This is a genomic window from Vibrio sp. TRT 29B02, from assembly GCF_050113655.1.
GTDB lineage: Bacteria > Pseudomonadota > Gammaproteobacteria > Enterobacterales > Vibrionaceae > Vibrio.
This window is the reverse complement of record NZ_JBNJOJ010000002.1, coordinates 1-57,671: the sequence shown is the minus strand read 5'-3', so window position 1 is coordinate 57,671 and position 57,671 is coordinate 1. Positions and strand designations below refer to the sequence as shown.

The 57,671-nt window shown below is 46.0% G+C and carries 46 protein-coding genes and 1 other annotated feature (1 of these 47 running past the window's edge); of the genes, 20 read left to right on the top strand and 26 right to left on the bottom strand.

Features of this window, described 5'->3' with window-relative positions:
• From panP to ACQEXT_RS01540, 4 genes are all read right to left on the bottom strand, one after another.
• Positions 1-945 carry the 5' portion of a pyridoxal-dependent aspartate 1-decarboxylase PanP gene (panP, locus tag ACQEXT_RS01555; RefSeq protein WP_426950335.1) on the bottom strand. 708 nt of this gene lie to the left of the window's left edge, so the window shows 945 of its 1,653 coding nt (coding positions 1-945); it begins with the start codon at positions 943-945; its stop codon lies off the left edge, out of view.
• A gap of 144 nt (positions 946-1,089) precedes the next feature.
• On the bottom strand, positions 1,090-1,602 hold the full coding sequence (locus ACQEXT_RS01550; protein ID WP_138973295.1) for a hypothetical protein: 513 nt from the start codon (positions 1,600-1,602) through the stop codon (positions 1,090-1,092).
• 113 nt (positions 1,603-1,715) lie between these two features.
• Positions 1,716-2,621 (bottom strand): lysine exporter LysO family protein, encoded by a 906-nt coding sequence (locus ACQEXT_RS01545; RefSeq protein WP_138973294.1) that lies wholly within the window; start codon positions 2,619-2,621, stop codon positions 1,716-1,718.
• Positions 2,622-2,639: 18 nt separating this feature from the next.
• Complete coding sequence (locus tag ACQEXT_RS01540) at positions 2,640-3,560, bottom strand: HDOD domain-containing protein (RefSeq protein WP_138973293.1); 921 nt, start codon at positions 3,558-3,560, stop codon at positions 2,640-2,642.
• 350 nt (positions 3,561-3,910) lie between these two features.
• Here ACQEXT_RS01540 and ACQEXT_RS01535 point away from each other — a divergent pair, with 350 nt between their 5' ends.
• On the top strand, positions 3,911-4,498 hold the full coding sequence (locus tag ACQEXT_RS01535; protein ID WP_138973292.1) for a TfoX/Sxy family DNA transformation protein: 588 nt from the start codon (positions 3,911-3,913) through the stop codon (positions 4,496-4,498).
• Positions 4,499-4,588: 90 nt separating this feature from the next.
• Here ACQEXT_RS01535 and ACQEXT_RS01530 read toward each other — a convergent pair whose 3' ends face one another.
• The 3 genes from ACQEXT_RS01530 to ACQEXT_RS01520 form a co-directional block, all read right to left on the bottom strand.
• Positions 4,589-5,155 carry a hypothetical protein gene (locus ACQEXT_RS01530; protein WP_138973291.1) on the bottom strand — a complete coding sequence of 189 codons (567 nt, stop codon included), beginning with the start codon at positions 5,153-5,155 and terminating at the stop codon, positions 4,589-4,591.
• Between the two features lie 166 nt (positions 5,156-5,321).
• Positions 5,322-5,819 (bottom strand): response regulator, encoded by a 498-nt coding sequence (locus tag ACQEXT_RS01525; protein ID WP_269375935.1) that lies wholly within the window; start codon positions 5,817-5,819, stop codon positions 5,322-5,324.
• On the bottom strand, positions 5,816-7,768 hold the full coding sequence (locus ACQEXT_RS01520; protein ID WP_426950333.1) for an ATP-binding protein: 1,953 nt from the start codon (positions 7,766-7,768) through the stop codon (positions 5,816-5,818). Before ACQEXT_RS01520 ends, ACQEXT_RS01525 begins: the two co-directional genes overlap by 4 nt.
• A 173-nt stretch (positions 7,769-7,941) precedes the next feature.
• Here ACQEXT_RS01520 and ACQEXT_RS01515 point away from each other — a divergent pair, with 173 nt between their 5' ends.
• The gene (locus ACQEXT_RS01515; RefSeq protein ID WP_426950331.1) at positions 7,942-9,207 is read left to right on the top strand and encodes a DUF945 family protein; all 1,266 of its coding nucleotides are present in this window, start codon (positions 7,942-7,944) and stop codon (positions 9,205-9,207) included.
• Positions 9,208-9,331: 124 nt separating this feature from the next.
• On the top strand, positions 9,332-10,414 hold the full coding sequence (gene serC / locus ACQEXT_RS01510) for a 3-phosphoserine/phosphohydroxythreonine transaminase (RefSeq protein WP_331417057.1): 1,083 nt from the start codon (positions 9,332-9,334) through the stop codon (positions 10,412-10,414).
• A gap of 63 nt (positions 10,415-10,477) precedes the next feature.
• Here serC and ACQEXT_RS01505 read toward each other — a convergent pair whose 3' ends face one another.
• The gene (locus ACQEXT_RS01505) at positions 10,478-12,772 is read right to left on the bottom strand and encodes a YgiQ family radical SAM protein (RefSeq protein WP_138973286.1); all 2,295 of its coding nucleotides are present in this window, start codon (positions 12,770-12,772) and stop codon (positions 10,478-10,480) included.
• Positions 12,773-12,981: 209 nt separating this feature from the next.
• On the opposite strand from ACQEXT_RS01505, the gene ACQEXT_RS01500 reads away from it, so the two are divergent.
• The 4 genes from ACQEXT_RS01500 to ACQEXT_RS01485 all read left to right on the top strand — a co-directional run bounded on the left by ACQEXT_RS01500 (position 12,982) and on the right by ACQEXT_RS01485 (position 19,004).
• Positions 12,982-15,444: an EAL domain-containing protein gene (locus tag ACQEXT_RS01500; RefSeq protein WP_426950329.1), complete on the top strand. Its 2,463-nt coding sequence runs from the start codon at positions 12,982-12,984 to the stop codon at positions 15,442-15,444.
• A gap of 53 nt (positions 15,445-15,497) precedes the next feature.
• Positions 15,498-17,969 carry an EAL domain-containing protein gene (locus ACQEXT_RS01495; RefSeq protein ID WP_426950327.1) on the top strand — a complete coding sequence of 824 codons (2,472 nt, stop codon included), beginning with the start codon at positions 15,498-15,500 and terminating at the stop codon, positions 17,967-17,969.
• Positions 17,970-18,024: 55 nt separating this feature from the next.
• Positions 18,025-18,705 (top strand): hypothetical protein, encoded by a 681-nt coding sequence (locus ACQEXT_RS01490; RefSeq protein WP_138973283.1) that lies wholly within the window; start codon positions 18,025-18,027, stop codon positions 18,703-18,705.
• Between the two features lie 98 nt (positions 18,706-18,803).
• Positions 18,804-19,004 carry a DUF4250 domain-containing protein gene (locus ACQEXT_RS01485; RefSeq protein ID WP_138973282.1) on the top strand — a complete coding sequence of 67 codons (201 nt, stop codon included), beginning with the start codon at positions 18,804-18,806 and terminating at the stop codon, positions 19,002-19,004.
• Between the two features lie 36 nt (positions 19,005-19,040).
• On the opposite strand, the gene ACQEXT_RS01480 is transcribed toward ACQEXT_RS01485, so the two are convergent.
• The gene (locus tag ACQEXT_RS01480; protein WP_331426966.1) at positions 19,041-19,952 is read right to left on the bottom strand and encodes a LysR substrate-binding domain-containing protein; all 912 of its coding nucleotides are present in this window, start codon (positions 19,950-19,952) and stop codon (positions 19,041-19,043) included.
• Positions 19,953-20,228: 276 nt separating this feature from the next.
• Between ACQEXT_RS01480 and metE the strand changes: the two genes are divergently transcribed.
• A complete protein-coding gene (gene metE / locus ACQEXT_RS01475) occupies positions 20,229-22,514 on the top strand; it encodes a 5-methyltetrahydropteroyltriglutamate--homocysteine S-methyltransferase (protein ID WP_426950326.1) in 2,286 nt (761 codons plus the stop codon).
• Positions 22,515-22,572: 58 nt separating this feature from the next.
• On the opposite strand, the gene ACQEXT_RS01470 is transcribed toward metE, so the two are convergent.
• On the bottom strand, positions 22,573-22,995 hold the full coding sequence (locus tag ACQEXT_RS01470; RefSeq protein ID WP_426950324.1) for an organic hydroperoxide resistance protein: 423 nt from the start codon (positions 22,993-22,995) through the stop codon (positions 22,573-22,575).
• 110 nt (positions 22,996-23,105) lie between these two features.
• On the opposite strand from ACQEXT_RS01470, the gene ACQEXT_RS01465 reads away from it, so the two are divergent.
• On the top strand, positions 23,106-23,567 hold the full coding sequence (locus ACQEXT_RS01465) for a MarR family winged helix-turn-helix transcriptional regulator (RefSeq protein WP_426950322.1): 462 nt from the start codon (positions 23,106-23,108) through the stop codon (positions 23,565-23,567).
• 54 nt (positions 23,568-23,621) lie between these two features.
• Positions 23,622-24,218, top strand: a complete 597-nt coding sequence (locus ACQEXT_RS01460) for a GNAT family N-acetyltransferase (protein ID WP_426950321.1) — start codon at positions 23,622-23,624, stop codon at positions 24,216-24,218.
• On the opposite strand, the gene ACQEXT_RS01455 is transcribed toward ACQEXT_RS01460, so the two are convergent.
• The 5 genes from ACQEXT_RS01455 to ACQEXT_RS01435 all read right to left on the bottom strand — a co-directional run bounded on the left by ACQEXT_RS01455 (position 24,215) and on the right by ACQEXT_RS01435 (position 30,955).
• Positions 24,215-25,084, bottom strand: coding sequence for a DMT family transporter (locus ACQEXT_RS01455; protein ID WP_426950320.1), 870 nt, complete (start codon positions 25,082-25,084; stop codon positions 24,215-24,217). The genes ACQEXT_RS01460 and ACQEXT_RS01455 overlap by 4 nt on opposite strands.
• 56 nt (positions 25,085-25,140) lie before the next feature.
• Positions 25,141-25,407 (bottom strand): hypothetical protein, encoded by a 267-nt coding sequence (locus ACQEXT_RS01450; protein ID WP_331426974.1) that lies wholly within the window; start codon positions 25,405-25,407, stop codon positions 25,141-25,143.
• 103 nt (positions 25,408-25,510) lie between these two features.
• Positions 25,511-28,333 (bottom strand): Hsp70 family protein, encoded by a 2,823-nt coding sequence (locus ACQEXT_RS01445; RefSeq protein ID WP_426950318.1) that lies wholly within the window; start codon positions 28,331-28,333, stop codon positions 25,511-25,513.
• A 61-nt stretch (positions 28,334-28,394) separates the two neighbouring features.
• On the bottom strand, positions 28,395-30,323 hold the full coding sequence (locus ACQEXT_RS01440) for an Hsp70 family protein (protein ID WP_426950317.1): 1,929 nt from the start codon (positions 30,321-30,323) through the stop codon (positions 28,395-28,397).
• Positions 30,323-30,955: a DUF2760 domain-containing protein gene (locus ACQEXT_RS01435; RefSeq protein ID WP_426950316.1), complete on the bottom strand. Its 633-nt coding sequence runs from the start codon at positions 30,953-30,955 to the stop codon at positions 30,323-30,325. Before ACQEXT_RS01435 ends, ACQEXT_RS01440 begins: the two co-directional genes overlap by 1 nt.
• A gap of 325 nt (positions 30,956-31,280) precedes the next feature.
• Between ACQEXT_RS01435 and ACQEXT_RS01430 the strand changes: the two genes are divergently transcribed.
• Together ACQEXT_RS01430 and ACQEXT_RS01425 are read left to right on the top strand one after the other, a co-directional pair.
• Positions 31,281-32,810, top strand: coding sequence for a sensor domain-containing diguanylate cyclase (locus tag ACQEXT_RS01430; RefSeq protein WP_426950315.1), 1,530 nt, complete (start codon positions 31,281-31,283; stop codon positions 32,808-32,810).
• An 88-nt stretch (positions 32,811-32,898) separates the two neighbouring features.
• Complete coding sequence (locus tag ACQEXT_RS01425) at positions 32,899-33,429, top strand: 3'-5' exonuclease (RefSeq protein WP_331426978.1); 531 nt, start codon at positions 32,899-32,901, stop codon at positions 33,427-33,429.
• 30 nt (positions 33,430-33,459) lie between these two features.
• Here the strand turns inward: ACQEXT_RS01425 and ACQEXT_RS01420 are convergent, their stop codons facing one another.
• From ACQEXT_RS01420 to ACQEXT_RS01410, 3 genes are all read right to left on the bottom strand, one after another.
• The gene (locus tag ACQEXT_RS01420) at positions 33,460-33,909 is read right to left on the bottom strand and encodes a TerB family tellurite resistance protein (RefSeq protein ID WP_426950313.1); all 450 of its coding nucleotides are present in this window, start codon (positions 33,907-33,909) and stop codon (positions 33,460-33,462) included.
• 77 nt (positions 33,910-33,986) lie between these two features.
• The gene (locus ACQEXT_RS01415; RefSeq protein WP_426950312.1) at positions 33,987-35,888 is read right to left on the bottom strand and encodes an alkaline phosphatase D family protein; all 1,902 of its coding nucleotides are present in this window, start codon (positions 35,886-35,888) and stop codon (positions 33,987-33,989) included.
• A 3-nt stretch (positions 35,889-35,891) separates the two neighbouring features.
• Positions 35,892-36,257, bottom strand: coding sequence for a hypothetical protein (locus ACQEXT_RS01410; RefSeq protein WP_138973266.1), 366 nt, complete (start codon positions 36,255-36,257; stop codon positions 35,892-35,894).
• A 154-nt stretch (positions 36,258-36,411) separates the two neighbouring features.
• Here ACQEXT_RS01410 and ACQEXT_RS01405 point away from each other — a divergent pair, with 154 nt between their 5' ends.
• The 5 genes from ACQEXT_RS01405 (at position 36,412) to ACQEXT_RS01385 (ending at position 45,817) form a co-directional block, all read left to right on the top strand.
• Positions 36,412-37,701: a MipA/OmpV family protein gene (locus ACQEXT_RS01405; protein WP_240800954.1), complete on the top strand. Its 1,290-nt coding sequence runs from the start codon at positions 36,412-36,414 to the stop codon at positions 37,699-37,701.
• A 273-nt stretch (positions 37,702-37,974) separates the two neighbouring features.
• Entirely contained in the window at positions 37,975-41,865 is a 3,891-nt protein-coding gene (gene hrpA, locus ACQEXT_RS01400) for an ATP-dependent RNA helicase HrpA (protein ID WP_426950310.1), read from the top strand.
• Between the two features lie 103 nt (positions 41,866-41,968).
• The gene (locus ACQEXT_RS01395) at positions 41,969-42,466 is read left to right on the top strand and encodes a porin family protein (RefSeq protein WP_331417040.1); all 498 of its coding nucleotides are present in this window, start codon (positions 41,969-41,971) and stop codon (positions 42,464-42,466) included.
• A gap of 154 nt (positions 42,467-42,620) precedes the next feature.
• A complete protein-coding gene (locus ACQEXT_RS01390) occupies positions 42,621-44,435 on the top strand; it encodes an ABC transporter ATP-binding protein/permease (RefSeq protein WP_426950308.1) in 1,815 nt (604 codons plus the stop codon).
• Positions 44,436-44,503: 68 nt separating this feature from the next.
• Positions 44,504-45,817, top strand: a complete 1,314-nt coding sequence (locus ACQEXT_RS01385; RefSeq protein WP_426950306.1) for an ABC1 kinase family protein — start codon at positions 44,504-44,506, stop codon at positions 45,815-45,817.
• A 114-nt stretch (positions 45,818-45,931) separates the two neighbouring features.
• Here the strand turns inward: ACQEXT_RS01385 and ACQEXT_RS01380 are convergent, their stop codons facing one another.
• From ACQEXT_RS01380 to ACQEXT_RS01345, 8 genes are all read right to left on the bottom strand, one after another.
• Positions 45,932-47,188: a dicarboxylate/amino acid:cation symporter gene (locus tag ACQEXT_RS01380; protein ID WP_331417037.1), complete on the bottom strand. Its 1,257-nt coding sequence runs from the start codon at positions 47,186-47,188 to the stop codon at positions 45,932-45,934.
• Positions 47,189-47,526: 338 nt separating this feature from the next.
• Positions 47,527-48,333 (bottom strand): tryptophan synthase subunit alpha, encoded by an 807-nt coding sequence (gene trpA / locus ACQEXT_RS01375; RefSeq protein WP_426950304.1) that lies wholly within the window; start codon positions 48,331-48,333, stop codon positions 47,527-47,529.
• On the bottom strand, positions 48,333-49,523 hold the full coding sequence (gene trpB, locus ACQEXT_RS01370; protein ID WP_331426986.1) for a tryptophan synthase subunit beta: 1,191 nt from the start codon (positions 49,521-49,523) through the stop codon (positions 48,333-48,335). Before trpB ends, trpA begins: the two co-directional genes overlap by 1 nt.
• A gap of 55 nt (positions 49,524-49,578) precedes the next feature.
• A complete protein-coding gene (gene trpCF / locus ACQEXT_RS01365; protein WP_138973259.1) occupies positions 49,579-51,006 on the bottom strand; it encodes a bifunctional indole-3-glycerol-phosphate synthase TrpC/phosphoribosylanthranilate isomerase TrpF in 1,428 nt (475 codons plus the stop codon).
• Positions 51,007-51,030: 24 nt separating this feature from the next.
• Positions 51,031-52,029 carry an anthranilate phosphoribosyltransferase gene (gene trpD / locus ACQEXT_RS01360; protein ID WP_426950303.1) on the bottom strand — a complete coding sequence of 333 codons (999 nt, stop codon included), beginning with the start codon at positions 52,027-52,029 and terminating at the stop codon, positions 51,031-51,033.
• An 11-nt stretch (positions 52,030-52,040) separates the two neighbouring features.
• Positions 52,041-52,631, bottom strand: coding sequence for an aminodeoxychorismate/anthranilate synthase component II (locus ACQEXT_RS01355; protein WP_426950302.1), 591 nt, complete (start codon positions 52,629-52,631; stop codon positions 52,041-52,043).
• Positions 52,632-52,638: 7 nt separating this feature from the next.
• On the bottom strand, positions 52,639-54,201 hold the full coding sequence (locus tag ACQEXT_RS01350) for an anthranilate synthase component 1 (RefSeq protein WP_426950301.1): 1,563 nt from the start codon (positions 54,199-54,201) through the stop codon (positions 52,639-52,641).
• Between the two features lie 125 nt (positions 54,202-54,326).
• Positions 54,327-54,429, bottom strand: a sequence feature (Trp leader region).
• Entirely contained in the window at positions 54,376-54,501 is a 126-nt protein-coding gene (locus ACQEXT_RS01345; RefSeq protein WP_138973255.1) for a Trp operon leader peptide, read from the bottom strand. (Overlaps the previous feature by 54 nt.)
• A gap of 83 nt (positions 54,502-54,584) precedes the next feature.
• Here ACQEXT_RS01345 and rnm point away from each other — a divergent pair, with 83 nt between their 5' ends.
• The 3 genes from rnm (at position 54,585) to rluB (ending at position 57,153) form a co-directional block, all read left to right on the top strand.
• Positions 54,585-55,451 carry an RNase RNM gene (rnm, locus tag ACQEXT_RS01340; RefSeq protein ID WP_331417031.1) on the top strand — a complete coding sequence of 289 codons (867 nt, stop codon included), beginning with the start codon at positions 54,585-54,587 and terminating at the stop codon, positions 55,449-55,451.
• A gap of 36 nt (positions 55,452-55,487) precedes the next feature.
• A complete protein-coding gene (locus ACQEXT_RS01335) occupies positions 55,488-56,108 on the top strand; it encodes an L-threonylcarbamoyladenylate synthase (RefSeq protein WP_138973253.1) in 621 nt (206 codons plus the stop codon).
• A gap of 106 nt (positions 56,109-56,214) precedes the next feature.
• Complete coding sequence (gene rluB, locus ACQEXT_RS01330) at positions 56,215-57,153, top strand: 23S rRNA pseudouridine(2605) synthase RluB (protein ID WP_138973252.1); 939 nt, start codon at positions 56,215-56,217, stop codon at positions 57,151-57,153.
• The last annotated feature ends 518 nt before the right edge of the window (positions 57,154-57,671 follow it).

Below are 57,671 nucleotides of genomic sequence, written 5' to 3'. Positions count from 1 at the left end.
CATCAATGTCGCTCCCCCCCACGCTGCATCAACGTGGAAGTGACACTCTTCTTTTTTACAGATCTCAGCGATGGCGCGTAATGGATCGATGTTGCCAGTCTCAGTGGTTCCTGCGACCCCAATTACCGCAAACGGTTTGATGTTGTGCGCTTTAAGTTCGATGATCTTCTGTTGTAAGGCCGCTGGGCAAATTCGGTTGTTGCTGTCGGTTTTAACCGCAACCAATCCCTCTTGACCGATGCCCAATACATCCGCCGCTTTTTTCAGTGAGTAATGACCGCGTTCAGACACCAAGACAGCAAGCCCTTCGTAGCCATAATGCTTCATGGCTTTGAATAGACCTTCTTTCTCTACGCCTTTGAAAGAGCCTTGCGCTCTTAGAGCGTTGTTACGTGCGACCCAAAGAGCGGTAATATTCGCTATTGTACCACCTGAGCAAAACGCGCCCAGAGAGTGGTTTGCGCTATGCATCCATTGTGCGTAGAAGTGGTCATCTTGCCCGTAAATCAGACGATGCAACATGCCAAGGACTTGACGTTCCAGTGGCGTGAAGGCTTTTGAAGTCTCAATCTTTACCAAGTTTTGGTTGAGAGCAATCATGATTTTCGACAGTGGCATGAGAAAGTAGGGCAGTGCCGACGTCATATGACCAATAAAGCTAGGCGCCGAAGTATGGACAGAGTGGGAAACTAACGTATCCAGCAGGTGCTGGGTGTGGTCGGAGACAAATTCAGGTTGCTCAGGTATAGATGCTCGAGAGAAGTCTTTTTCGATGTCTCGCAGCGGTTTTTCTTCTGCTACGATATGTTCACGCAGAAACTTATTCAAGTTGCGTGAAAGCTCTTCGTCGATTTTGGTTAGCGTTGAGTCAGGCCCTTCAGGTACTGTGAAAATTCGGAGTAAGCTCTCGAAACTCACATCAGCCGTTTTTTGTTCCGGTATCATACAGCTTCATTGCTCTAATCGTTCTTGTTGCAAGCGGGACAATCTAAACGAAAACGGGAACAATGTCCCGTCTTAATTAAAGATTGTTGGTGTTTGGTGGGGCTAAACACTGAGATGATGCCAAAGCCCCTGCAATAGCTGTGACTATTGGCAATTGATGGCTTCTAGATTCTTGATTGATTCATTGTAGCGTTTAAGGGCTGAATCAATTTTGGTTGGATGGCTGAGTAGATCAGCGAAAGCAGAACGAAGCTGGTAGTTTTTCTCATGTGGCGTCGCTTGGCGATCTGCGAACGTGATCTGAGCAAGTTGTCCAAGTTCGTCGCTGCGAGAGGCAAGTACCTTAATATCTTTCTGTTCAAGCTGTAACCATGCTTCGACAGGTTGAGCGGTTGCAACTTTTGTAGGATCTTGTTTAAGGTAGTAATGAACTGCTGCTCGATTGAGTTCGAAGTGGTTTTTACGCCCTTTAAGGAACCATTCGCTGACTTCTTTCAACTCTGGGTACTGCTCAGCGGTAAGCTGGGATAAATCTTCATACCAGTGCAGAGAAGCGTCAATGTACGCATCATATTTTTGTGACATGCAGGTGTTGTCTGCGGCTGCGGCCATTGTTGAGGTGGCGGCGAGTAGCAGTGCAGCAATCGTACGTTTCATAATGATTCCTTTTGAAGATAATTATTATACTAATATTTTCTAATTTAGTGCTTTCTAAAATTAATGGCTTGTAAGCGGCCAATATAAATAATTTTCTTGTCGATTCCTGCGATCTAGCCTGCAAGTGAGACAAAGAAAAGCATCAAAACGGGCACGAGAAGGCTAAGAATAAATCCACTTACGATAGCAATGGGTACACAGCGAACCCCACCGGTTGTCTGAATCACTGGTAGCGTAAAGTCCATCGCGGTTGCCCCTGCATAACCAATTGAAGTACACGGACGGGTTCTAATAAACAAAGGGATTAGAACTAACGCAATCAGCTCACGTAAGAGCTCAATCATGAATGACGCCCCACCATACACTGGACCAAAAGCATCACCCATCAAAATACCAGCTAAAGAGTACCAGCCAAAACCAGACGCCATAGCGAGGCCACGATAGAGATCGATATCGAGGATCAGAGCCGAAATAACACCGCCGATCATAGAGCTTGCGACTATGGTCAGTGCGATGACCATGCCCTGCTTATTAAGAAGAATTTGGCGCAGAGTGAGGCCGCTATTTCGAAGTTGGATGCCAATAAAAAATAGCAGTAAAAAGAGAATCCATTCGCTTGCAGTGTCAACCCAGCTAAGATCGATTGGCAGCATAAGGCCGATGACCAGTCCACCGCCGACAACCAAAATCAGTTTGGCAGATTCCATCGCCATCGCAGAAAGCGGCAACTTGGTATTACTGGCATCGGTATGAATGGGTAGCCATTTGTCGATCAATGGCAGTACCGCCAAGTTCGCTAAACTTAGACAGGTAAAAAACACCGCTGTCGTCTTTAGAATCAATTGGAGGTTCTGACCGAGATTATCCAGTGCCGCTAAACTCAAGCCCATTAGCGCCAGAATGACGTAAATAAGGTTTGATGTTGTGGCGTTGATTTTATCTAGGAGTGACTTTTTAGATATAGAAATGAAGTACCCCACCACAAGTGGGGCAAAGATAAATAACATCCCTGAAAACATGATACTTCCTGTTCGTGGTTACAAACCACTTGCGCTAATAAGTTCATCTATTTGAGTATTGAACTCAATATCACTTAAATTACTGAGTTTGTACAGTATATCCGCGCCTGTTACATCAAATTCTACAGTGTGTTCATCTATGTGCTCGTCTTGACGACGGAACATTAGTATATGATTAGCAATTCTGGCGATATCAAGGTAAGTCACTGCTAAGTCAGATTTTGTTTTGGTTTGGTTTGAGGCAACTTCTAGGAAGTCATTGTCAAAGCCCCAGCTTTCAAGAACTAGCGAACTTGCGTTAGAACACTGACGGTCGAACACCTGAAAAGCAATCTCTTCGTCAAGGTAATTTCCTTGCTCTAGGTAGCTATGATATTCGCTAATAATGCAGAATAAGCCGATATCGGCGAGCAAACCTGCCAGAAGTGCCTTGTCAGTTTCGATATGTTGATATCTTGGTGATTCTGATTCTTTAAATCCACGAGCAACGAGAACCATAGTGGCGGCAAGCTCTCGTGAGTTTGCAGCACTCTGCACCAGCATTCTGTTGCATGAAGGGCTTAGGTTGATCGAATGCTTTAGCTGCTCAATTGCCTGAGCAGTCACTATGTCACGTACGCGTAAAATACCCAAACGAGATACCGCGGTAACTAAGTCGGTGCAAGTGATATTGCGGCGATTAAAAATGACTGAGTTAGCGACGCGAATAACGATGGCTGCGAGGCCAGGATCTTCCAACAAACTATCAGCGACATCAGCAATACCTGTGGAGTCTTGCGAACATAATTGCTGGATCTTTAATACCACATCAGGGATAGGAGGCAGTGATATCTTCCGCGATTTGATTGAGTGTTCAATAAGAACTGAAAACTCAGATTCGATGCCTTTAATTAAAAGCTCATTATTCTGCGGTAGCCAATAAAATGATAGGTGATTCATAAGTGCTAGAAGGTTAATTTGTCCTATGCAGTGTAGCGTTTTCCTACATACTTTAGCAAACAATAGATTACTTATATTGATAGATTTTGTGATACGGGATGTTGTGAAAGCTATGGCATTCAAAGGATGTAAAGTACTAAATTGTGACACTTAATCCAGAATTGCCCCTTTCTCATGCAATTGATGTGACGCATGCCCAGACTTATTTCGTTTCGTTAACTATCATTCTTATTGTTGTTATCACTCTGGCTCAAACAAAAAAATTAACTGCTCGAGTGTGTTTTTATCTTTCGCTTATAACTGCTGCTATCTGGTGATCACGACTAATCGGGGTTTTTGATTGAGGATCAATGGATATGACAGAGCAACAATTTATTCAATATGTTAAGAAATTTGGTGACTTCCAGAAACGATCAATGTTTGGTGGTACTGGGTTATTCAAAGACGACGCAATGTTCGCTCTTCTTAGCGCGAATAAAATTTTCATCCGTGGTGCTGAAGCACTCGACGAAGAGTTAAGAGCTCTTAATTGCGAAAAGTATCGCCACGTTAAAAAACAGACGACAGCAACCGTTAACTACTACGACATTACCTCACTTTTTGTTGATAACTTTGAACGTGTCGAAGAGTTAGTTGAGCAATCCATTAAGTGTTCTGTATCACAACGTAAATACAAACGTTCTTCTGCTAATCGTCGCCTTAGAGATTTGCCTAATATGCAGTTGACGCTAGAGCGCATGGTTAAAAAAGCCGGCGTGGAAGATGTTGATACCTTCCTAGAACTCGGTGCCGCGGCAGTATTTAGCCGTGTCAAAGAAGCTTATGGCAGTGATGTAGATGTCAAGCTACTGTGGAAGTTTGCCGGTGCAGTCGAAGGGATTCATTGGAAACTGATTCAGGAACCACGCAAGCGTCAATTATTGGCTAACTGCCACTAGATTAATCGTCACTTTAAGTGTTCGCTCAAAGCAAATGGATTTGCATAAAAAACCGAGGCAGTGCCTCGGTTTTTTAACAATTACGCTCTATTAGAATTTAAAGCGTGTAGTGAACATTAGTTGATCACCGTAGAAGTCATTGATACGCGCTTCAGCACCTAGAGAGAATAGCTCTGTAGAGTGGAATCTCGCGTAGGCTGAACCAATCCACTTGTCGTCATCATCAATTGAGACATAGCCACCTTTACCACCTACTTCTAGTTGTGGACCTAACCACTGGCGGATACCTAAATTCAGTTCCATACCTGTGTTGGTTCCGCGACTGTAACCGTTACGGCCCTGATCACCTGTGTCAACAAGGCGAAGAAGCATTTCACCAGTAAAGTCAGCCCAGTTATTGATTGGAGCATGGAAACCGAAGCCTGCTGCTGCATCGTAGTCACCTTCGAACTCAGAGTCCACTCGACCTAAAATGTGAGCGTTAGGGTGGATTGACTTACTCATTGCTGCACCGAAAGTTACAGGACTAGCACCGATACGAGCTTCTAAGTAGTCATAACTGAAGTTACTCATGACCGCAGGGCTATTTGGATCGGTTTGAGCAAATGATTGACCGGATGCAAGCACTAAAGCTGCAGCTAAGATTGTTTTACGCATATGGACGATAAACCTATATCTTGTTAATTTCCTTGGTCTTTAGCGACACAAGCGCTATGACATTAATTACGACATGATAATGCATCATAGCAATGGTCACTATAAAAATGTCATTGTTTTGTCGTTATTTATACCTATAAGCAATCTGTGTGCCATAAATGATTATTTATTCACCAAATTCGAGGCGATTTTTAGCCATAGCTTCAAATACTCTTTCAGTATCTAAAGCCGACGCCCAAGGCATTAAGTTAGATTCGTTGTCGATGATATAGGTAGTCAACTGGTCTTTAATCACTTTGCGTAGCTCATCACCACGCCAAGGTTTAGCAATGTAAAAATCTAGGCTGGAGTGATTGATTGCTTCAACGGTGTCTTCCAAACCCGCTTGTCCGGTTAGGAGCAACTTGCGCGTGGCCTTGGTTTGAGGGTCATCATTCAACTCGATAAGAAATTGGATGCCCGTTTGCTCAGGCATGATGTGGTCACACAAAATCAGCGCCAGTTTTACGTCTTCTTGCTGTGCTTCATGGATGATATCCTTAGCCTCTTTTACCGACTCAGCCGGTTCGAGTATAAAGTGCTCTTCGAAGCAGTCTAAGTCTTGAATGACGCTGTCCAATACTTCTCGTTCATCATCGACACATAAGATTAGGTATTTGTTCATTCGGGACTCCTTGGCGAAATAGCCAGTTGACGACAGGGTAGCCAAACTGACATTGACGTAAATTGGTTTTCAACAGACTCGACCTCAATTCTACCGCCGTGCTGATGGACAATTTGCTGGCAGACAGATAATCCAATACCCAAGCCAAAATTGCCTTCTTTCTTGGTGGTAAAGTTGAGATCGAACATTTGTGTCTTAACAGAGTGGGGGATACCACAGCCGTTATCGGTAAATGTCACCACAACCCAGTCTTGATCTGCGTTGTGGGTATTTTGGGTCTCAATCCTCAATACTCCTTGTTGGGGAAAAGCATCAATGGCATTGGAAATGAGGTTGGTCCAGACTTGCTGTAATGCAATCGGTAGGCATTGAATGGTCGGAATGTCAGCATAATGACGCTCAACTGAATGAAATTTGAGTTTGTTCTCAAAAATGGTCAGTGTGTCTTCGATGCCTTCGTGAATATCTGCGAGATGAAAGCGCTCGTCGTCTGGTCGCGCGTACCCTTTGAGGCTTTTAACCATGTCTGCGATTCTTCCAGCACAAACATTAATGGAGCGCAGCGTCGAACCCGCCAGATAGTAATCTTCTAACTTTTCAAGTTGCTCTAAGGCTCGCTCAGGATCCTTTTGTGCCAGATCATGCCAATTGGTTTGTGTCTCTAAACCGAGTTTGACCAGTTTTTTAGCGATTCTTCGGTGGCTGACTAAAGCTTCAACATCGCGAACAATGGCTCGTTCGGTTGCGGTTGAACGCGGTCGTTGAGTCAGCCCTTGTTTGAGGACTGAGATACCTTCGAGCCCGATGTCATCAATCGAATGAACGTCGACCAGATGTTGCATCTTTTCGGTCAAGAGGTCGGTGCCGCGCAGTATTGCTGCAACTGGATTGTTGAGTTCGTGGGCGACGCCTGCGACGAGTTGCCCCAACATTGCCATCTTCTCACGTTCAATGAGTTGCTGGTGGGCAAGCTCTAAGGATTCAAGCGTTTTTTGTAACTCTAATTTAGTGTTAATGCTGCGCTGTAGTCGGCGGTTAAAGTGGCGAAGCAGCAAGTTAGTAAAGAGTGGTAACAGCGTCATATTGGAGTGCATGACCTTACCAAACACTTCTCGATCTAACTTAATAACTTCAGTCTGTGAGAGTGTGACTGCGGTTGAGAATGAAGGTTCTCCGGTCACAAAAGACATACCACCGACAATATTTCCTTGTGAGTGTCTAACCACTTCTCTTTGTCGGCCAATCTCATCTTTTTTATACAGGGCAACTTGACCTTTGGTTATGAACCATAGGAACTGGTTCTCTTCACCTTCTTTGGTCAGTAAGTGGTCCGGTGAATAGGTTCTTATCGCCCGACTTTCATCTTGATCAGCAAAGAATTCCAGCAGTGCGGTGGTGACCTGTTGGGCTAATTGTTGATCGGAAAGGCTATGATGATCGGTAATAAAACCTTCTCGATAGCTGCGCATCTTCTGTTCGATGTGGGCACGTAGCAGTCGATGCTGATCGAGCACCATACTATACGCGAGTAAGTTATCTTTATCGTTTTGTAGAATAAAGGTCGTCAGTTCTTTCTGCGCGATTTGGTGAACGAGATTGTCTTGCAACGGTTTGGTTAAGCAGTGGTCTAACCGACCATCATTCACCGCTGACAAGATAGCCTGTATATCCTGTCCGCAACTGATTAAGATTTTACGTGCTCGTTGGGTGTGACTGTTTTTGTCGAGCTGGATAAGAAAGTCAGCGCCGTTGAAATTTTCATGGTGGCTAGCAATGACAAGTGCGACGGTTTGGTTCTGCTCTAGGCAATACTCAAGCGCTGCGTGAGCCTCGTCGAGTGAGTCAGCGGTATGCAGGTCGAATTTGGCAGAAAGAGGGCTGAGTTCACGCCTCAGCTGCTCGATACTAATTGGGTTGTTATCTAAACACAGTACGGCAAAATGATTCACGAGTAAGCTACAATTTGAAAATCCACAGGGATAACTGTATCAAGGTTGAAAAAAATGTATTGAGAGCTAGGTATGAGAATTTCTGATGTTTTTAATAGAAAGCCAATACTCTGATTTATCTCAATGTTTTTTCGTGTAGACTGGATGAAATCGAAGTTTAAGAAATTTATACCATGGAACTTAAAAAAATTGCTGCCATAGGCGGTGCTGTTGTACTTGGATTATGTTGGCCACTTGCTGTCGGTCAGATTGGACAAGCCGTTATTAGTGATGGTGTCGCTCACCTTAATAGTGATTCCATAAAAGCAGAAATCGTAGAGTATGACAGAGGCTACTTGTCATCTACGGTAAAAACTCGCTATACGGTTTTTGATCCAACGTTGGCTGAGCAGCTTGCCGTCGATGGTTTGCCAACCGAGGTTGTGCTCACGAGTCATGTAAGCCATGGTTTATTTAATCTTAAAGCGGAATCGGTCATAGATAACCAGCCGGAACTGCCATTGACTTTAAACACAGTCACTCAACTCAACGGCAATACCGATTACGTCTTATCAATGGCCAACTGGAATCAGGTTTCTGAAGGTCCGGATGGGGCTATTGTTTCTGTGACCGCGTCAACGCTGAAAGGGCATATCAGCGTATTGGGTGATTTAACCTATCAGCTAAGTGTTCCGTCGGTAGAGGTTGACTTCAATTCCGGTGAAAAAGTGCTGCTTTCTGGATTATCGGGTCAAGGTGAAGGAAAGAAAATTAACAGCTTTTGGATTGGCGAACAGACGCTAAAAGTGGCAGCAGCGTCCATCCTAGATGTGGATCAGTCGCCGCTATTTAGCCTTAGCGACAGCCAGTATACTTTCACAAGCTCATTTGACGACGTGGAAAAAACGGTCAGCAGCCAACATGTTGTCGATTTAAGAGATCTAGTGACTGTCGATGGTGATGTGGATAGCGTGTCAATTGACCTAGCGTTTGGCGGCTTAGATAGCGTTGCTTTTGAGCATTTGGTCAATCTCTATCAGAACAACCCAATGCCAACCAATGAGGACATTGATGCCGCGGTACCATATGTGGAAAGTTTATTCTCAAAAGGTTTTTACCTTGCAATGAACAAAATGGCAGTTAAGTTAGGCGATGAGAGTGAATTTGAGTCTAAATGGCAGATAACTGTTCCTCAAGGGACTGACAACGTTACACAGAATCCAGCCATGATTTTGCCAGCGCTAACTGGCGATCTAGACACCTTCTTTTCTAATGGTTTAGTTACTCAATACCCATTTATACAGCAAGGCATTGATGAAGCGATGGTGATGGAACTGATTAAAGAAACCGACCAGGGCTACCAGATTAAAGCGGAGCTGAAAGAAGGTAATTTAGTGTTCGCTAACGGGCAGCAAATTCCTCTAATGGCGTTGCTTCTACCCGCATTGATGACGCCGTAATTGCAAAATTTAATTGCTTAGAGAGAAAAGAGGTCTTAAGACCTCTTTTCTTGCTTTTTATCAAGCAAAAAACATGGTATTAATCGATCAATCTCTTATAGAAGCATATGCAAGGAAAGTATAGATGAGCAAGGTTTTCAACTTTAGCGCAGGCCCCGCAGCACTGCCTAAAGAGGTGATGGAAAAAGCACAACAAGAATTTGTCGATTGGAATGACCTAGGTACGTCGGTGATGGAAATCAGTCACCGTAGTAAAGAGTTCATCAAGGTTGCGGAAGAGGCCGAACAGGATCTCCGCGATTTGCTAAACATTCCTAACAACTACAAAGTTCTTTTCTGCCAAGGTGGAGCACGAGCGCAGTTTGCTGCCGTACCACTGAACTTGCTAGGTGAAGCCAACAAAGCGACCTACATTGATGCTGGTTACTGGGCTGAGAGCGCTATCGATGAAGCGCAAAAGTACTGCCAAGTTGATACTTTTGTGGCGAAAACAGACATTGACGGTAAAACGGCGGTGTTGCCTGCTTCTGAATGGCAAATCGCTCCTGATGCAGCATATGTTCATTTCTGTCCAAATGAAACTATCGATGGTATCGAAATCAGTGACTTACCAACAACAGACAAGCCAATTGTTGCCGATATGTCATCGAATATTCTTTCGCGCCAAATCGATGTCTCTAAGTATGGGGTTATCTATGCAGGCGCACAGAAAAACATCGGCCCTGCTGGTATCTGTATTGCCATTGTTCGTGATGACTTGTTAGAGCTAGCGAGCAACGTCGTTCCGAGCTTTATGAATTACAAAGTATTGGCGGAAAAAGATTCGATGTTTAATACGCCTCCAACCTATGCTTGGTACTTGTCTGGCTTGGTTTTCAAATGGCTGAAAGAGCAGGGCGGTGTGGCTGAAGTCGAAAAAGTAAACCAAGAGAAGGCGGCGCTGCTTTACAATCAAATCGATGGTTCAGATTTCTACATTAACAATGTGCATCCGAACAACCGCTCGCGTATGAATGTTCCTTTCCAGCTAGCTAAGCCAGAGCTTGACGGGCTGTTTTTGCAGCAGGCAGCCGAGCGCGGAATGGTGGCACTCAAAGGTCACCGAGTTGCGGGTGGAATGCGTGCTTCTATCTACAATGCTATGCCATTAGAAGGTGTCCAGGCATTGGTAGACTTTATGCAAGAGTTTGAAGCTGAAAACGCTTAATCGAAAATAAATAAAGGGCCTAACGAATCGACGTTAGGCCCTTTTTGTATCTGGAAACTGCTGTTAGCGGCGTTTTGGCTTACGTCCTGCTGGTGGCTTACCCGCGTGACTTGCCGCAGGCTTACCGCCGCGGTTGCTATTCGGTTTGCTATCCGGTTTACCATTGCGTTTTGGCGCGGAACCACCTTTATTATTCGCTGATTGGCCTTTGCCTTGTCCACGTTGCTCGCCTTGCAGTTTTTCAAAGCCAGGTTGGCTCTTGGTATGCTTAGTGGCAAAACGTTGTGAACCGTGTCGACCTGACTTACGGCGCTGAGCTGGGGTTTTAGCCTCGATATCTTCCTCTGGTACCAGACAACCTGGTTTGTCACCAATCAGGTGCTTTTTACCCATGTTGACGAGTGCTTCACGAATCAATGGCCAGTTTGCTGGATCATGATAGCGTAGCAATGCTTTGTGGAGACGACGTTGACGTTCACCTTTAGCGACAGGAACCTCTTCACGCTTTTTGTATTTAACGCGTTTCAGTGGGTTGGTCTCTGAGTAGTACATAGACGTCGCATTACACATCGGCGATGGATAGAAGTTTTGTACTTGATCACATTCAAAGTTGTTCTTTTTCAGCCATAGCGCGAGATTCAGCATGTCTTCGTCTTCCGTGCCAGGGTGTGCAGAAATAAAGTACGGGATAAGGTATTGTTTTTTACCTGCTTCTGCACTGTATTTCTCAAACATCTCTTTGAAACGGTCATAGGCTCCCATGCCTGGCTTCATCATCAAATCCAGCGGACCTTTTTCGGTGTGTTCTGGAGCGATTTTCAGATAACCACCGACGTGATGGGTCACCAGCTCACGCACATATTCAGGCGATTCAATCGCAAGATCATAACGAACGCCCGACGCGATCATGACCTTGTTGATGCCTTGAACTTTGCGGGCAGCACGGTAGAGATCAATCGTGTGTTTATGGTCGGTATTCAGTTTGTTACAGATACCAGGGAAAACACATGACGGGCGACGACAATTCGCTTCCGCTTTCGGATCACTACAACCTAGGCGATACATGTTGGCCGTTGGCCCGCCAAGGTCGGAGATTGTGCCAGTAAATCCAGGAACTTTGTCGCGAATTTCCTCTAACTCGTTAAGAATCGATTCTTGTGAACGGTTCTGAATAATTCGACCTTCGTGTTCGGTGATAGAACAGAATGAACAGCCGCCAAAACAGCCTCGCATGATGTTTACCGAGGTTTTAATCATATCGTAGGCTGGAATCTTCGCTTTGCCGTACATTGGGTGCGGAACGCGTGCGTAAGGCAGCCCAAACACGTAATCCATTTCTTCCGTTGTAAGTGGAATTGGCGCCTGGTTGACCCAAAGTTCGCGATCACCATGGCGTTGAATCAATGCACGACCCGAATACGGGTTGGTTTCAAGGTGCATGATTCGACTGGCATGAGCGTAAAGAATACGGTCATTGTTGAGTTTCTCGAACGGTGGGATACGTACCGCTGTCGTAGCTGCATCGTGACGAGATGGTCGGATCGTAATCGGCTTGGCTTCAGACTCTTGCGCCTTTGCCTTAGTATCACATTGTTCCTCAACCGCATAAGGGTTAGGCGGAATAAAGGCTTCTTTGCGCGGCTTCTCGATACGCGAAGAGTCGATCACTGTGTAACCTTCTGGCTCTGCAGGAAGGCTGACGGCAGTACCACGAATGTTGGTCATGCTGGTGATCTCTTCACCATCCGCTAGTCGATGTGCGACTTCGACCAAAGCACGTTCTGCGTTACCAAACAACAGGATGTCTGCTTTAGCGTCAAATAGGACAGAACGGCGTACTTTGTCAGACCAGTAATCATAATGTGCGAGGCGACGCAGACTGGCTTCGATTCCGCCCAATACGATAGGTACCCCTTTGTAGGCCTCACGACAGCGCTGCGAGTAGACGAGTGTCGCGCGGTCTGGGCGTTTGCCACCTTCGTTGTTTGGTGTGTAGGCGTCATCATGGCGCAGCTTACGATCAGCAGTATAACGGTTGATCATCGAATCCATGTTGCCAGCAGTGATACCAAAAAATAGATTTGGTTTACCAAGAGCAGTGAAGGCATCTTTATTGTGCCACTCTGGTTGAGCGATAATACCGACTCGAAACCCTTGGGCTTCAAGAAGACGGCCAATAATCGCCATACCAAAGCTTGGGTGGTCGACGTACGCATCACCCGTTACGATGATAATGTCACAGCTGTCCCATCCTAGGGCATCCATTTCCTTACGATTGGTCGGCAGAAATGGCGCAGTGCCAAAGCATTCTGCCCAATATTTTTTGTGCTCGTGAATAGGAGTGATATTGCTGTACATATTTTGCTCTCAGTGCCAAGGAGCGCGAATTATAGCGACTTGAAGGGCGACTATCTACCTCATTATAACTAAGTCTATTTAGCTACCGCGGACGAGGATTTTCTTGATCGGGAACTGATTGACTAAAGTGTTATCTCATTAACGTATTGTTTATACAACTCCAGCTATATTAGACGTTAACGCTATTATGAAAGTAGGTGGTTATACTAGTGAATGACTCCGATACAAATGGTCGCTTAATCAATGATCTAGCTGCGTCTTCAAAATACGCGATTTACGATTGGTATCTAAACTTGAAAACACAAGTTTTTGAGTGTGACAGTCAGGTAAAAGCGCTACTAGTGGGAGATAGCAGGAGTAATTTGACCGCCCGAACGCTATTTCGGCTTTTACCTAAGCCACAGCAGGTTATTGTCAAACAGGCGTTTCAAACGGCCATCAACACTCAAGAGCGCACCTACGCCCATTGCTGTTTATTCACTGAACCTCATCTGTTTGCCTATGTCGAAATCGCTATTGACAGAGTTAGCGATCATGAATTGAGGGGAACCTTGTCGCCTTGCCTCATTTTTCCAACCGAACATGAAGTCGCTGAGCTGTTTTATGCTTTATTTGAAAATTCTCATCATGGAATTCTCGTCACCGATAGCGACACCAGAATCCTTGCCTGCAATCACTACTTTGAAACCTTGACGGGGTACCTGCGCAATGAGTTGGTCGGGCTACGCACGCGGATCTTCAATGCGGGAGAACACAGCGAAGCATATTATCAAGAGATGTGGACACGAGTTCATGAGCAAGGATTCTGGAAAGGCATCATTTTGTCGCGTCATGCTAACGGTGAAGTTTTTCCCCACGAACTGACGCTTCAAAAGATTCATTTTGCTGATGGTCAGGTCTATTACGTTGGCTTCTCCTCTGATGTTTCCAGTGAGCTAGAGCGGCTTGAAGATTTAGAGTCGGGTGGGGTTGATCTGCTCACCCAACTTCCCAGCAAGGAGGTCTTTCTCAACCGTTTAAAAGAGTATTGCTCTGATACTGACCCACGAAGAGGCGTAGTGGTGTTAGCGATTCAGCCGAAGTTTAAACAAAACTCTGCGCAGGAAACGAAGCGCCAGTTCGCTAGCTACCTCAAAGACAATAGCCATGTTCTCGAGAGTGGTTATTTAGGCAGTGATTGCTTCGTCGTGTGCTTAGCCGTTGATGTGCAGTTGTCCCAGCAGGTTGCAAGTGACATCGGACGGTCAATTACCCAACTGTTTCAAAGTTTTAAGCACGCCCAAGCGTCGGTCGCATTGGCGCTGAAAGCAGGGGTAACTGGGGTGTCAGTGTGGAATGTAGATGCAACTCAGCCGAACCAGTTGGTATCTCATGCCTACCAAGCTTTATTAGAACTTCATTCTGGTCAAACGCGACGAATAAACTTCTATGATCGAGAAATCCATCGTCAGGTGGAGCGTAAGAAACTGCTTGAGCACCATGTTTTACATAGCCTTGAGCAAGGGAAAGTGGATGTCTATTTCCAACCGATTGTTGATATTCAGCGTCGTCGAATCGACAAGTTTGAAGCCTTGTGTCGTTTTCCACACAGCGACGAGTTTGCAGCGTCAACGCAAGAGTTGGTCGAAGTGGTTGAAGAGTTAGACAAGGTTGTTGAACTTGATGATCTGGTCTTGCTGTCGGCCCTTGAGCAATTCCCACAATTACAGAAAAAATTTGGGGAGCATGTGGCGATCTCAGTCAATCGTTCACTGAGAAGTACCACAGACCTGAGTGATATCTTGCAACGAGCGGCGCATATTCTAGATAAACAGAAGATGGCTCCTGAATTGCTGACGCTCGAATTTACGGAAAGCGCTTTTTTTCAAAGTAACAGACACAATAAACATTTACTGGGTTTGCTTCGTGACGCGGGTGTACAAATCGCTGTGGATGATTTTGGTACCGGCTGTGCGTCATTCAAATATTTAAAAGAGAGTTACTTTGATATTCTCAAAATTGATCGTGAATTTATCCAACACCTGTCGTTACAAACACGGCAATACGAAATTGTTGTCGCTTTAATTCAGCTCGCGAAACGCCTTAACTTAAAAGTGATAGCAGAGGGTGTAGAAACCCAACAAGAGTTAGATGTGTTGTATGACCTTGGTGTCGAATTTGTTCAGGGTTATTACTTCTCAAAACCGTTACCCTTAGCTGAGCTGACTTCTATCAATCACTTATTTCAACAAGATGAGAGTGAGGTTCAAGCCTCTCCTAGCTCAATAAGCCATCTTGCTTATTCTTCACGGCATATAGATCCTGGCGAGCCACTGTCGCTGATTTACCAATACTTTTCTGATACAGAAGTGGACTACTTGCCTATCATAGAAGACAAGATTTGTGTCGGGTATATCGACCGGCCAAGCATGAATCTGCATTTGACATCAAACATGGGTACCGACCATGAGTCTACTAAGGAGCATGCATACTGGAACAAACCTGCTAACCGAATTATGTTGCCCGTTATCAGCGAAATTGATTGGCATACCCCACAATCCAAGGTAGCGAGTCTCGTCAAACAAAACAGGCCGTTCCCTTGGTGTTTAGTTGATGAGTATGGTCATTTTAAAGGTTTAGTTGGCCCGCTAGCCGCGCTTAGTTGTCTTGCTAATAATAAATCTGTCACTTAGTTGAGTTTGTTCTAACTTTAATATTAGGGATTGCTCAACGATAGGATGAGTCTATGTACAGGGAGTTAGGCTCCGTACGTGATTTTAAGGCAAACGAGCAGACAACGAGTACGCAACTAGAATGGCAGTGGGATACTGAGCGTCATCAACTGCAAATTGATGAAGATTTGTGTCGCCAACTGCTGAATTCAGACCTTCCTACTTTAACGGGCAACGTACTACTGCCGTGCATGAGCTATCACGATCAAACGGAGCTGTTAGCGCTATTGGCTCAGGCATGTAAATACCAGAGCAAACATCGTTTTTGTTGTTGTTTACAACTTAGTGATGACCAGTGTTGCTATGCGGAGTTAAGTTTTCGTGGTGAAAGCCACAGGCTTGTAACTGGAACCCTGACTCCGTTACTGTTTGTTCATGCGACGACATCAACGTTAAGTGCTCTATTTGAACAACTGTTTAATAACCCTCATCACGGTGTCGTTTTGGCAGACGAACAGCGCAACATCGTGGTGTGCAATGATTACTTCCTAGAACATGCCAGTTACAGTAACCAACAATTGGTTGGTCGACCAATGGATCTGCTAAATTCGGACAAGCACAGCGGTAGCTTTTATCAGAAGATATGGCAGCAAGTCGACAAGGAGGGCAGCTGGTCTGGTGTTGTTCTTATTCAATCATCTCGCGGTAAAACCTACCCTCAAGACTTAACTTTACAGAAAATTATCCTTGTCGAGGGAATATTCTATCTTGGTGTATACCTTGACCTTTCCAACAATCTTTACCGGATTGCCGACGTTGAACTAGGTGGTGTTGAGTTGCTCACTCAATTGCCAACTGAAAAGCAGTTTGTTCGCGCCATTACCCAGCAATGGATGGAAAGTGCTGAACCCAATATCCATATGGTGGTCGCCTTTCGCCCAAGTTTTGGACCGGTTGATGATTTTGAACTCAAGTCGATGTTGTCTGAACATCTTACCAACAATAAGGTTGCTAAGTTTGTTGGCTATTTAGGTAGTAACCATTTCGTCGCTTGCTTAGAGTGTGACAAGGTCACGGGTCCAGCTCAGATACGGTTGATTCATCAGGCCATACGCCGCTTCTTTGCCTCTCTCAATCAGTCGGCAGGGAGAACCATACACAGTGCTATCATTAACGGTAGTGTCGGGGTTTCCGTATTGGGCCACGATACCCATAACCCCAAGTTGCTGGTCTCTCATGCAGTACAGGCGATGTTGGACCAAACCTCAGAGCAGCGCGGACAGATTACCTTCTATCATGGAGCTTTACACAAAGAGGTTTTACGCCGCAAAGAACTGGAAGAGTGGGCCGAGAAACTGATTCGTACGCAAAATATAGAAGTCTATTACCAGCCAATCATAGATGTAAAAAATTGGGATATTGTGAAGTTTGAGGCGCTTAGTCGTTTTAAAGCGAACAACGGTAAGATTCTTAATACGCAAGAAATGGTGATGATAGCGGAAGACCTTGATTTGGTTTCGGATCTAGATTGGTGCGTAGGTAAGAAAGCACTGCATGATTTGAATATGATTCAGGAACGTTTTGGTCACCAGCTAGGTGTAACCATTAATCGTTCGTTAAACACTAAGCTAGCAGTGGATGAAGTACTACGCAGTGCTGATTCTCTCATTCATCAATATGCGAATCGACCAGAGACGGTCACCATAGAATTAACGGAAAGTGCTTATTTCGATAGTGAATCTCGACAGTCATCGTTAATTAGAAATATACGTCAGAGAGGGGTGAGTGTTGCGATCGATGACTTCGGTACCGGTTACAGTTCTTTTGCTTACCTCAGTGATTGCAACTTCGATATTCTCAAGATTGACCGTGAGTTTGTTAAGGACCTTAAACATGGGACACACAAATTCTTTATTGTAAAAATGATCACCCAACTGGCACATACGCTGAATGTAAAAGTGGTAGCGGAGGGCGTTGAGACGCTTGATGAGCTGAAAGTGGTATGCGGTTTAGGCGTGGACTATATCCAGGGGTACTTTTTCTCTAAACCATTGCCTTTAGAGCAATTAGAAAATGCATGGGGTTATTACGATAAACTGGAATCGTTCCTATCAGGCTCAGATCACGCAAGGCAGTCTGGGATATTGAGTATCACTCAGATTCACATTCCGAGTCTTGCTCCCAATGACAATATCGAAAGGGCGAGAGCACTGTTGAACTCTGATCAATACCGAATCGATTTCATTCCTATTCTAAATCGGAAAATGTGCGTTGGGGTCGTTGGACGAGAAGAGCTCAATTACCATTTGTCACCGACATTAGGGACAAAACTTGAAACCAGTAAAGATTTGTCGATTTGCAAAAAAACACTCAACCGAGTGATGCGAACCAACCTCCATACTATTCGGCATCAGACACCACTTAGTGAGATTTCTAACATCATCAAATCGGGCATAAAACCCCCTTGGCTGGTGGTGAATGATTCGGGAGAGTATTTGGGCATTGTCACCAATCAAGACATTTTAAAACACTTCGCCAATGGCTAAAATTGTTCAGTCTGCTATTATCCGCATCCAAATACTCACTTAATTTAATTTCACTATGGTTCAGCAACTTCTTGCCGTTTTCGCGCCTATGTTGTTAGGGGCGCAGCTTATTCTCACTCTGATCTTAGTTAAAGGCGATATCTGTCCAGGTCAAAGAGGTCGTATTCATAAAATGCTTCCAACCTTGGCGATTCTTTGGCTTGCGGTCTCTTCATTGCGTATTGAAGCCATGATGGTTGTGTTCGCAATTGCTTACTTTTATACCCAAGTTCAAACCAAGAAAACCCGCGATCAAGGTCCGCTTTGGGTGATGTACCTTGCCAATGGCTTGGCGTTAGCCTATGTCGGTATAGAAGTGACGACGCAAAGTTCTCTCGCTGCCAGCCTGAGTGTTCTGATCCAAGTTTTCCTTTTAGGGGCAATCTTGGCTCATCTGCTGCTGACCATTGCTCGTACTCGCTTACAGGCGTTTCATAGAATATTGCCTGTGACAGGTGTTGTTGCGGCAATGCTGATGAGTTTAGCCATACTGCTCAAAGCTTCTGGTTTGTCTGCTGAGGCATTAACCAACATTACTCAGCCGTTACTGGTTGGTTTGGCACTACTTATTACCGCGGTGGTCATTTGGTGTTGGCACATGTTGACCTCAAAAGAGATAAATAAACTGCAACTGGCGATGGCACTGGCATTTTTACTCCTTTCAGCGACCTCAAACCAAGCACTGTTAATGCTGTAAGTTTGTTAGCCTGCTTCTACAAAGATTAGAGCTGAATCACTTCAATTTCCTCCGTTTAGGTCTAGGCTTAGAAGGCGAGTGTGCAAAAGGAGAGGGTGATGGATCTTAGTAATGCCGGCAGCTTTGACAGCATAATTCTACTAGGTATTGTCAACGAAAAGCTGCGCTTGGAATGTGACTCTTTTGAAGAGTTAGTCAGCATGTATGAAATGGATGTCGAAGCGGTGATAGGTAAACTGGATATGCTAGGTTACAACTATGACCCATTGACGAACCAGTTTAAAGCGTACCAAAGATAACGATAAAGGAGGCGTATGCCTCCTTTTTTGTTTCCGCTAAACCGTTTTTATACCGTCTAAATGGCTTTGAGATTGTAGACGGGCAGTATTAAAAAATGCCTGTAGGTAACGCTTATCCCTATCTGAATGGCGTATAGCGGCGAATAGCCGTCTCCATAAACCATTCCCCAGCGGGATGCTGGCAATCAGTCCCTGTCTCGAAAATTCACTGATGGCCCAGTTAGGCAATGCGGCAACCCCAAGACCAGCAGAGACCATCTGGATCAGCATCAGAGTGTTGTCAGCCTGCTTCCATTTTGCTGGTTCTACGTTGGCGGGTTGCAAAAAGTGTTTAACGACATCCAATCGATTCTTCTGAACCGGATAAGAGAGCATTGTCTGATCGGCTAAATCCTGTGGCTCAATGGCCGGTTTTTGTGCCAAGGGGTGGGAAATCGATGTCACCAATCGCATTTCGAAGTCAAATAGAGGCTCGTAATGGACTTCGGATCTTGGCTGAATGTCGGAGGTAATCACCAAATCCAACTCGCCTGCAAGTAGCGCAGGTAATGGTTCGAAGCCAAATCCGGACGAAAAATCGAGCGTCACGCTTGGCCAAGCAAGTTGATACTCCTTGAGCGCAGGCATCAGCCACTGAAAGCAAGAATGACACTCAATCGCCATGTGTAGCCGACCATTTACGTCCTCTTTGAGACTGGCAATCTCATTCTCAGCTTTGGCAACGCGAGGTAACACCTCATCGGCGAGCTTTAAAAAAATCTCGCCTTCGGAGGTGAACTTAACTGGACGCGTTTTACGCAGAAAGAGTTGACCCCCAATCCTCGCTTCAAGATCTTTTATCTGATGAGACAGTGCGGACTGAGTTAAATGGAGAGTCGTGGCTGTCGCGGTCAGCGAACCAGTGTCTCGCAGTGTTGTTAGCGTACGGAGGTGTTTTAGCTCGACCATGAATTCCCTTCAGATAGATGTCATTCGCATGAATTATATTAACCTAGCTTGTTTTTTTGGGTGTGTAAACATCTAGATGGCTAAAAATAAAATTCCAATCTCTATGAGCCCATTGAGCTAAGCCAAACGCCACCATGAAGAAATCTAATAAACATGTTGAATATTTGGAGATTGTTGTCGTGAAGATTTGGCGAGATAGTTTAGCCATCCAGACATCTTGATGATGTTGTAAATGCACAAACAGACGCTAGAAACAGAATCAAAAGGAATCACGACATGACAACAACGACACACATTCTTGGCTACCCGCGAATTGGTGAAAAACGCGAACTGAAATTCGCGCTCGAAAAATACTGGCGCGGAGAAATTGATCAGGCTGAACTGAAACAAGTGGGTTCAACACTGCGTCATAATAACTGGGCGACACAAGCAGAGGCGGGGCTGGATTTTGTATCGGCAGGGGATTTTGCTTGGTATGACCACGTTCTGACGACCACTTTGCTCCTTGGTCATGTACCTAAGCGTCATCGAGATGGACTCCCTGATCTTGATACACTTTTTAAGGTCGGACGAGGTCAATCTCAGGCAAGTTGCGGATGCAGTGGTCATGCAGCGTCAGATATGACTAAATGGTTCAACACTAACTACCACTACATCGTACCTGAGTTCAGCAAGGATGACAGTTTTGAAGTAAGCTGGCCCCAGCTGTTTGAAGAAGTTAATGAAGCGATTAAAGCGGGTTACAACGTTAAACCTGTGCTGCTTGGCCCATTAAGCTACTTGTACTTAGGCAAAGAAGTGGACGAAGGCTTTGACCGTTTGTCACTGCTTCCTCGCCTGTTAACGGCTTATCAAGCTATCTTGGCAAAACTTGCAAAGCAAGGTGTTGAGTGGGTACAGATAGATGAGCCAATCTTAGCTCTTGAACTGGATAAAGCATGGCAAGATTCGTTCAAACTTGCCTATCAGGTGATTCGTAGTGACGTTAAAGTGTTGCTTACTACCTATTTTGATTCGGTCGTTGATACGCTTGATAAGATTGTTGAACTGCAAGTGGACGGCTTACATATCGATTTATCTGCGGCTCCAGAACAGCTAGATGTTGTGGCAAAAAATCTACCACAAAACTGGATTTTATCTGCGGGTGTGGTCAACGGTCGTAATGTATGGCGTGCCGATCTCAGTACACAGCTTGCTTTATTGCAACCAGTGAAAGAGACGCTCGGAGAGAGGCTTTGGGTGGCAACGTCATGCTCACTGTTACACAGCCCTGTTGACTTAGAACTAGAGTCAAACCTGAGTGAGGAGGTCGCTAGTTGGTTTGCCTTTGCCAAACAGAAGGTGACGGAAGTGGCGTTGTTGGGTAAAGCTTTAGATGGTGATCATGAGGCGATCTTAGCGTGTGATACTTACAGTGCGCCAATTCAAGCGCGTAAGACCGCAACGCACGTTAACAAACCACAGGTGCAATCCCGCCTCAACAAGATTACAAAGTCTCTGACAGAGCGCAGTGCACCCTATGTGGAGCGCGCCGCGCATCAGAGTGAAGTCTTGGGTTTGCCGCTTTTCCCTACGACCACAATAGGCTCATTTCCACAAACGAGCGAAATTCGAGTACAACGCAGTGCTTATCGAACGGGGAAACTGTCTGAGGCTGAGTACCACCAAGCGCTCAAAGGTCATATCGCTGATGCAGTGAAGCGACAAGAAGCGCTAGATCTTGACGTACTGGTACACGGTGAAGCTGAACGTAATGACATGGTTGAGTACTTTGCTGAGAATCTAGCGGGTTTCCAGACCACCCAATTTGGTTGGGTACAAAGCTATGGTTCACGTTGTGTTAAGCCGGCCATTGTTGTTGCCGATATTGAGCGCGAAAAACCAATTACCGTTGAATGGTCGACCTATGCGCAATCATTAACATCGAAACAGATGAAAGGGATGTTAACGGGGCCAGTGACAATTCTATGTTGGACGTTTCCGCGTGAGGACATCTCGCGTAAACAGATTGCTGAGCAATTGGCACTTGCGCTGCGTGATGAAGTTTCTGACCTACAGGAGGCGGGTATTAACATTATTCAGATCGATGAACCTGCAATTCGTGAAGGCTTACCGCTTAAAAAGCGTGACCATAAAGCGTATCTTGAATGGGCGGTCGATGCGTTTAAGATTTCAGCGGCTAGTGCCAAACCAGAGACTCAGATCCACACCCACATGTGTTACTCAGAGTTTAACGAAATCATTGATTCTGTCGCAGCACTGGATGCTGACGTGATCACCATTGAAACGTCGCGCTCAAATATGGAGCTTCTCAAAGCATTTGAAGAGTTTAACTACCCGAATGAGATTGGCCCTGGCGTGTATGACATTCACTCGCCTAACATTCCGAGTAAAGAGTGGATTGAGGGGTTGATTAACAAGGCCGCTGAGAAAATTCCGGCTCAACGTCTATGGGTAAATCCAGATTGCGGTCTCAAAACGCGTAACTGGAAAGAGACGGAAGCGTCACTCACGAACATGGTTCTTGCTGCTAAGGAGCTGCGAAAAACCTACCAGTCATAGAATTACCCTGAAAAACTAATAATGCCGACCTCAGGTCGGCATTATTGTTTTAACACGTTTAAATCGCTTCGCCATTGACTGTAACCGCAACATCAATATTGCCACGAACAGCATTTGAATATGGGCAGACTTGATGAGCCACTTTCACTAACTCAAGTGCTTGCTCCTGCGGTAGCGCTAACGTTGCCGCTAAACTTACCGTTAATGCAAAACCACCTTGTTGGTTCGGGCCAATACCCACTTGAGCTGTCACTGGGGCGGATTTCAAGGCAACTTTTGCTTCTCGTGCAACGTGAAGAATAGCGTTAGAAAAACAGGCAGAGTACCCGGCTGCGAATAATTGTTCTGGATTAGTGGCAAGACCAGAGCCACCCATCTCTTTAGGGTAAGAAAGCTCTAAATCCAGTAAACCATCGTCTGATTTAACTTGACCATTACGGCCTGCCAATGCTGTTGCTTGAGTTTGGTATAACGTCGTCATGCTGAAAATCCTTAATTTAAGTTGTGCACAATCTAATTGCTAGCAATCTTATATCGAAAATTATGTTGAATGCAAGTATATTGTGTGCAATTTATTTTTTGGGGTGTATCATGTCTTACTGCGAAAGTGACAATTCATTCAGTGCGGAACAGAGTCTTTTACTCGACAATCAAATCTGTTTTCCACTTTATAGCGCCGCCAATGCGGTGATCCGTACCTATAGGCCATTGCTGGAAAACTTAGATCTTACCTATTCGCAGTACCTGGTGATGATGGTGTTGTGGGAGAGTGATGGTATCAATGTTAAGGATCTCGGTAGTCGATTACACCTAGATTCAGGCACCTTAACGCCGCTTCTTAAACGCTTAGAAAGCAAAGGGTTTGTTATACGTGGACGTAGCGAGCAAGATGAACGAGTACGAGTACTAAAACTGACTGACTCTGGAGCCAAATTACAGCAGCAAGCATTACAGATTCCAGCAGAAATGAAGTGCAAAATCCCATTAGAACTTGAAGAGCTCATCGTCCTAAAAAACCTGTGTCAAAAGGTACTGAAAACTCTAGAGGATTAGGCTTCCTCAGTGATTTAGGCAAGGATAAAGATAGTCAGCAGGTAAGAGGAATATATGATAGAAACATCACGACTGATCCTTCGCCAGTGGCGTGAGTCTGACAGAGAACCCTATCGCCGATTGAATGCAGATCCACAAGTGATGCGCTATTTCCCCTCACGCCTCACTAGCGAGCAAAGTGATTCGCAGCTAGACGTTATGCGTCAACTTATCAATCTAAACGGGTGGGGATTTTGGGCGCTGGAGATCAAACAGACTCAAGAGTTTATCGGCTTCGTTGGCTTGCATCAGCAAGCAGAAGACAGTGGAATCCCTAATGCACCATTGGTTGAGATTGGCTGGCGACTTGATGTTCATCACTGGGGGAAAGGCTACGCCCCTGAAGCGGCTTGTGCGGCGTTAGATTATGCGTTTAGGCAACTTAACCTTGAACAGGTTTATTCATTTACAGCTTTGACCAATGTTCCTTCGCAAAGAGTGATGGAAAAAATAGGCATGCTCAACACTGGGCAAGATTTTGACCACCCGAAATTGCCGACTGGTCATGAGCTTAAGCGCCATTGCCTATATAGAATGACGCGTGAACAGTGGCGACGAACTGATTCGATTGTCACCAGTACTGTAGGCGATGGTCTGACTGAGCTCGGTTAAGTTCTGTTACGTAAACGCTCTCTGAGGGACACTCTTGGTACATGAGAGGGGCGTTTTTCTTGGTATAGGTTGATCAGATTGCCCGCTAACATCAGTAATGCGCCAGCCAGAAGTGAGATTTGGAATTCTTCTGCATAGAGAACAACGCCCACCAGAGCGATAACAGGTAAACGCAAAAAATCCATCGTCACTACGATGGAAACATCGGCTAATTGAAGTGCTTTAGTCATACAGTAGTGGGCGGAGAGGGCTGTCACCCCAATAGTGGCTAGCCAAAGCCATTGGCTGCCTGCGGGAAATTGCCAATCAGGGACGGCGAGTGAGAAACTCACTGGCAACTGAATTAAACACATCAAAAACAATATCGTTAGTGGGTGCTCTGTGCGAGCAAGGGATTTTGTTGATGAGTGAGATACGGCGTAGCAAACGGCTGACGTGAGCACGATTAATGCTGCGGGAGTCACGATTTCGAATCCTGGTTTGACGATGAAAAGCACGCCAACAAACCCCAAAGTCATAGCGACTAGCTTACGCTTGGTGAGTTGCTCTGCTAAAAATAGGGCGGCAATAATCGCTGTCCACAGGGGGACGGTAAATTCAATGGCAAATACTTGAGCAAGAGGAAGCAAGCCAATACCAATAAACCACCCGTATTGACCTGCGAAGTGAAAGAGATTGCGTACCGTATGAAGCTTTAGTCGCTTGGTATAAATTAAGTGCTGTTGCTGAGTGACTAGGATGACGATGGATATGATCGTTAAGGCTATCAAACCACGGAAAAACAAAACCTGAAAAGTGCCGAGTTGCCCACTTAACTCTCTAGCACCAACGGCCATCAAGCAGAAAGAGAACAAGGTGCCAAGCATCCATGTGGCTGATCGAATAACGATATTACTCTCCTTAGTTAAAATGTAACAAGCGTCTACTTCCTACTGCTTGTGAGGACTCGCGTCAACTTATGCCCGATAGCGAAGAAAATGATGCACACACCGAGTGTGAGCAAAATGGAATAAGCGTAACCGAGACCGGCGGAAACACCGAATCCCCATACAAAGGAGAAGACCAGTCCCTGAAGCGCTTGATAAGGCCATTGAATGATCGGAAAGTGAGAATCGCCCGCAAGCAGGTAGATAAGTGCCAGCAGACTAACTGAGGCAGTGAGTAAGCCGATTAAGTTCTCTTTTTTCATGCGCTGTTTACGTCGTAAAAAGAAGATATTACGAGTAATTTCAGTAGCTGGCTAGAGGAATGTTTGATGCAGACAGCCAAGCATAAGGCTGTCTGCAATCTGGTTAGTGGTGAACCAGTGTCAGACCACTTGGAAGTGCGTCACCGAATACTCGTTTGGATTCACTGTCGGACAACGCCTTGACCTGTTCAACCAGAAGGAGCCATGAGTCGGGAACCTTACTCTGTTTTAGCTTCGCTATGACTTGAGCTCGGACATCGTCGCTAATATCGAATAGGCGATCGCCCGTCTTGCGGCAAATCATCACCGCAGCAAAAGCGATCATTGGTTCTTTCTGCCAGTTTTGTTCAAGTAATTTAGGTAACCACTGTTCCACTTGCTCGCGAGAAATGACGGCGTGTTGGCTGCCATAAAGGGGAGTACGTGATGCGAGTCGACCTAGCGCCCACCAGTGAGCCTGTTCAAACTGGTTAAAGTTGATGGCCTTGCTTAAAAACCATGACGCAAGTAAAACCTTATCTTCGACCTCAAGATGCTCAAGAGAGGCTGCCAAGCGAACCATGGACTCATAGCCCATATCTTGCGCTGCTTTCGCTGATTGAGGGTTCTTCATCGCGCCTGGGTGAAGGTATTTTGCAATGTCTGCTAAGATCGTTTCCTGCTGATCTTGGTTTAATCCACCAGCGATGCGACGCCAGAATACCCACCAGTCAGTCCATCCCTGATGGTTTTTGAATTGAATACCTTGCTGGTAGAGTCCCCACACTTGCTCGATCCGCCAAGAGTCAGTGGCATCGCCAAAGCCAGGTCGCATCGCAAAACCCGCGAGACGAAGCCAGTTTTTCTCGTGTTGCTCTGAGCGACGTCGACGTTTGCGGCCGAGTGCAAAGGAATCAAACAACTGACGCAGCGTGGTGAAGTCCCAATCGTCGCGCTTACCCAGTTTTTTCTCTAAATCTTTCGCGAGTGTCTTAATTTCATTCGATTCAGCGCTTTTTTTATTGCCACTGTAGATGCGAGCAATCAGCTCTTTGCATTCATTCAATCGAGGATGCAGTGCTTGCTGTTGGTCTTGTTCGGCTTTTTGATTACGGACTTCGAATTCCACAGCCCAGCGCTTGGTGTCATCCTCAGTATGGACACACTCCATTTTAAGTGTGCCTACTTCCGTCAACTGGCAAGCCAATTGCACTTCAACGCGCTCTTTTTGGTTAGCCTGCAGCTCAACCCCTTCGCCTCGCAAAGTAGAGATGTAAGGGGGAAGAGGCGCAAATAGGTCAGGATCGACATCAACCATAACACCGTTCTGGATGGTCGTCTTGTTAGCAAGTGTATCGTGAGTCGTGGTGAGAAGATTGAAACGAACGGGCTCACCCAAAGTGAGAGAGAAGCGACGTCCGCTTAGGCGGATTTCATGCCCTTCTTCCGTTCCTTTGGCTAATAGACATAATGCTTTGCCCATTTTGTTCTTTTCTTGCAGATGCAAAAAGTAAGAACGGGCTGCACCACCACCAATCTTTAACTGAGCGCCACGGCGTGCTTTGCCAAAGGCGACAGCACCCAGTGCGACAGACCAGTCAGGATGAGGGTTGTCGAGTACAGTAACCGCCGAACCTCGCCAGTTGTTGAGAAGCCTAGTCACACGTTCAGTCACGAGTTCACTGTTGAACACGCCCCCGTTGAGTAGAAGCCCTACAGGGATAGCCGGTTGGGATTCATCTTGCTGGTTCAGTGCGGCATAGGAAACTTGCTGGTGTTGATTTAGGAATTCAGCGATGTGCTTACTAACAGCAGGATCGGCGACATAAGGCAGGCCAAACTCGACAACGGCGCTTCGTCTCTTATCGGGTGTGTGGTTAAAGTCGGAGAGAGGGAAGAAACCATCGAGTGCGATTTGGTGAACTTCCTCTTTGCTGAGTGCAATACTTTTGGTGCCACCAAGCAGCTTGGAACCGCTACCCAACATAGTAATTTTAACTTCTTCAGGTGCGTCAGAAGAAAGCAGGTTTTCTTTTGCTTTGCGTGTTTGCTGAATAAGCTTGGTTAAGCTAGCTGCATTGAGTTTTTTACTTTGGCTGAATCGCTGTTCTGCTAAGTGAGCTAGGGCGAGATCGAGGTTATCCCCCCCCAGCATTAGATGTTCACCAACGCCTATACGATCGAGATTGAGTGCTTCGTCATGGTTGGCATCGGGGTTGAAGCGAGCTTCGATTAAACTCAAATCGGTAGTACCACCGCCCACATCACACACCAATATTAAGGGCAGTTGTTTCAATTCATCGGCAGCACTGTGCTGGTGGCGTGCATACCAATCGTAGCAAACGGCTTGAGGCTCTTCGAGTAAGACGATCTTGTCCAGTCCGGCCAGTTGAGCGGCTTCTAGGGTCAACTTACGCGCGGTTTCGTCAAATGATGCAGGAACGGTTACGACGACATCTTGGTCTTCCAGCTTATTACTAGGATGACGGTAGTTCCATGCTTGTCGAATATGGTTGAGATAGCTGGCACTGGCGATGACCGGCGATACTTTGTCGACATCTGTTGCTCCTGCCCAAGGAAGAATATCAGAGCGGCGATCGACCGCTTGGTGTGATAACCAGCTTTTAGCACTTGATACCTGACGGCCTTCCACTTTGGCGCCCAGTTCACGAGCCCATTCGCCGATAATGACATGGGGAATATCGCCAGCAACGGGCTGCTCGTCCCAAGGTAATGTCAAATCAAGCGGAGATATCTGACCCTGTGCGGGATGATAGCGAAAAGAGGGAAGAAGCGGCTTTCTAACCACTTCGCCAGGTCCGATAAGCTGGTCAATGTCGAACAGGGACACGTTGGAATGTTGTAGGTCGTCAGTAATTTCACAGAATGCGACAACCGTATTGGTTGTACCTAAATCGATACCGACTAAAAAACGAGGCGATGCCATAGAACAAAACCCTTGTTTACGAGATAAGGAAAAGCGGCACCAAAAGGTGCCGCTTAAATTTTTATAGTGATTGTGTATTCGAGCTTGCGTCTTCGCGCACGTCAAACTCTACATGCCATTTTTGGCCATTGTCGGCAGCGATAGCTTCTAGGTATAGCGTGCCGAGCTCAGTAACGCGTGAGGCAAGGGTAACCGGCACGACTTCGCCTTCACGGCGACCTTCGGTGACGGGTAGTGTTACCTGAATTTCTGGTAGCTCGTCTAGCTCTTCTGGTGCCCAGTGGTCAAGATGTGTCCCAGCCTCATCGTCACGGCGAACCGTAGAACCAAAGAACTGGAAGTTGACAGGCTGACCAATGATCAGACCAAATTCCTGACTTGGTACATTAACTTGAGAACCTTCTTCCATGCCAAATGGTGCAACACATAATGCTTCCATTGGTGGAGCCATACCAGGAATGGCTGGCATCGCACTTTCGATCCCCACATAGTAGCTTGAAGCAATACCACCGCGGATACGTACGCCCTGGCCACGACGAACAGCACCATAGTACGAGGCACCACTTGCGACTGCAAGATCTAGGTCAACGCCAGTGAGTCGTTTTGCCATTTCACAGTCAGCATCAATCAACCACTCATTGATGGTCTCTTCAAGACGGTGAGCGAGCAAGTTAGATTTAAGTACACCACCATTAAACAAGATAGCAGTAGGCTTAATAAAATCACTCGATGGTTGAGCACTGCCACCCATACCAGGCATATTGGCAAAAGGATTGAAGTCTTGAGCCGGATTCTCGCCGTTTTGAGCATTGGCCTGTTTCGTTAAAAAGGCGGCGATGTGGCGTGTGATGCCTGCATCCTGAGCGTAAGGCAGCCCCATTTGAGTTAGAGCACCACGGTTACGCTGCACAGGTTGTTCAGTGACCGCCACTTTAGGGAAAAATCCATCAACAAGGGTCTGTTGAACTTCCTGCTGTGTTAGCTCAGTTTTTAAAGTTGCGCCTAGCAGCTTAGAGCCGCGACTAGGTACCACAATAGGAACCGACTGTAGCTCGCTATCGTTGAGAAGGGCCTCTTTCGCGTCGCGACAAGCGTGTGTCATGGCTTGAACTTGCCACGGCTGAAGTTCTTTCCCTTCTTGAGCTAGTTTCATTTTCAAGCGATAGGCGAGGGCGAGATCCATGTTGTCACCGCCAAGGAGTATATGTTCACCAACCGCGATACGATTCAGGGTGAGATTGCCTTCATCCTCAGTCACTTCAACCAAAGAAAGGTCGGTTGTACCACCACCGATATCGACAACCAATACGATATCGCCAACCGAAACCTCATCGCGCCACTTGTCATTGCTGTTATCAATCCAGTTGTACAACGCTGCCTGAGGCTCTTCAAGTAAAGTAAGGTGGACAAAACCCACGTTGCGAGCGGCTTCTGCGGTCAAATCACGTGCCGCAGGGTCAAACGATGCCGGTACGGTGATGGTCACATCCTGATCGGCTAGTAAATGATTCGGATTTCCGTAATCCCACGCTTGTTTTAGATGCTCTAAATAGAGCTCAGTCGCTCGCAGAGGTGATACTTTTTCAACCTCTTCTGGGCTGCCTGCGGGTAGGAAAGCGTCACGGCGGTTTACACCACCGTGACACAGCCAAGATTTTGCACTAGCAATCAAACGAATCGGTGTTTTTGAGCCTAGGTTTCGCGCAATTGCACCAACGAGCGCGGTTGGCTGTGATGTCCATGGAAGGACTCGAGACACAGGGTTCATCTCGTGCTCATGAGGCTGGTATAGGAACGAGCCCAACTGATTCCGATTCTCCACGGTGCCAGGTGCGGTTAGTTGTGGAATCGCCATGACTTCAACACGCGCGTTTTCATCGGTTGTATCGACGTAAGAAAGCACACAGTGTGTGGTGCCTAAGTCGATACCCACACTAAATTTAGCCAGCGGCTCTTGAGTCGGTTGTTGAGCAATGTTTTGCGTTTCCATTACAGCTCTACCTCTGCAGGAGCAATAACGGTTGCGTCATAGTTCTCAGCCAGCTTTGGCAGATTCATCGAACTTGCTTTCCAGCCTTTGTGAACGAGTGTGCCATGGAATGGTGCACTGCCCGTTACGTTACCTGTTAGGCGAACTTGTTGTGGGTTGAAACCTTGTTCAATAGTGATTCGCGTCTCTTCGTCTTCATTGCGAATATGTTCTAGTGTGACGTAGTCACTAAGCACTTTCTGACCACCGGTGTGGATAACACGAGCGGCTGCACCGACTTCTTCATCTGAGAATGAAGTCAGGTCTTCTTTGAGGAAATCAATCAATCGTGCTTCTTGCTGCATTAGCGCAAGGAGTTGCATCGCCGAGTCGGTTGAAGCGGTTGCAAGTTTTGATTCTACTTCGACGACTTTCTCGACGATTTTTTCGACTTCAACGACTTTTTCAACTTCAACGACCTTTTCGACAGGTTTTTCGACTTCGACGATTTTTTCAACTGGCTTCTCAACCACTTTCTCGATCACTTTAGATTTGCGAGACACCGCAATAAGAAGAAGTAAAACGCTTGATGCAGCGAGGCCTGCGTGAAGCATATCGAACGTTTGAGGGATCATTTGTAAATCGAACGTCATGACATTTCTCTTAACTATTTAATGAAAGGAGAGATTGGCTCAATCTCTGCTTTGGTTCTCAGCTTGGAACGAGAACCACGTTATTCTGATAAATTGGGGCAGATAGTAACATAATCAAGTCGCCATTCGGCTAGTAAAACAAGTCTTATCAGGAATTTTCGTCACCGTTTGGTCTGTTTTTGACCGAATTTTGCCGCAAAAAGAGGCATGCGCCACGAAACGTAAATTGTTTCATATCAAATTGTTGTTTGCGCTTTAAGTCATCAATTGGATAGGGCTACAATGTGACCGATATTTCGACAAAGCTGTAAACATAAAATGCGTTATGCAACGACTTAATAAAAAGCACTTCCTTTATCCCTTCTTAACATTTCTATTTTCTCTGTTCGTTGCATTTTATGCGGTTTACTTTGCGTATCAGTCACAGCTGAAATATACCATCTCGTTAGTCGATAAACTGGCTGACCAGCAAGCAGAAAATCTCCAACAAATCGTTCAGAGTGATCTCCATTTTATCGGTGCTGGGGCGAACTTTTTTCATTCTACGCAACCACAGGATTGGGACAGATTTCCGGTTTTTGCTGATCAAGTGGTTTCGTCTTCACCAACGCTGATCGCTTTGCAATGGATGCAACGTGTCGAGAAGCAGGATATTCCCAGTCATATTGAACAGGTTCGGAAAACATTTCCTGATTTCAATATTTACACAGTACCCAAAGATGGTGAGAAAACGACCGGCTATATCATGACTGATAACCAACCTGTCTACACCGCTTCTGATGTTTACCCTCGCAGCCCAGAAAACATCAGCGTATTGGGTTACTACTCGTCGCGTGAGCGCTTTCAACGAGTACTGAATAACATAACGATGAAAGGCGAGCCAAGCGTATCGGATAAAGTTCGTTTGCTACAAGATGGTCTCGACAGGAGTATTACGAAATCGGGTCTTCTTGTTTATCACCCAGTGTTCGATTTAGAACACGAAGATCAACTGATTGGTGTGGTAATTGGTGTCATACGTTCAACCAAATACTTTGAATCGATTGTGGTAAGAACCGCAACGGAACAGGACTTATTAGTACAAGTTACGGACATGGGGTTTGATGCCGAAGATGATCCTATCCTCTACCGCAGCCCAAACTGGAACTACACCCAAGGTATCGAGATTACTAAACGAGTGGTGTTGCCCAATCGTGAATGGCTCGTCGATTTTAAACTCGACAGGCAGGTTACCCGCAATGACTCTTTGGTGCTCGCAGCTATCTTTCTTTCAGGCCTAACGATCGCTTGTCTGTTGAGTTTTATTGTCTATTTGCTAGTGAGAGACAAAGAGCACTTAGCGGTACTTCTCGATGAGCGTACTCAGGAGCTACAGTTCCTTGTTGTGCATGACTCTTTAACGGGTATTTATAACCGTAGAGCGTTTAACCAGTATTTACGCGAGCTGGTCAAAACCAATCAGAGCTTTGCCCTGATCACCTTTGACATTGATAGATTTAAGTTAATCAATGATCACTTTGGTCATGTTGCAGGTGACGAAATGCTTGTGTGTGTCGCGAAACTTATTCAACAACATTTGGTTAAAGAAGATATCTTTGTACGTATGGGCGGCGATGAGTTTTGTATTCTTTCTAAAGTCACGAACAAAGATCAGTTAAGAGATTATCTGAATGTAATTCGTTGTGCAGTCGCTGAGCTTGTGCATACCCATGGTGGACAAAAGATTCGTTGTACATTGAGTATTGGCGCTGCCATTAGACGTCACGAAGATGAGGAGAGCATAATGCAAGCCTCTGACGCACAATTGTACAAGAGTAAACAGACTGGCCGTAATTGTGTATCAATCGCGGAATAACTGAACACTCAACGGCCAAGCAGTCGAGTTTTTCAAATTTCTGATGTAGAATTTTGCGCTTTCACAATATTGTCAACAAAGGCGAACCATGAACCATAACCGTGTAGTTTGTTTCGATTTGGAAATGTGCTGTTGGAATGAAAACGGTGTCGGTACCACTGGCGAAATTATTGAAGTCGGGCTTGCGGAAATTGATCTCGCTAGCGGTGAAATTGTTAAGAGAGCTCAGTACTACGTTAAACCTGAGCGCGATGAAGTGTCACTGTTCTGTTCTCAATTGACCGGAATTACACCGCGAAAAATAGAAAAACAAGGGCGTCCGCTTAGCGAAGTGATTAAGTCGATGGTGAAAAACTTTGGTGGCACAAATAAGATATACGCCGCTTGGGGGCGAGATGATCGCGTGTTGCGTGCGGAGTGCAAAGCAAAAGGGATTGATATGCCCTTCAATGAATTCATCAACCTTGCCACTTTATATCGAATTCAAAACCGCTTGAAAGACAAAAGAATAGGTCATAAAGCCGCTCAAGAAAGTAAAGGTATTGAGTGGGAAGGTCGCCAGCACTCTGGTTACGTAGACGCGTACAACTTAGCTAAGCTGGCACTGACAATGCTGTGATAAAAACGAAGGGAGCTCACGCTCCCTTTTCTATTTTTGGTCAGTGACCGACAACTTGGCGCGAATAAACTCACTGTGGTCAACGTAGAGTAACTCGGCAGTTTTTCGAATCACAGAGTCTTCTAATGGGTCGATTTGTCCATCGGCGTTCGCCACTTGCCACATCGCTTGTATCAAATCAAAACGTTTTTCTTGGCTCAGTTCTCTAAGTTGAGAGGTGAATTCATAGAGTGATGACGCCTCTTTGCTGTTTTGTTCCGCTCTCGCGAGCAGACTTATTGCCTGATTTTCATCAATCGCGAGAAGTTTTTCGAGCAGATGTCTCTTGGCTATTTTTTCTTGTTCACTGACCTGATGATCGGCACCGGCAACCTCGCACAGAAGGGAAGCGATAGCCAGAGTTGGCTCGCCTGTGTTAGCGTGTCCCAGATCTTGCCCATCAAGGAGTTGCTTAAAGAGTTGGGTAATGGAATTCAACATAGTTGTTGCCTCAAATTCGTCTCTACAGCTATAGATAGTGATGAATAGCTGCAATAACAAGTCACTTTACATAAACCTTACTTTTCCTTTATCGGAGGAAAGTCCCATTCAACGCCCTCTGCGGTCAAAATCGAAACTCGCGATGGTTTGCCATGTTGATCCAGTTTCAACTCACCGATTGCGCTGGTATTAACTAATCTACGTGTTCCTGGTGTCTCTGGATCGCGCTTGTTGATTTTTAGCCGCTTACGTTTGGTGAGAAAGTTTAGCGGAGAGCGGGGGGAATATAGTAAACGGTCGGCATGATCGCAGATTGCCAGCAGAGGTTCTGGAAAATGATTTTTAAAACCGCTGCAGGTGATTTGGTATATGTTCGGACTGTTACGTCGGAACCTCAGTTTGATGTCGTAAGCAAATGAGTAGTGAACATCGCCCGACAGAATCACAAAATTGGTCGGTGTTTTGGTATGGGTAAAGATACTTAGGAGTGTGTTCGCGCTTCCTGGGTGCGCCATCCAGTTTTCAGCATCAATCACCAAAGGTTGTCCAATCACGGTGGCCGCTTTCTGCAAAGCTTCGATCACCTTAACGCCAAACATTGGCGCCGCCGACACCACTACGACCTTATCTTGATGCATTAGCTCATGTTGAAACTCGATCAAGGCTTCCCAATCCATCAAACCGGAAGGTTTGTTCATGCGAGATTCAGACCGCCAGCGTCGTGTTCTGGTATCCAACACGACAACTTTTGGGGAGCTGTGAATGGTGTAGTGCCAGCGTTCAAAAGTATATAGGTAGCGGATAAAATCGTCTTGTGCGTGGCAACTAGGTTGTTGGATAAAGCGATTCGCTACATCGAGAAACTCTTGGTTGAAGTTGTCAGGCTCGTTTCCCCAGCCTTGACAGAGCCAGTACGCAATTAACCCATTGCCAATGATTCGGTTTGAAAGAGGGTGGCTATACGCCGCCTTTTCCCATCCGATAGTGAGGTTCCAGTCATCGGTGACATCGTGGTCGTCGAAAATCATGTAGGTAGGGATGTGGGCGAACAATCTTTGTACCATAGGTAAGCCAGTGACAAACTGGCTTATGATTGCTTTTTCCTCGCGCCACTTGTGTTGAAATTTTGGTGATATCGCTTGGCCACCATGTGTAAAGCCCGCGTCGAGCAAGCGATCCATATTGACGCAATGCCAAAGAGCGGGTGACCAAACCAGCAGATACATCGCGAAGAACTCTGAGAAGGTAACCAGATGATTCTCTGCTTCGCGAGAACTGAATATTGGCGCGTTTCGATGTGGCAACAGTTTGGTTAACCAATGACCGTCGTCAACATAGTGCGGGAGGAGTTTATCTCTCGAATAATAGCAGTGTGGGTGTGCAAACAGCTGCTCGCTCGAGGAGAAAGGTGCGCCTTCGAAGCGCTCGTCTGGTAATCCAAGAAGTTGAATGGTTTGAATAATGGCATCCAGCGTCGGGCCAGCGACATGGTCTGCATAGATTTGATCACCACTCATCATTAGCAAGTCAGGACGCTGCTGCAACTCTTGCGTCGCGACTTTTCTATCCGCCGCAACCAGTGCATCTTTGCTTGGATGGTGAGGATTACGACAAGAGCCATGAAGTATATAGTCAGCTTTGGTTGAGATACGAAATGTTAGTGAGATTTCATCCTCGTACAGCAGGTAGGGGCAAAGTTCCGTTATTGCGCCATGCTGCGTCACAAACTGGTAGCTGAGGGCGACATCGGTCGGAAATTGACCTCGGAAGTGTGCCAAGGTGAGATAGCAGTGAGCGCCAAGCGGTAACTGGTTACACTGTTCGAGGTCTTGGCTGAAAATTTGACCTTGGTTCGGTTCTAGATTGAGTTCAAATTTGCCTTGCAGTGGTTCACTGGTAACCAGCCAAAATACCAAGTCGTTGGCGGTTGTTTTTCTTAATATAGGGCCTGCGATAACAAAGGGTAACTTACTATTCATTGACTACTCAGTGGGTGGCTCAGGGACTTCAGGGTCTTCCAGTATTTCGATGATGTCTGAGCTGGAAAGTTCATGACCCATGAGAAAAAGAGCCAGCATGGCATCTGCTTTCGTTTTCGTGTCCGAACTTTCTTCAAGAATCTGTTCAAAGCGATGGCGGATCATGGCGACTTCATGTTCGACAAAACCGCGACCTTCCTCTTCTCCCTGAGTCTCTTCTGGTGCTGAGTCGAAATGCAAAAACATCATTTCGCCATCTTGTGACGTATCAATCAGGCGCTCTGGTAGCCAGGCTTCACCTGTTACGATGTCTGGATCACTCCCTTCTGGCAGTGAATTTAATAAACTTTTTAGTTCAGATGCTTTCACAATATTTTGATTTAGTGGATCATATATACATATTTTAACGACGAATGACCAAGAAACATAAGTATTAACTGCGATGTTTAGCTAGATTTTGGCTCTCTTCGTCACTTTTGGACCAATAATGACATTTAATAAACGTCTCATTGCCTTAGCCGCCATGGCTAGCAGCATGACATCAATGCAACTGCTCGCAAGCCAAGACGCTTCAATCGGAGAACAAGATTGGGGTATAGCAGCAGTGTATCGAATGGCGTCGATTCCTTTTAATACTCAGAGTGAGGATCAGACCGTCAGCACGTTTGTTCCCCTGATGTACTTTAATAATGACCACTTTTTCGTCAATGGACTTGAAGGTGGCGCTTATCTTTACACATCGGACGACGAGCGTTACCAGTTGAATGGTTTAATGCGCTTACGTTTTGTCGATATTCCTGCGTCGGCACAAAATGCCCTCCAAGGCGATACCTTCGATTTTGGTGCTCAACTTAGATACCAAATTGACCAGCAGTGGCATCTTGATAGCGAACTGATGTCTGATTCAGATTCTCGTATTCATGCCAACCTCACGGCCTCAGGATATTATGAATTTGGCGATTGGGAGTTGGAACCTCATCTGACTGTACGCTATAAAGGTGCTGATTTTAATAGTGAGTATTACGCCTTTTCGAGGCAGGCCAATGAACAAATTGGCGCAGGGGTGGATGTTAAGCTAGGGGTAAGTGCACGCTACCATGTTTACTCCAACTTGTACTTGCTTGGTGCGACCAGTGTCACTCGTCTCGATAATAATGCTTATAACGCTTCTGCAATTAACGACCGATATCAAGGTGAAGTTTATCTTGGCTTTGGATTCTTTAATGACAAGAGTAAAGCGCCAAAATCCGAGCTAACCAACAAGCGTTATTTCAGGGTTGCACACGGTTGGGCTACGCCATCCAATATCGGTGAGATTATGAAATTTAACACCGAGAAAGATCCCTATAATAACCAACTGACTTCGTTGTTTTATGGACACCCATTAACTGATGAGATCTTTGGCGTTCCGCTTGATATCTATTTCACGCCGGGTATTGTTCACCATTGGTCATCAGATGTTCAGTCGTCAGCCACTGAATATGTTGCGGCGATTAAGGCGTATTACACCGTTGATTGGCCAACCAAATGGCGTTTTGGTTTCGCAGAGGGTGTCTCTTATATCGACAGTTTTACTTACATCGAACATGAAGAGATGAAATCGAAAGGCTACACACCTAGTAACTATTTGAACTATCTTGATTTTTCGTTTGATGTCAATGTCGGGGATCTGTTCAATAGCCGCGATTTCGATAAAGTCTGGGTCGGATACTCTTTGCATCATCGCAGCGCGATTTTTGAAAAAGCCTCTCAATACGGACGCATTAAGGGTGGCAGTAACTACAATTCCATCTACGTCCAGATCGATTTTTGATCCGAGCCGATTAGTTGGGCCAAACTCTTAAAACCGAGCGGCAGTGATGCCGCTCGGTTTTCATCGCCATAAAAACTCTAACGAGCCCATGATAGTGCTTCCTGGGAACGGTTTACTCGTATAACACTAGCTTTGTTGAGACGCTAACATGTTTGCAGAACAGAGTGGTGTAAGCCTGACGGTAAGTTGTGTGATACAATTCGCACGCTTTTGAATGAGAAATAAAAAATAGGAAATGCTTTGACTTCGTCACAGCCTAAAAAAGAGACCAACATGACTGCATCAACGAATAGCGCAGCCACGTTACGTAAAGCCCTAAATGAGTGCATGCTGCGCGACCGCTTCCGTTTGAGTAAGCGTATTTCGGGTGCCAGTAAAATTAAGAATGACGCCTCACGCTCTGCCGTGTTTGATGAGATTGCGCTTGATATTGCCAAGTCTATGATGGAAGCAGAGCAGCGAGGGCATAGCTCACCAACAATCGAATACCCTGAAATCCTCCCCGTCAGCCAGAAAAAAGACGATATTGCGAAAGCGATAGCAGAGAATCAGGTCGTGATCGTTGCAGGTGAGACCGGTTCAGGAAAAACGACACAGCTGCCAAAAATTTGTGCCGAACTCGGGCGTGGAAAATATGGTCTGATTGGTCATACCCAGCCTCGACGTCTTGCGGCGCGCTCTGTCGCTAGTCGTATTGCACAAGAGATGGAAACACAGCTCGGTGAGTTTGTGGGTTATAAAGTTCGTTTTAACGACCAAATCTCTGACAATACACAGATCAAGTTAATGACGGACGGTATTCTACTGGCTGAAATTCAGCATGACCGTTTTCTGAACCAGTATGACACCATCATTATCGATGAAGCGCATGAACGTAGCCTAAACATTGATTTTATTCTCGGCTACCTCAAAGAGCTGTTACCGCGTCGTCCGGATTTAAAGATTATTATCACGTCTGCAACGATCGATCCTGAGCGATTCTCTAAGCATTTTAGTAACGCACCGATCATCGAAGTGTCGGGGCGTACTTACCCTGTTGAAACACGCTACCGTCCACTTTTTGGTGATGACGATGTTGACCGTGACCAACTGCAGGGCATTTTCGATGCGGTTGACGAGCTTTGTGAAGAGGGTCTGGGTGATATCCTGATCTTTATGAACGGTGAGCGTGAAATCCGTGATACCGCTGATGCGTTAGCAAAACGCAATCTAAAGAGCACAGAAATTGTGCCTCTGTATGCGAGATTGTCAGCTGGCGAACAGAACAAGATCTTTCAGCCACATGCCGGCCGTCGAATTGTGCTGGCAACTAACGTAGCCGAAACATCATTGACGGTACCAGGTATTAAATACGTGATTGACCCTGGTACTGCGCGTATCAGTCGTTACAGTTACCGAACTAAAGTACAGCGTCTTCCCATTGAGCCAGTTTCTCAAGCAAGTGCAAATCAGCGTAAAGGTCGATGTGGTCGTGTTGAGGAAGGGATCTGTATCCGTTTGTATTCAGAAGAGGATTTTAATGCTCGTCCAGAGTTTACTGATCCAGAAATCCTGCGTACCAACCTAGCTTCAGTTATCTTGCAGATGACGGCATTGGGACTGGGTGATATTGAAGCTTTCCCATTTGTCGAAGCGCCAGATAAGCGAAATGTCCAAGATGGTGTTCGTTTGTTGGAAGAGTTGGGTGCGATCAATGAAAAAGCGAAAGACCCGAAAAAACGCCTGACGCCGATTGGACGCCAATTAGCAAGATTGCCTATCGATCCGCGCTTGGCACGCATGGTACTTGAAGCGCCTAAATATGGTGCACTGAAGGAGCTAATGATCATAGCGTCTGCGCTTTCGATCCAAGATCCTCGTGAGCGTCCAAGTGACAAGCAGCAATCTTCGGATGACAAGCACCGTCGCTTCTTCCATGAAGATTCAGATTTCATGACTTTGGTAAACCTTTGGGATTACATTCAGAAGCAACAAAAGGCATTGACGGGCAACCAGTTCCGCAAACAGTGCAAGCAAGATTATTTGAACTACTTGCGTGTTCGTGAATGGCAGGATGTCTACTTCCAAGTCCATCAATCAATGCGTGAAATGGACTTTAAACTCAATGACGAACCGGCGAGCTACCAAGGTGTGCACAGTGCGATTTTAGTTGGTTTGCTTTCTCATATTGGTATGAAAGACCAAGAGAAAAATGATTATCAAGGCGCACGTAACGCTCGTTTTCATATTTTTCCAGCCTCAGGTCTGTTCAAAAAACAGCCGAAGTGGATCATGTCGGCTGAGTTGGTGGAGACCTCCAAGCTATGGGGTCGTATTATCGCCAAGATTCAGCCAGAGTGGATTGAGCCTTTAGCGAAGCATCTGATTAAACGCAGTTACAGCGAACCACATTGGTCGAAAAAACGTGCTGCGGTTATGGCTCACGAAAAAGTGATGCTTTACGGCGTGCCTATTGTACCAAAGCGTTTGGTTAACTACGGCAACATTGACCCAGTCGTCAGCCGTGAACTCTTTATTCGCAGTGCTTTAGTGGAAGGAGAGTGGGAAACCAAACATGCTTTCTTTAAGCAAAACCGTAAGTTATTGCAGGAAGTTGAAGAGCTCGAACACAAATCTCGTCGCCGTGACATTCTGGTTGACGATGATGAACTGTTTGATTTCTACGATCAGCGCGTGGGCACCGAAGTTGTGTCTGGCAAACATTTTGATACTTGGTGGAAGAACGCATCGAAACAAAACTCAGAGCTACTGAATTTTGAAAAAGAGATGCTATTTAAAGGCGATGCCAGTCATGTCACCGATCTGGATTACCCTAACTTCTGGCACCAGAATGGGTTAAAACTCAAACTAAGTTATCAGTTTGAGCCTGGCGAAGATAACGACGGTGTAACGGTTCATCTGCCGCTGCCAATATTAAACCAAGTAGAACCCGCTGGTTTTGATTGGCAAATTCCTGGTTTACGTCATGAGTTGGTGGTCAGCCTTATCAAGTCGTTACCAAAGACTATCCGTAAGAATTTTGTGCCAGCCCCTAACTACGCTGATGCATTTTTAGCACGCTCGACGCCTTTTGAGTCGCCATTGCTGGATTCATTGGAGAAAGAGCTACGTCGAATGACGGGGGTAGAAGTACTTCGCGAAGATTGGAATCTAGAGCAAGTTCCCGACCACTTGAAGGTGACTTTCCGTGCCGTTGATCATCGCAACCGCAAGCTCAGAGAGCATCGTAACCTTCATGAACTCAAAGAGAGCTTAAAAGATAAGGTGCAGGAAACCCTATCAAAAGTTGCTGACGATGATATCGAGCAGCAGGGTTTGCACACTTGGAGCTTTGGCGAGCTACCGAAAGTTTATCAGCAGAAACGCGGTGGTTATGACGTTAAAGCGTATCCAGCGATCGTTGACAGCAAAGACAGCGTCGAAATCAAGCTATACGAAACCGAGTATGAGCAAATTTCAGCAATGAAAGCCGGTCAGCGCCGTTTGATATTGTTAAACGTACCGTCACCGATTAAATATCTGCACACCAACTTGCCAAACAAATCGAAGCTCGGTTTGTACTTCAACCCTTACGGTAAAGTTCTCGATCTCATCGATGACTGTATCGCTTGTGGTGTTGATAAATTGATAGAAGAGAAAGGTGGTTTGGTGTGGGAGCCAGAACAGTTCGAACAGCTTAAAGAGCACGTACGCGCTGAATTAGGTGACACTGTGGTAGAAATTGCTCAACAAGTTGAGACAATTTTAACAACGGCTTTTAATATCAATAAGAAGCTGAAAGGCAAGATTGACTTTACGATGGCTTTTGCCCTGTCTGACATTAAAGCGCAAATTGAAGGGTTAATCTTCAAAGGTTTTGCGACAGAGTGTGGTTGGAAACGTCTACCTGATATTCTTCGCTATATGAAGGCCATTGAGCGTCGGATGGAAAAACTGCCGATCGACCCTAACAAAGATCGTTTGCACATGCTCAAGATTGAGTCGGTCAGCAATGATTACAAAGAGCTGCTTAACAAGATACCTAAGGGTGTTGCCGTGCCTGATAACGTCAAAGAAGTGCGTTGGATGTTAGAGGAATTGAGGGTGAGTTTCTTTGCTCAGCAACTTGGTACACCATATCCGGTATCGGACAAACGAGTTAAAATGGCAATTGATGCCTGTTAGGTATGCAAATTGCATCAGTAAATATACAGTTCGGAATTTTGACAAATACGGCAGAAGCTTGCCAGCCTAAGCTTCTGCAACTTATAACTAGAGAAGGTTTATTATGAAAAAGACACTACTCGCGCTAGCTCTGATTGGCGCATCAGCTACAGCTTCTGCGGACTCTTGGATTTACGGCAGCGCAAGTGTGGGTCAAGCGGATCTGGGCAATGAATCATCAACCTCGTACAACGTTCACGTTGGTACAGGCATTCTTCCATTCATCGGCTTGGAAGCGGGTTACCAAAACTTTGGTGATTTCGACAATGTTACTTACGGTAACAGAACACTAAACCTAGAAGGTTCAGCTGTTTACTTCGCAGCAAAACCAAGCATCGATTTTGGTCCGCTTCACATTTACGCAAAAGCGGGTATTCACTCTTACGAACTGACTGGCCGTAATAGCGATTTCAAAGAAGACGAAATTGACATGATGTACGGTGTTGGCGCTGAGTACTTTGTAATGGGTCCAATTTCACTAGGCGCAAGCTACAACGTATTCTCAATGAAAGAAGAAGACGTTAAGAACTTCTCTCTTAACGCGACTTTCCACTTCCTATAATCAATAGGATAGAATGACTTAAAGCCTGACTCCGGTCAGGCTTTTTTTTGCCAACTCGATAGGGAAACGGTTTCTATCTTTACCAACTAGCGATAGTCTAGTGAGGCATTGTTAAGCGAACCCCGCTGCAATTTGATAATCACAAGGCCGTGTTATGCAATCGCAAATCCCAGTTCGTAACGATTCAGCATCGACAGCGACGTTTTCAAAACCTGACAACAAGAATCTCAGCATATTGCTAGAGTTAATGACCTTCATCAGACCATATAAGCTCAAAGTGGCGGCGGCGCTGATTGCTCTCGTTTTTACCGCCTCGTTGACACTGGCAGTCGGCCAAGGGGTAAGAGTATTAATCGACCAAGGATTTGCTCAGCAGTCGATTGAAGAGCTCAATAGCGCGATCGTTTTTATCTTACTTATCACACTGCTCATTTCCGTGGGGACATTTTTCCGTTTTTATCTTGTGTCATCAGTGGGTGAGCGCGTCAGCGCCGACATCCGCCTCGCGGTGTTTAATCATGTTATCACGCTACACCCGAGCTATTTCGAGACCAATGGCAGTGGTGACATCATGTCTCGTATCACCACCGATACTACCTTGCTGCAAAGTATCATCGGCTCCTCCTTCTCTATGGCAATGCGCAGTGCGTTAATGTGTGTGGGGGCAATCATCATGCTGTTTGCCACCAACATCAAACTGACTTTGATCGTGCTTGCTAGCGTGCCTTTTATACTGGTGCCAATCCTATTTTATGGGCGCAAAGTTCGTGCATTATCTCGTCAGAGTCAGGACTCGATGGCCGACGTAGGCAGCTACGCTGGAGAAGCGATTGAACAAATAAAAACCGTACAAAGCTACAGCCGAGAATCCCAAGAGACAGCATTTTTTGCCAATCAAGTTGAACGTGCTTACTCCATTGGTCGTAAACGGGTAAAGCAGCGAGCGATACTCATTTCTGGCGTTATCGTCATCGTTTTCAGCGCGATATCGGGCATGTTGTGGGTTGGCGGTAGCGATGTGATTAACGGGGCAATGAGTGCTGGCGATCTCGCTGCATTTGTCTTCTATGCCATCATGGTGGCATCTTCACTTGCCACGATTTCAGAAGTGATGGGGGAGCTACAACGCACCGCAGGTGCAACGGAACGTTTGATAGAGATTCTTCAGGTAGAAAGCCACATTACCGCGCCTGCTGAAACTAAGCTGATCCCCGCCCAACTCAGCGCCGACGTGACCTTCGAGGCAGTTAACTTTCATTACCCTTCAAGACCGGATCAAGCGGCACTGAGCCAGCTCAATTTAGCCGTAGAAGAAGGGAAAGTACTCGCTTTGGTCGGACCTTCTGGCGCTGGCAAAACGACGCTGTTCGAACTTCTCCAGCGATTCTATGACCCTCTGAGTGGACGAGTGACGTTAGGGGGAATCGATGTGCGTGATTTCACGCCGAGCGATTTGCGCCAAAGAATGGCGTTGGTACCGCAGCAGCCAGCCCTTTTTAGTCATGATGTTTTTCACAATATCCGCTACGGCAATCCTCAAGCGACGGATGAGCAAGTCATCGCTGCCGCTAAACAGGCGCACGCTCATGAATTTATTGTCGATTTGCCACAGGGCTATAACAGCTTTTTGGGTGAGCGGGGCGTACGCCTTTCGGGCGGGCAACGACAACGAATTGCAATCGCGAGAGCGATTCTAAAAGATCCCAACATTTTGCTGTTAGATGAAGCGACCAGTGCACTAGATAGCGAGAGTGAACATCACGTTCAACGCGCATTGGAAGAACTAATGCAAGGGCGCACAACCATCATCATTGCTCACCGTCTCTCGACAATCAAACACGCAGATAAGATTGCGGTACTTGATCAAGGCAAATTGGTTGATGTTGGCAACCACGACTCACTGATGAAGAGTTGTGAGCTTTACCAGCGTCTGGTTGAGCTGCAATTCAAACACCTTCACCGACAATAGTTATGCTTGGTTTAAGCCTGTTGATAGAGTTTGCACGTATACAAGGGTAAAACCCGCAGAGAAGTATTATGGCGACAAAACAGAGAAACATACCTACACACAGAATATCGCGCTTTGGCAAGCTTGCCTCTTTAGCCACGCGTGTCGCCGGCAACGTGCTGAGTGAAGGCACCAAACAACTTGCAAAAGGGCATCGACCTAAAGCGAAAGATCTCATTCTTACGCCCGCTAATATCACCAAGGTCACTGAGCAACTCGCCCATTTACGGGGAGCTGCAATGAAGCTTGGCCAAATGTTGTCGATGGATGCAGGGGATGTTCTTGAACCTGAGTTGGCAGATATTATGGCAAGATTACGTTCCAACGCAGATCCATTGCCGGCAAAGCAACTCAATACTGTACTAGAGCAATCGCTGGGTCGCGATTGGAAAGAAAAGTTCACCGCTTTTAATTTTAAGCCCATCGCGAGTGCTTCTATCGGTCAGGTGCATCTCGCCTATAGTGACAGTGGAGAAAAGGTCGCTGTCAAAGTTCAGTACCCAGGGATAAAAAAGAGTATTGATAGCGACGTCGACAATGTCGGCACCTTGCTCAATATCATCGGCCTAATCCCGAAATCGGTGGATTACAAGGGACTACTGGATGAAGCCAAAAAACAACTTCATGATGAGGCTGACTACCAGCGAGAGGCGTTGTTTGCCGAGCGTTATGCGCTAGCTTTACAGGATGTTGCGCACTTTGTTGTGCCAAACATTCATTCGACCATCACTTCTCAGTCTGTCCTGACGATGGACTTTATTGATGGCATTGCCATTGAAGAGGTCGCCAGTTTTGCGCAGCCAGAACGCAGCTTAGTGATGCATCGGTTATTAGAGCTAATGTTTAGAGAACTGTTCGAGTTCAAAATGGTTCAGACAGATCCCAATTTCGCCAACTATATCTATCTACCAGACAGCAAACAGATTGGATTGCTCGATTTTGGCGCCACGCGAGAGTATCAACCTAGGTTTAGCGATGGTTACCGAAACGCATTTGCTGCTGTGTTGCAAGGTGACGAGCAAGGTCTAAACAACGCATTGGAGCAAATCGGTTTTTTTAGCCAAGATATATTACCGAGTCAGCGAACAGCCATTTGGCAGTTAGTTACTCTCGCGTGTGAGCCTATGTTGGTCGACCAAGAGTATGACTTTAAAGCGAGTGGTTTAGCGCAGAGGTTACGAGAAGCGGGCACGATATTGAGCATGGAGCAAGACTATTGGCATACACCGCCCGCTGACGCAATTTTCTTGCACCGGAAAATAGCGGGGATGTATCTGCTAGCCGCTCGCCTCGAAGCCAAAGTGAATATTCATCGTCTTGTCACGCCATATCTGACACTCTAAGTGAGTATGAAATCATAATGTTCTGGTCATAGCTTCGCAGGTTCTCAAAGTATGACAGACACAAAAAAGCCACTCTTTTTGAGTGGCTTTCTATTAACTGAACATCGAGAAGCATCAAGCTTGCTGTTGTTTCAACTCTTGTTGTGCTTCTTCTTCGATAAGCGCGTCGACGATAACCGCACACGCTGCATCACCAGTGATGTTAAGTGCTGTACGAATCATATCGAAGATACGGTCTAGAGCGAACAGTAGCGGTAGACCTTCAATTGGAATACCAGCAGCCAGAAGAACAGCGACAACAAGGAAAGAAGGACCTGGAACACCCGCCTGGCCAACCGCACCCAGTGTAGAGGTCACGATGATCGCGATGTAAGCGCCGATACCTAGGTCGATATTGAATAGCTGAGCAAAGAAGATTGCCACTAGACCGTAGTAAATTGCGTTACCAGACATGTTGATGGTTGCACCTAGAGGCAGAACAAACGACGCGGTAGAGTTTCTTACGCCTAGTTCATTTTCAACGGTATCCATTGTTACAGGAAGCGTCGCCATAGATGACGCTGTTGATAGTGCAACCGCTTGTGGTTTCTTCATAGCAACAAGGAATTTTTTCGCTGAAGTCTTAGTGAAGATATGCACCATTAATGGGTAAGCGATGAAGCCGAAGATCATGATAGCGGCAACGTAAACAACGAATAGTTTGAAGACGACCATTAGCGCGCCAAAACCAAACGTACCGACCGCTTCAGCCATCAGACCGAATACACCAATTGGAGCAATGATCATGACTTTGTTGATCATCCATACCATTGCATCAACAATACAGTTCACGCCATTCATGATTGGTTCGCGACGCTCTTTTGACTGCTTAGAAATTGCAATACCAAAGAACATACAGAAAACCAGAATCTGAAGGATGTTTGCTTCGTTAAGTGATTGGAAAACGTTAGTTGGGATCATACCAGTAATGGTTGCCCAGAAAGTAGGTAGCTCACCTTTAGAAGCGTATTCTGCTGAGAACATGCCTTCAACGCCTGATACGTCGATGCCAAGTCCAGGCTTGAATACTTCACCCATAAACAGCGCAAGTGCAACGGCTAATGCTGAAGTTAGACCGAAGTAACCTAAAGTTACTAGACCCACTTTACCAGCAGACTGGCTGTTACCTAGGCCTGCCGCACCTGAGATCAGGGCAACCGCAACTAAAGGAATAACCAGCATTTTGATTAGGTTAATAAAAATCGCACCAAGTGGAGCGAACATGGTAGCGCTGTCACCCATGAAGGCACCAACGGCAGTACCCAGGATCATGGCAATAACGACTTGTACGCCAATGTTGCTTAGTAAATTCTTTTGTTTTAACACTTCCATAACCTCTGTGCTAAGAAAATTTAAATTCCTAGAATTACCCACCAAGAGAAAACTTGTAATTGGATAATAATTTCGTCGTGAGTTGTACACTTAATTTTTACATTTAGCAATATCGAACAGGGCATGTTGAACGGATTATTCGATGATTTATTGACGAGTGCTAATTTTTTGCTCAATAGCAACCGTTTGCTATTTGATGTGGTGATGGTTTGGGGTGAAATGATTGCTTGTTGCGGCTGTTTAGCAGTGGCAACAAAGGGTGGGGTTTGTTAAAAAAAAGATCAGCTTTTTATGCTTGATAAGAAGCTGATCTCATAGAAGTTTAGATGGCTAACACGTTACTTATGTGTTGCTGACTTCATTGAAGAAACAAAGTTTGCCAGTTGATTTAACATTTGTTGTGGGTCATCAAGGTTATTTTCGATGATCTTGACCACCGCAGAGCCCGAAATCGCCCCCGCAGCACCAGATTCAATCGCCTGCTTTACCTGAGCGGGTTCTGAAATACCAAATCCTAGCAACGCTGGTGGCGCATCAAAGCGTTTTAGTTTCTCTAGCATGTCACCAACGGGCATGTTGGCTTTGGTTTCTGCACCAGTAACACCAGCTCGAGAAAGTAGGTAGGTATAGCCACCACCCAATTGAGAAACTTGCTTAAGCGTCTCGTCACTCGCTGTTGGCGGTGCGATAAAAATTGGATGAATGCCAAACTTTTCAGCCGCAGCGACAAACTCGCTACTTTCGTTGGTCGGAACGTCTGCGATAAGCACAGAGTCAATACCTGCATTCGCGCAGCGTTGGTAAAAGTTATCTATTCCACGTGAGTAAACTAGGTTCGCGTACATAAGCAGACCAATTGGTAGATCTGGATATTTGCTACGAATCTTCGCGATCATATCAAAGCAGATATCAGGTGTTGCACTCGCCTCAAGAGCACGAATGTTCGCTCCTTGAATGGTAGGGCCGTCTGCCAGAGGATCTGAGAATGGAATACCTAACTCAAGGGCATCTGCACCAGACTCAACCAAGGTTTCCATGATTTTGAATGACTGCTCAGGATTAGGATCGCAAACCGTTACGAACGGAACGAAAGCACCTTGATTGGCATCGTTTAAGCGCGTGAATAGCTTTTCATAACGGTTCATTAGATCGCTCCTTTTTGTTGCAGAATGTCATGGACAGTGAAAATATCTTTATCGCCACGACCAGAAAGGTTTACCACAAGTAATTGTTCTTTTTCAGGGTTTTCACGTGCCATTCGTAACGCGTGAGCTAATGCGTGAGATGATTCTAACGCTGGAATAATCCCTTCGTTACGTGCTAGCTCTTGAAATGCTTCCAGTGCTTCATCGTCCGTTACGTTATCGTATTCAGCTCGACCAATAGCGTTCAAGTAAGCATGCTGTGGACCTACAGAAGGGAAGTCTAGGCCGGCAGAGACAGAGTACGACTCTTCAACTTGGCCATGCTCATCCTGCATCAAGGGGGCTTTCATACCAAAGAAGATACCTGTTTTACCATGTTTCAGTGGTGCGCCATGTTGGTCAGTATCGATACCCTTACCAGCAGGTTCAACACCGATCAGGCGAACACTCTCTTCTTCAATGAAATCGGCAAACATCCCAATAGCGTTTGAACCGCCTCCGACACAGGCGATGACCGCATCTGGGAGACGTCCTTCACGAGCCAAAATCTGGTTTTTGGTCTCTTCACCGATCATGTGTTGGAACTCGCGAACTATGGTTGGGAATGGGTGAGGGCCTGCCGCAGTGCCAAGGAGGTAGTGTGCTTCTTCATAACTGGCAGACCAGTCACGCAATGCTTCGTTACAAGCGTCTTTGAGCGTCGCTGAGCCAGAGTGAACTGGAATGACTTCTGCACCCATAAGTTTCATGCGGAATACGTTAGGGCTTTGACGTTCGACGTCTTTCGCACCCATGTAAACACGGCACTTGAGACCAAGTAATGCACATGCAAGAGCGGTAGCAACACCGTGTTGACCTGCACCGGTTTCCGCGATGATTTCGTGCTTACCCATGCGTTTTGCTAGCAGAGCTTGTCCTAACACTTGGTTAGTTTTGTGTGCACCACCGTGCAGTAGATCTTCACGTTTTAGGTAAAGTTTGGTTTTGGTGCCTTTGGTTAAGTTACGCGTCAAGGTCAAGGCAGTCGGACGGCCTGCATACTCTTGGAGCAGAGACATGAATTCGCTTTGGAACTCAGGGTCTTGTTGTGCGTCGATAAATGCTTGTTCAAGCTGATCCAGAGCTGGAACGAGAATTTGTGGTACATACTGACCACCATATTCGCCAAAGTAGGCATCAAGTTTTGCCATGGTGTTTAATTCCTTTAATTTTGTCCAACGTGAAGCAACTCACGTCGCTGATAATTTAGTAGTTTCTAATCGCAATAAAAGCTTGTTCGAGTTTGTCTGCGTCTTTTTTGCCCGGAGAGTGTTCCACGCCTGAGTTAAGGTCGAGTCCAAGGCATCCTTGCTCGGCCGCTTTTTGAGCGTTGAAAGGAGTGATACCGCCCGCGAGCATGACTTTGGATGGGTCGCCAATTAACGACCAGTCGAACACTAGGCCAGTCCCGCCAACTTGCGCACCGACTTTGGTATCGAGTAAATGGCGGTCGATGTTTTCACTCAGTAGGACAGGAACGGATTGACTCACACCATACGCTTTCCAAATTTCTACTTGTGGTGGCAGTGCGGACTTCAGTTGATTTACAAATGCTTGGTCTTCACTACCATGCAATTGAACAGCGGCTAAACCCAGTTCACACACGGTGTCGACTATGGTTTCTAGACGATGATTTTGGAACACGCCGACATAATTGAGCGGGGCTCCGCTCATTGTCAGACGTGCGCTTTCCTGATCGACGTAGCGTGGAGACTGTTCAACAAAAATTAGTCCGCCAAAAACGGCACCAGATTGATAGGCTTTCGCGGCATCGTTAGGGTGGGTGAGCCCACAGACTTTGTTCTCGCCCATGGTCACTTTACGAACTGCAAGTTCTAAGTCATCTTCAGCCATTAATGAACTGCCAATCAAGAAACCATCGGCATATTGGCTAAGGTCACGAACTTGCTGATGAGTATAAATTCCTGATTCAGAGATAATAACGGCATCAGGTGCGAGCTCACGGATGGTTGGAGCAAGTTGTTTGGTACGGTTCAAATCCGTTGTAAGGTCGCGTAGGTTACGGTTGTTAATGCCAATCACTTTTGCGCCTAATGCGACAGCACGTTGCAACTCTTCCTCATTGCTAACTTCGGTCAGGACACCCATATCAAGAGAGTGAGCGACTTCAGCTAACTCAACATATTCGTTGTCATCCAATACCGATAACATCAGCAGGATGGCATCAGCGAAGTAGTGGCGTGCAAGGTAAACCTGATAGCGATCAATCATGAAGTCTTTACACAGAATAGGCTGCTTGGCTTGCTTCCTCACCTGAGGTAAAAACTCAAAGTTACCTTGGAAGTACTTCTCATCAGTCAGTACTGAGATTGCATCCGCATGGTTGTTATAAACATTAGCAATGTAATCTAGGTCGAACTCTGCACGGATTAAGCCTTTAGAAGGAGATGCCTTCTTACATTCCGTAATAAAGACGGTTTTTTGTTGATTGAGCGCCTGATAGAAACTGCGATCAGATGCAACCAGTGTATCTTTGAAGGAGGCTAAGGGTTGGGCTTGCTTACGTTCAGCGACCCATTGATGCTTGTCTCTAACAATTTTTGCCAATACTTCTGCCATCTCAGCTTCTTTCACTGAAACGTGCTCGGATAATTTATCTTTCACCTGAGTCATTGTGCTTACCTTGTACTGCCGTTGTTATGCATGTGTTGCGAGTTGCTGAACTAACTGATACGCCTTACCGGAGTTCATCGCTTCGATGGCTTGTTGTGTGTTTGCTTTGAGATCTTCATGACCAAATAAACGCATCAAAAGCGCCACGTTGACGGCTACAGCACCTAACTGAGCGTTGGTTCCCTTACCAGTCAGCATATTGGTAATGATCGCACGGTTTTCTTCAGGAGATCCCCCCTTGATTGCTTCAAGAGGGTACGCCTCAAGACCAAAGTCAGCTGGTGTCAGGCTGTACTCATGGATCTGACCATCTTTAATCTCAGCGACGGTGGTTTTGCCATGAATCGCTACTTCATCTAAGCCGCTACCGTGGACAACCGCGGCGCGTTTCATCCCCATCTGCAACATGGTTTCTGCGATAGGGCGAACCAGCTCCTCACTATAGACGCCCATCAGCTCAATGTTAGGGCGAGCAGGGTTAATCAACGGGCCCAAAATGTTAAAGATTGTTCGAGTTTTCATGGTTTGGCGAACAGGCATTGCGTGGCGAACACCAAGGTGGTATTGCGGCGCAAATAAAAATGCTACGCCTAGTGTATCGACCGCAGCTCGCGTGTCTTCGGCACTCATTGCTAAGTTGATACCGAATGAATCAAGCAGATCTGAACTGCCTGATTTACTAGAGACACTGCGGTTGCCATGCTTTGCCACTTTTAATCCACATGCCGCTGCCACAAATGCCGCTGTGGTAGAAATGTTGATTGTGTCGTGACCGTCTCCCCCTGTGCCGACGATGTCAGCAAAGTCGTAGTCTGGGCGTGGAAATGGATTGGCGTTAGCGAGCAAAGCCTTAGCAGCGCCAGCGATCTCGTCGGGTGTTTCACCTTTGATTTTCAGAGCGGTCAATGCTGCCGCCATTAAAATAGGGTCTAATTCGCCGCGAATAATCACGTCAAATAACTGTTGGCTCTCATGCTGAGTTAACGACTGCTGTTCGTAGAGCTTACTAATAATCTGTTCCATGATTTTCTTCCTTATTTATTGTTCTTTTCTAGAGCCCATTCAATGGCATTCGCAAGCAATGTTGCGCCATATGTTGTCATGATTGACTCAGGGTGGAACTGGAATCCACATACCTTGTCTTGTTCTTGTACTACAGACATAACCAAACCATCAACCTCTGCGGTAATAGTCAGCGTTTCAGGCACCTTGGTTGCGACAAGTGAATGGTAGCGTGCAATCGCCAACGGTGATGGCAGTCCTTGGTAAGTCGCATGGTTTTCGTGCTCCATCATCGAAACTTTACCGTGGATGATTTCGCCAGCGCCCGCGACAATGCCGCCGTAGGCTTCCACAATGGCTTGGTGCCCGAGACAGATGCCAATCATTGGCACCTTACCTTTTAAGCGCTGAAGAATCTCAGGCATCGAGCCAGCTTCAGAGGGTGCGCCCGGCCCGGGAGATAAGAGTACGACGGGATTGTCGAGTTCGGCAACGGCGCTTTCAATCGCTTGGGCAGAAATGCTATTGCGGTATACCGTGACCTGATGACCAAGAGAACGAAATTGGTCGACCAAGTTGTAAGTGAACGAATCAAAGTTGTCGATGAATATGATATTTGCCATCTCGATGCTACTCCTTGTGTGCTGCTTGAATAGCAGAGATTACTGCTTGTGCCTTGCCACGTGTTTCATCGGCTTCGCTTTGTGGGTCAGAATCAAATACCACCCCTGCGCCAGCCTGAACCTGTGCAATGCCATTTTCAACGTACGCAGAACGAATAACGATACAAGTATCTAGCGTACCTTCGCCCGTTAGATAGCCCACCGCACCACCGTAACTGCCACGTCGGGCTTGTTCGACATCGCGGATTAACTGCATTGCGCGAATTTTAGGAGCGCCGGTTAGTGTTCCCATATTCATGCAAGCTTGGTAAGCGTGTAGGGCATCCAAGTCATCGCGAAGTTGCCCAACCACGCGAGACACTAAGTGCATGACATGGCTATAGCGATCAACCTTCAACAGATCGGCAACGTGACGTGTACCTGGTTGAGAGATACGTGCTACGTCGTTTCGTGCTAAGTCGACTAGCATCATATGCTCAGCGTTCTCTTTTTTATCGGTACGCAGCTCAAGTTCAATTCGGCTATCGAGATCGAAATCAATCTCTCCGTTTGCGCGTTTGCCACGACGACGAGTACCGGCAATAGGGTATATCTCGATTTGATTGGTATGAGTTTCGTATTTAAGTGCGCTTTCTGGTGACGCGCCGAACAGGGTAAACAACTCATCTTGCATGTAGAACATGTAAGGACTTGGGTTGCTTTGCTTCAATGCTTTGTAAGCGGCAAGAGGCGACGGGCAAGGTAATGTGAAGCGGCGAGAAGGTACAACCTGAAACACATCTCCCTTGACGACATATTCTTTGAGGTCGCGAACAATCTGGCAGAAGTCTTGATCAGATATACTTGGTGTCGCGGTGGTATCGCTGACCAACGTCGCTTTTGGTAATGGCTTGAGCTCTGCACACTGTTGGCGGATAGAGTCAAGGCGTTGCTCTAGTTGAGTTGGATTCGAAGTGTCCGCAAATAGTGTCGCTTGCAGTTCACAAGATTGCTTCTGATGATCGACCACGAGCAAGGTTTCGGCCACATAGAACACATAATCTGGGCATTGATTCGTCGCTTCTGCATCGCCTAAGGGTTCGAAATTCGCCACAAGATCATAGGCAAACAGACCGCCGATAAAAATGGCGTGTTTGTGTAGCGAGTCGATATCAAAGCTATGTTGAATCAAACGTAAGGCATCAAATGATGAGGCCTCACGCAGACGAGAATCCTCGTCAATCGTGTCATAAGGCGTTGTAAAATGGAGGACCAACTGATTGCCATCAAACGAGTGTTCGATATTCGCTTGGATATTGTTGGTGAGGTGAGTAAGTAGGTTTTTACCGTTCTCCGTTAAGGCTGTCATGGTCACGGTATGGCCAAAACAGACAATGCGAACAGCTGAATCTACGATAAGCAGACTTTGCAGATCCTGTTTCGAATCAATTTCTGCCGACTCTAACAGTAAGCTATCACTTTTGTGTTCACATAAGGTGTGAAACAACTGTGTTGGATCTTCGGCATAAGGTGCGGTGGTTCGAAGCAGTTCGATAGCGCCTAGCTTTTTGATTTCAATGGCCTTGTTCACCAGACCTCCTTATCTCTAAAAATAGTTTCCTGCCTACATAGTCGCATAAAGCGCACAGTCGCCCAATCAAGTTTCGGTTAAATTTGTCCATTGTTTGAGCAGTTAGATGTGAGACAGATTACAAAACAAAAAAGCCCGCTTCGGCAGCGGGCTTTTGAACATGCTTTTCACTTATTAAAAGTACACGTTAGCCCACCAAGAACTTGTCCAAGTGCGCCACCAAGCAAGATCTACTGCTCTATTATTAATAGAGTGAGCAGTAACTTTTGCTTTTTGCTTTTGTTGGATGTCTTGTAACATAGTGAGCCTTAAATCAGGTACTTCGTATTTGTGTACTAGTTAACTAGTGCAGAGGTAAAAAGTCAACCAAAAAAACTAAAATTATGCGAATTGATTTACATAGTCACACTACAGCCTCAGACGGACGATTACCTCCCAATGAATTAATCGATAGAGCATTGAGCTTTCAGCTTGAAGTTTTAGCGATCACTGACCATGACACGGTCGATGCACTGGAGCCTGCACATCAGTACATAAAGCAAAATAATTTACCGCTGACACTGATCAACGGGATTGAAATTTCCACTGTGTGGCAAAACAAAGATATCCATATTGTTGGATTAAACATCGATCCCCACTCTCAAGCGCTCACTGACTTGATTGAGCAGCAAAAGAAGCATCGAGAAGGTCGTGCGGAACTGATCGCCAGCAGGTTGGCTAAAGCCACTCGAGAAGGCGTGTTGGAAGAGGTGAAGGTTATTGCAGGCGACGCACCAATTACCCGAGCGCACTTTGCCAAATGGCTGGTGGATAACCAATATGCGAAGACCATGCAGCAGGTCTTTAAAAAGTACCTAACTCGTAACAATCCAGGGTACGTGCCCCCAACATGGTGCTCGATGAAAGACGCGATTGACGCGATTCATCAAGCCGGAGGGCATGCGGTACTCGCGCATCCGGGGCGCTATGATCTAACGGCAAAATGGATCAAGCGTCTGTTAACAGCCTTTACTGAAGCCGGTGGTGACGCGATGGAGGTCGCACAGCCGCAACAAGCTCAACAAGAAAGGCGCAACTTGGCAGATTATGCTATACAATACAAACTATTAGCTTCGCAAGGTAGCGACTTCCATTATCCATCTCCTTGGATGGAGCTAGGTCGAAATTTATGGTTGCCATCGGGTGTTGAACCCGTATGGAAGGATTGGGGTATTGAACCTTCGGCAACAGATTCAGCCCATATTGAATAACTATAGAGTCGAGAGACTCGATAATGAGGAATTACAATGAGCCAGTTTTTTTACGTTCATCCAGAAAACCCACAGGCTCGCTTGATCAATCAGGCTGTAGCAATCATTCGTAACGGTGGGGTAGTGGTTTACCCGACCGATTCAGGCTACGCACTTGGTTGTCAGCTTGAAAATAAACAAGCATTGGAGCGTATCTGTCAGATACGTCGCTTGAACGACAAGCACAACTTTACTCTATTATGTCGTGACCTGTCAGAGATCTCTTTATACGCTCGAGTAGACAACACGGCATTTCGTCTACTCAAGAATAATACACCGGGGCCTTACACTTTTATTTTTAAAGGGACTAAGGAAGTACCACGTCGCCTAATGAATGCAAAGCGTAAGACGATCGGTATTCGTATTCCAGACAACCGCATTGCGCTTGATCTACTTGAAGCGTTAGGTGAACCATTGATGTCGACTTCTCTTATCCTACCGGGTAACGAAGTGACGGAATCTGATCCAGAAGATATCCGCGATAAGTTGGAACATGCGGTTGACTGCATCCTTAACGGTGGTTATTTGGGTGAACAACCAACCACTGTGGTTGATTTTAGTGAAGACGAACCTGTGATTGCCCGTGTGGGTACTGGAGATCCTGCACCGTTCGAGTAATCAAAAGTACGTGATTTTTAGCACACTTTTTGCGATAATGTGCGACCGCGATTTTTGGTCGCACTTGTTTATTCGACGTCTGAGAAGACGACACATAGGTAGATAAATGAACGAAAAACTACAGAAAGTATTAGCCCGAGCTGGTCATGGCTCTCGTCGCGAACTAGAAGCTTTGATTAAAGCAGGTCGCGTGAGTGTGAACGGTGTCGTTGCTAAGCTTGGTGAACGACTAGAAGATGAAAACGCAGTTGTGCGTATCGATGGTCATACTGTTTCTGCTAAAGCGCAGGAAGAAGTGATCTGTCGAGTACTCGCATATTACAAGCCAGAAGGTGAACTGTGTACTCGTCATGACCCAGAAGGTCGTCGTACTGTATTTGACCGTTTGCCTAAAATCCGTGGCTCTCGCTGGATTTCAGTTGGCCGTTTAGATGCCAACACATCAGGACTTCTGCTTTTCACAACAGATGGTGAATTGGCAAACCGTTTGATGCACCCAAGTCGTCAAGTAGAGCGTGAATACTTAGTACGTGTCTTCGGCGAAGTAACGGAACAAAAAGTGAAGAATCTAGTTCGCGGTGTTGAACTAGAAGATGGTATGGCGCGTTTCGAAGACGTTGTTTACGCGGGTGGTGATGGTATGAACCACACTTTCTACGTAGCCATCAACGAAGGTCGTAACCGTGAGGTTCGTCGTTTGTGGGAATCTCAAGATACCACGGTTAGCCGCCTTAAACGTGTACGCTACGGTGATATCTACCTAGATAAGAAATTGCCTCGTGGCGGCTGGATGGAACTGGATCTTAAAGAAGTAAACTACCTACGTGAATTGGTAGAACTTCGTCCTGAACGTCAAACGCTTCTTGATGAGAGCAAATCAAACTCATCACGTAAACGTGAGCGTTCACGCAGCCAAAAAATCCGTCGTGCGGTTAAACGTCACGAAGAGCGCGTGAACAGTACTGGTGGGCGTAGCAACAACCCATCACGTCGTAAACCGAAGAAAAGCTCAGGTCAGCAAGGTGTTCGTAATAAACAGCGTTAATTGAACGTTGAGATTTTAAAACACAACTCCTATCACTTACAGTGGTTTGAACGCACTGGATAGCGAACCATACGCTTACAAACGGCCCTCAATTGGGGCCGTTTTTCGTTCTATCGTGTTACAGCCAATACCCGCTATCAGCCAAACGACCGATGCAGCAGGCAGTTACCCGCTCATTGGATGTATCGGACGGCGGTTGAGGTTAAAGTACAGCGGTATCGAGCCTTCCATCGACCCCTCTGTAGCAGTGGGGTATTTTCTGATTTTTCATCATTTGTGATGGTTCACAGTCTCCTCGGTGCATTTCTTGCTTCCGGGCAACTTTTTGCTCGACCTGAGCAAGATCTTGCTCGATTCGAGCAAAAAGTTGCTCAGCTTGTATATTAACAAATACTTAAATTGTTGAAATATATACATTTTCATTTTGGCACGCTTTTTGACTAAGAGTGAGTGTTATTACACACAACCTCTAAGGATTTTACTATGCCAACTCCATGTTATATTTCTATCGACGGTGA

Coding starts and splice junctions, on each gene's coding strand:
- ACQEXT_RS01550 (WP_138973295.1), bottom strand. CDS start 1,602: ATGAAACGTACGATTGCTGCACTGCTACTCGCCGCCACCTCAACAATG.
- ACQEXT_RS01545 (WP_138973294.1), bottom strand. CDS start 2,621: ATGTTTTCAGGGATGTTATTTATCTTTGCCCCACTTGTGGTGGGGTAC.
- ACQEXT_RS01540 (WP_138973293.1), bottom strand. CDS start 3,560: ATGAATCACCTATCATTTTATTGGCTACCGCAGAATAATGAGCTTTTA.
- ACQEXT_RS01535 (WP_138973292.1), top strand. CDS start 3,911: ATGGATATGACAGAGCAACAATTTATTCAATATGTTAAGAAATTTGGT.
- ACQEXT_RS01530 (WP_138973291.1), bottom strand. CDS start 5,155: ATGCGTAAAACAATCTTAGCTGCAGCTTTAGTGCTTGCATCCGGTCAA.
- ACQEXT_RS01525 (WP_269375935.1), bottom strand. CDS start 5,819: ATGAACAAATACCTAATCTTATGTGTCGATGATGAACGAGAAGTATTG.
- ACQEXT_RS01515 (WP_426950331.1), top strand. CDS start 7,942: ATGGAACTTAAAAAAATTGCTGCCATAGGCGGTGCTGTTGTACTTGGA.
- serC (WP_331417057.1), top strand. CDS start 9,332: ATGAGCAAGGTTTTCAACTTTAGCGCAGGCCCCGCAGCACTGCCTAAA.
- ACQEXT_RS01505 (WP_138973286.1), bottom strand. CDS start 12,772: ATGTACAGCAATATCACTCCTATTCACGAGCACAAAAAATATTGGGCA.
- ACQEXT_RS01495 (WP_426950327.1), top strand. CDS start 15,498: ATGTACAGGGAGTTAGGCTCCGTACGTGATTTTAAGGCAAACGAGCAG.
- ACQEXT_RS01490 (WP_138973283.1), top strand. CDS start 18,025: ATGGTTCAGCAACTTCTTGCCGTTTTCGCGCCTATGTTGTTAGGGGCG.
- ACQEXT_RS01485 (WP_138973282.1), top strand. CDS start 18,804: ATGGATCTTAGTAATGCCGGCAGCTTTGACAGCATAATTCTACTAGGT.
- ACQEXT_RS01480 (WP_331426966.1), bottom strand. CDS start 19,952: ATGGTCGAGCTAAAACACCTCCGTACGCTAACAACACTGCGAGACACT.
- metE (WP_426950326.1), top strand. CDS start 20,229: ATGACAACAACGACACACATTCTTGGCTACCCGCGAATTGGTGAAAAA.
- ACQEXT_RS01470 (WP_426950324.1), bottom strand. CDS start 22,995: ATGACGACGTTATACCAAACTCAAGCAACAGCATTGGCAGGCCGTAAT.
- ACQEXT_RS01465 (WP_426950322.1), top strand. CDS start 23,106: ATGTCTTACTGCGAAAGTGACAATTCATTCAGTGCGGAACAGAGTCTT.
- ACQEXT_RS01460 (WP_426950321.1), top strand. CDS start 23,622: ATGATAGAAACATCACGACTGATCCTTCGCCAGTGGCGTGAGTCTGAC.
- ACQEXT_RS01455 (WP_426950320.1), bottom strand. CDS start 25,084: ATGCTTGGCACCTTGTTCTCTTTCTGCTTGATGGCCGTTGGTGCTAGA.
- ACQEXT_RS01450 (WP_331426974.1), bottom strand. CDS start 25,407: ATGAAAAAAGAGAACTTAATCGGCTTACTCACTGCCTCAGTTAGTCTG.
- ACQEXT_RS01445 (WP_426950318.1), bottom strand. CDS start 28,333: ATGGCATCGCCTCGTTTTTTAGTCGGTATCGATTTAGGTACAACCAAT.
- ACQEXT_RS01440 (WP_426950317.1), bottom strand. CDS start 30,323: ATGGAAACGCAAAACATTGCTCAACAACCGACTCAAGAGCCGCTGGCT.
- ACQEXT_RS01435 (WP_426950316.1), bottom strand. CDS start 30,955: ATGACGTTCGATTTACAAATGATCCCTCAAACGTTCGATATGCTTCAC.
- ACQEXT_RS01430 (WP_426950315.1), top strand. CDS start 31,281: ATGCAACGACTTAATAAAAAGCACTTCCTTTATCCCTTCTTAACATTT.
- ACQEXT_RS01425 (WP_331426978.1), top strand. CDS start 32,899: ATGAACCATAACCGTGTAGTTTGTTTCGATTTGGAAATGTGCTGTTGG.
- ACQEXT_RS01420 (WP_426950313.1), bottom strand. CDS start 33,909: ATGTTGAATTCCATTACCCAACTCTTTAAGCAACTCCTTGATGGGCAA.
- ACQEXT_RS01415 (WP_426950312.1), bottom strand. CDS start 35,888: ATGAATAGTAAGTTACCCTTTGTTATCGCAGGCCCTATATTAAGAAAA.
- ACQEXT_RS01405 (WP_240800954.1), top strand. CDS start 36,412: ATGGCTAGCAGCATGACATCAATGCAACTGCTCGCAAGCCAAGACGCT.
- hrpA (WP_426950310.1), top strand. CDS start 37,975: ATGACTGCATCAACGAATAGCGCAGCCACGTTACGTAAAGCCCTAAAT.
- ACQEXT_RS01395 (WP_331417040.1), top strand. CDS start 41,969: ATGAAAAAGACACTACTCGCGCTAGCTCTGATTGGCGCATCAGCTACA.
- ACQEXT_RS01390 (WP_426950308.1), top strand. CDS start 42,621: ATGCAATCGCAAATCCCAGTTCGTAACGATTCAGCATCGACAGCGACG.
- ACQEXT_RS01385 (WP_426950306.1), top strand. CDS start 44,504: ATGGCGACAAAACAGAGAAACATACCTACACACAGAATATCGCGCTTT.
- ACQEXT_RS01380 (WP_331417037.1), bottom strand. CDS start 47,188: ATGGAAGTGTTAAAACAAAAGAATTTACTAAGCAACATTGGCGTACAA.
- trpA (WP_426950304.1), bottom strand. CDS start 48,333: ATGAACCGTTATGAAAAGCTATTCACGCGCTTAAACGATGCCAATCAA.
- trpB (WP_331426986.1), bottom strand. CDS start 49,523: ATGGCAAAACTTGATGCCTACTTTGGCGAATATGGTGGTCAGTATGTA.
- trpCF (WP_138973259.1), bottom strand. CDS start 51,006: ATGACTCAGGTGAAAGATAAATTATCCGAGCACGTTTCAGTGAAAGAA.
- trpD (WP_426950303.1), bottom strand. CDS start 52,029: ATGGAACAGATTATTAGTAAGCTCTACGAACAGCAGTCGTTAACTCAG.
- ACQEXT_RS01355 (WP_426950302.1), bottom strand. CDS start 52,631: ATGGCAAATATCATATTCATCGACAACTTTGATTCGTTCACTTACAAC.
- ACQEXT_RS01345 (WP_138973255.1), bottom strand. CDS start 54,501: ATGTTACAAGACATCCAACAAAAGCAAAAAGCAAAAGTTACTGCTCAC.
- rnm (WP_331417031.1), top strand. CDS start 54,585: ATGCGAATTGATTTACATAGTCACACTACAGCCTCAGACGGACGATTA.
- ACQEXT_RS01335 (WP_138973253.1), top strand. CDS start 55,488: ATGAGCCAGTTTTTTTACGTTCATCCAGAAAACCCACAGGCTCGCTTG.
- rluB (WP_138973252.1), top strand. CDS start 56,215: ATGAACGAAAAACTACAGAAAGTATTAGCCCGAGCTGGTCATGGCTCT.